We start from the raw sequence: 50,659 nt of genomic DNA, 5'->3' as shown, positions 1-50,659 counted from the left end.
GGTGTAAATGGCAGTCGAAAATCAGAGCGCCTGGCGGTCGAAAAGTTTAGCGCTAGGTTGGTAGCGGGGATTGTAACTGGCCCTCCCGCTTGGGCCAAGTAGTTTACTCCTGAGACTTCTTTCGGCGCCGCTGCTGGGCATCCTTGAGACGATAACTTTCGCCAGTGGTTTCGATGATCTGGCAGCGGTGGGTCAGCCGATCGAGCGCAGCGCCCGTGAGCCGCTCACTGCCAAGGACTTCGGTCCAGCTTTCGAATGGCAAGTTGGTGGTCACGATCAGGCTCTGCCGCTCGTAGGCGGTGGCGATAATGTCGAACAACAGTTCGGCCCCCACCTTGCTGGCTGGCACGTAGCCCAGCTCATCAAGGATCAACAAGTGCTGCTTGGCCAGTTGTGAACGCAAGCGAAGCAGCGACTTTTCATCCCGAGCCTCGATCAGCGTGGTGATCAATTCGGTAACGCGAAAGAAACGGACCTTCTGTCCCGCCAGGCAGGCGGCCATGCCGAGTGCCGTGGCCAAATGAGTCTTCCCGGTACCACTGGCACCGACCAGGATGAGATTCTCCCGCTTTTGAAGGTATTCCCCTTTCACGAGCTCCAGTACCAGCGGCTTGTTGACGGAGGGCTGCGCTCCAAAGTCAAACTCATCGAGCGTCTTGTGGGCCGGAAAGCTTGCGGCTTTGAGTCTCCGCTCCGCAGCCCGCCGCTCCCGGTCGACCAGTTCCAGCTCACACAAGGAGAGTAGGAATGCCAAATAATCGAGGTTCTCCTGCGCACTGCGGGCCGCTATCTTCTCACACTCACTGTGCATGTTCGGTAACTTCAATTGTTTGAGGTGATGTTTTACCAGCACGGTACTCTTGGTTTCGGTCATCGCACGTCCTCCGCCAATAGCGCCTGGTAGGCCGAGACATAGGTCTCGGTGACCGTCACCGCCCGGAGGTGGGGACGACCATCGAGCGAAAACAGCCCGACTGGCGATTCGCGACGATGTTCCAGAATCACTCGAATGCTATCGGCATCGTGGATGCCAATGTCGAGCGCGTAGTCAACCGCGCCAGTGAGTTCCTGCAAGGAACATGACTCGAGGAGCCGCAGGGTGCGAATGTATTCTCGCGTACCAAGCCCAGTAGGCTCGGTCTCCATTCTCCGCCGAAGTGTGGTAAAACACTCCGGCAGCTCCCAATCTTTCAGCGGTCTGGCGTGATCGAAACCACCTGGCTTCTTCTCCAACAGTGCCAGATAATGCACCGGGTCGAACAGATACTGTTCTCGACCCCAGTGCCGTGCGTGACGCGCGATGAGTTCCCCTTGGAATACGAGGTGCACTTCGTCGACACTGGCTACCACCGTGATTTCGCGATGGGCGTATTTTACGGGAACGCTGTAGCTGTTGGTGTCGAATTGAACGAGTGATAACGAGTTGGCATTGGCCTGGGTAACCCTGCGAGCATCAAACGATTGCCGAGGCAAGTCGAGCATCGCGGTACGTTCTTCGGCGAGCAGTTCGCGTTTCGAGGCCGACTTGCCTCGCAATGTCCGCTCCAGATCGGCCCGACAAAGACGCTCCAGCTCTGCGTTCAATTCCGTGAGTGAACCAACTCTCGGCACTGGCACTAGGAAGTTCCGCCTGCCGTAACCCACCAGGTTCTCGACATGCCCCTTCTCATTGGCTCGGCGGACTAGGCAGAAGTGGGATTCATAGAGATAATGACTCTGCAAACGCAGGAACTCGCGTGTTGGTTCACGGTCGCGACTGCCGGTGATCTTGGCCACTGCAACACGGCTGTTGTCGTAGCTGATTCTTGTCGGCACCCCCTCGAAGAACTCGATTGCCCGCTTGTGGCCTTCTTGGAACGACTCGGTGCATTCCCGCGGGAACCCCTGTATGTACAGCGCGTCGCTGTACGGCAAACTCATGACAAACAGGGCAAGCTGCTCGCGCTCTCCTGCCAAGTCGACATACGCATGGCCGAAATCGACTTGGGCTTCACCTGGCGGGTGCGACAGAGGCAAGAAGACTTCCTGGGTCTGCTGCTTCCACTGGCGGACTGCATTGCGAACCGAGGTGTAAGCACCTTCATAGCCATGTTCTTCGCACAGTCGCTGGAAAATTCGCGTGGCCGTGTGCCGCTGCTTCTTCGGTGCCAACTTATCGGCTTGGAGAATCTCGTGGATGATCGGCAGGAAGGGATCGAGCTTCCGCTTCTTGCGTGGCTGCTGCATCCGATAACCTGGCGGCTCGGTGTGCGTGAGCATTTTCGCCAGTGTCTGCCAGCTCATCTCATACTCGCGGCAAGCCGCTCGTTTCGACAATTCGCCGGTTAGCACCCGGCGACGGACTTCGGTCCATTGTTCCATATCAGCATACACTCCTGTGCCTCCGTGTGAATCTGGGAAAGATAGCGGCTGTCGCCGCCATCTTCGCAAATTTCACAGCTGGCACATCTGCGCGCTGAACTTTTCAGTTGCCATTCCTCCCCGCCAGGCGCTCTGATTTTCGGCTGCCATTTACATCAAGCAGAGGTCGGTGAAATCTCCGGAACCCAACTAATTGTTACGGTACTCAACCACCACCAGCTCAAGCCGGTAGTGGTTGAGTGGGAATGAATACTCCGTAGCTGAAAATCAACAACTGCTAAACACCGCTGATCTTGGGAAACTGGGAATAACCATCTTGGAGTTCTGCAGATTGAATGGGCTGATCGGAATTCAATCAGAGAAAGCACCAGGCCGGTGCAACAAAAATGAGAAACTCTGTGAGGCGGTGATGCTTGAAGACCAACTCGCCTCCAGTCCACAGCCGCTGTGCTAGCAATGCCAGCACAGCTGTCAGGGCGGCACGGAACCAGAGAGTCACCTAGGAATGACTGGAACGATCGCGGGCTGGTGAACGTGCCTCCCCAGCCAACAAGAGAGCAAAGCCACCCCACAAGAGCAGCGAGACTCGACGCAGTCGATCCCGCAGCAAATCGAGTTTTTCCGGGAAAACTCGGGTGCGTTCCCTTCCAGAAGTGCAATACTTCGCTGAAGCGGTACTCTGATACTCGGTTGAGTTGCCTCCGAAAATTCTCACAGAGCGAGGGGCGACTCAATCGTCTCGGCATAGCGACTCGGTCTCTCGGCAGCCGACCGTGTCGAGTTGTTGTCGTGCTGTTCCCTAGGATTTCACGTGGGGACAAATTCACTGCTGGACATCGCAAGCAATCCGGGGGATATTTCTACCTTCGTACTCCTGAGAGCCCTGCGGGGGCAGCAGCGGAAGCTGGCGCGACACTCTGAGTCGGGAAAACTCGACTCGGAGAGTCGGTCGACGATGCCCCCCCGAACGGTTTCGTTTGGGCTACGTACTACCTCATGGGTGATGCAAGGGAGCAACACGATGTTGCCCAAAAACAGCTTGCTTGCGCGGCTAGGTGGATGGCCAGCAACACGCTCTGCGGAAGGAACCTCGGAATTGAACCGGTCGGCTGGCTGAACTGCCTTGAGTGGGAAAAGTTTTTCCAGAGCCTGGACTTTGTGAACTAGGCTTCTAGTGTGATTGCCATTGGCTCACACGTGCTTTTCACTGCTTTTCCTTACTTGGTCGTTTCTCCTCGGCGACCGCAACACCGGTTCAATCAAGCTGGCATACAACTCTTTTGCTTGCGTTCGCAATCACGCTCCGTACGTTGATTGATGGACTGCAGACCTGACGAGTTGCCGACGAGGCACCCACCAATGCGCAAGTCCCAAAAGAAGCAATTCGACTGGAAAGGCGGCTTCGAAATTCTGGAAGACCGTCGTGTCATGTCGGCCGACCCGCTCAGTGGTTTCTTAGAGAATGGAATTGTCCACCACTCGTTCGACGAATCCATGGTTCATCATGACTTCGCCGAAGAAGCGATGCCGATCGAACATCACCTGGCATCGGAACCGGACTTTTGGATCGACCCGAGCGAAACGCTCACGCTCGACGAGCAGCTAGACCAGATAGAACAAACCCTTTCCAGTGCCCACAACACGACAGGACTCAATGAGGTGTTGGCCGATTATGGCTTCACCGGCAAAGGACAAACCGTCGCGATCATCGACAGCGGTATTGCCTATAATCACTTTGCCCTAGGAGGAGGACTAGGAGCGAACTATCGGGTCGTAGGAGGCTATGATTTCACTGAAAACGATAGCGACCCGCATGACGACGGCCCCAGTGGTTCCCATGGAACGCACGTCGCCGGAATCGTCGGCGGTGATGCAGGTAGCGATCGTGGCGTAGCATCAGGGGTCGATCTTGTCGCCCTGAGAGTCTTTGATGACTCGGGTGCCGGGTACATGAGTTGGGTTGAAAGTGCTCTGCAATGGGTTCACCAACACCGCAATGACTTCGAGAACCCCATCACGGCAGTCAATCTTTCGCTCGGCATCCCTGGTTACAACTCGAGTTCTTTCTTAACGACTTCGTTGGACGATGAATTTGCTCAGTTGAAAGCAGATGGGATTTTCATTTCCGTTTCTGCAGGCAATGACTATGCCAGCTACAAGACCCCGGGGCTGGGCAATCCTGCCTCCAGCCCCAACGTGGTGCCGGTGATGTCGGTCAAGGATAACGGAGAACTCGCCGGCTACAGCCAACGACACACCAGCGCGATCGCTGCTCCCGGCTCTTCTATTCGTAGCACAGTCCCCGATTATCGAGGAGATAATAACGGGATCGACGATGATTACGCTTATTATTCGGGGACCAGTATGGCTTCCCCCTACATTGCCGGAGCGAGCGTCTTGATTCGCCAGGCCATGGAGTTCGTCGGCTACGCGGAGATCTCCCAAGATACGATCTACACGCACATGCGAGACACGGCGACGGAGTTTCTGGACGCAGCGACGAATCTTACTTTCAAACGCATCAACCTCGAAGCAGCCATCAGTGCCTTGATGCCCACCGATGACTACGGCTCCACCCTGGCCACTGCGTTCAATCTAGGAAATCTCACGAGCACCGTGAGCCAAAACGGCGTGATCGGCACGCTCAATGATATTGATTACTTCAAATTCACTGCCAGTAGCGACGGGACGGTCACGTTTGAAGCCGACAACATGACCCACGAGCTGGCAGCAGCCTGGTCGGTTTCTGGAAGTACCGGCACGGTCAGTGGCAACCAAAACGAATCTTTCTCCTTCGATGTGGTCGCTGGGCAGAACTACACGGTCGGGTTCTCTTCCAGTGGAGGCTTGGGTTATTACAACCTAGCAGCCACGCTGGAAAGCAGTTTTTCCTATGTCGACTGGGGAACCATTTCCTACGCGCAACTGAGCGATTTGACTGTGGATGGCGAAAGCTGGTATCGCGTGCAGGCCAGTCAGGCTGGCTATTTGACGGTAGAAAGTGTCTTCGCTGCGCAAGGTGGGCAAGTCAATCTGATGCTCTACGACGCAAATATGCAGATGGTGAGCTCCGGGAATGCCGCCGGCGGCACCTCGCGGGTGGATGTCTATGCATCTGCGGGTGAGGAATTTTATGTGTGCGTCCAGGGCACGAACGACGATGTCGACTACCGATTGAGCAACCTGGTTTCGGTCATAGGTACCACGGTAAACGTAACAGGAACCGCCGGTGATGATACGTTTGCTTTTACGGCGGGGGGTACGCATCAGATAACCGTCAACGGAGTGACCCACGAATTTGCTGCGATTGCGGTAACGAATGTTCATTTCGACGGCGGTGCCGGTGCAGACGCGATTGTGATGACAGGCACGAGTGGGGTTGAGACGGCCACGCTGAGGGTAGGAAATACGAGTCTCGTCGGTACAGGTTTTGAAGCTTCGGCTCAGTCTATCGAAAACGTCGTTGTCAATAGCGGTGGCGGCGCTGATGTGGCGAATCTGTACGACTCCGCCGGAGACGATACCCTAGTAGCACGTCCCGATTCTGGACGACTGTTCGGCAGTTCCTTTGACCACACGGTGAAAAACTTTAAGGAAGTGAAGGTCCATGCAACGGCCGGTGGGTATGACGTGGCTTCGTTCTACGATTCGGCCGGCGACGATGTCTATGTGGCATGGCCTGACCGCGTCCAAATGTACGGCACGGGCTACAACAACACAGCTTGGGGCTTCGATCGATCAACCGTTCAGGCAACGGCCGGTGGGTATGACGTGGCTTCCTTCTACGATTCGGCCGGCGACGATGTGTATGTAGCGAAGTCAACCAATGTCACCATGTACGGCGAGGGTTACTACCATGTGGTGTGGGGATTCGATCGCTCGTCCGTGCAGGCCACGGCTGGCGGCTATGACGTGGCTTCCTTCTACGATTCGGCCGGCGACGATGTGTATGTGGCGAAGTCAACCAATGTCACCATGTACGGCGAGGGTTACTACAATGTGGTGTGGGGATTCGATCGCTCGACCGTGCAGGCCACGGCCGGCGGGTATGACGTGGCTTCGTTCTACGATTCTGCCGGCGACGATGTGTATGTAGCGAAGTCAACCAATGTCACCATGTACGGCGAGGGTTACTACAATGTGGTGTGGGGATTCGATCGCTCGACCGTGCAGGCCACGGCCGGCGGGTATGACGTGGCTTCGTTCTACGATTCTGCCGGCGACGATACGTATGTGGCGAAGTGGAACAATGTCACGATGTATGGCGAGGGTTACTATAATGTGGTGTGGGGATTCGATCGCTCGACCGTGCAAGCCACGGCCGGCGGGTATGACTTGGCTTCCTTCTACGATTCGACCGGCGACGACATCTATGCGGCATGGTCCGACCGAGTCCAGATGTACGGCGCTGGCTACAACAATGTTGCTTGGGGCTTTGAGCGCACCATCGCACAAGCTACGGCTGGAGGAAATGACCAGGCGGACCTGTACGACTCAGCGGGCAACGATTCGATCGTAGCGAGGGCTTGGGGTGCGTACTTGTCTGGCCAAGGATACAACAATGAGACGCGCGGGTTTGAGCAAATCACTGCGAATATGATCAACGGCGGTGTCAATACAGCGGATGTGCAAGCCGTCGATTACATCTTTAATCTCGTCGGACAATGGAACTAGCACCAACCATTACGCCCCTTGGGAAGTGACTTCTCTAGAAAAAATGGAATGGTGTCCTGCCCCATTTCGCTGCAAGTCTCGGTGGCACAAGCTTGACCCGCTGGGCAAACACAGACCACGGCGGCGCAAACGTCTGTCGGAGAGACGTCGTGGATCTTTGAATCACTGAACAGACAGGTCAGCCAACGCGTCGAGCGTCCGAAAGATGCCTCTGACATGAATTCGATGCCTGGCAAGTCGGCCAGCACGCGGTGGTCATCGTCAAAGTTGGCTCGCCACCTTGCCACGCGGTCGTCTCACACCGCCAGCTCCCCTCGGCCGACCTTTGCCAACAGATTGCCGAGTCGAAAGTTGTCTGCACCTTGAGAATGCTCGTCGTGCAGGGCGTGATCACGCGCTTGCGTTGCGAAATCCCGGACGCACTTTGCCCACTCTGCGTTCTCCGTGACAAGCATGCCACCACCACGGGTCGTCATAATCTTGTTTCCGTTGCATGAAAAACAGCCGATGTCGGCCAGCGTGCCGGCAGGCCGGCCGCGGAAGGTCGCGCCGAGAGCCTCTGCCGCGTCTTCAATAGTTGTCACGCCATAGCGACGGCATATTTCGAGCATCGGGTCCTAGTCGGCGGATTGGCCGCACACGTCGACCACCAGGACTGCCTTGGGCTGGCGTGGAGCGGCCTCGCGCAGCTCGTCTTCGAGCAATTAAGGGGTCCCTATTCCAATTTCGGCGCTCGCGATCGATAAAGACAGGCTCCGCTCCGACGTAGCGGATGGCGTTGACAGCGACGGCGAATGTCAGAGTCGACGTTATGACCACATCGCCGGGGCCGACGCCGGCGGCCAATAGCGCCAGAAGCAGCGCCGCTGTGCCACGCGAAAACGCTACCGCATGGGACACGCCTCGTTTTTCAGCAAATTCGCGTTGAAAGTCATCGACATGCGACCCCAGTGGGGCGATTCAATTGGAATCAAACGCCTCCAGTAGCAACTCGCGCTCCCGCAGTGTTATGTGAGGCGGCGAAAGAGAGATTCTCTGCCTGGGTTGCCCTTAGGCGTCACTTCGCTTCCTCGGATTCAAATTTCGTGCAGGCACCCCTGCGACCGTGGTGGCAGCAGGGACGTTTCGCGTGACAACGGAGCCAGCACCAACAACTGCAAAATCACTCATGAGAACCCCAGGAAGTACGATTGCACCCGCACCGATCATCACACCGCAGCCCACTTGCACTCCGCCTGTAAGACACGCACTGCAGCTAATATGGGCACCCGGACCGATCTGACAGTCGTGCTCGATTGTCGCATTGCTGTTGACAATCGTGTGATCGCCGACGACAGCGTCGGTATGGACGACAGCGCCTGGGAGTATTAGCACACCTGCGCCGATCTGGGCGGAGTCGTCGACAAATGCGGCAGGATGCACCACGGAGGTCCAGGGCAAGTTCCACTTCTCCACGAGGGCAAGTCGACGGTTGTTGTCGCCAATCGCTACGAGGGTCGGTAGCACATTTCGTCGGCGGAGAGCATCCAGGGGACCCATGACAGGAACGCCGTAGAGAACGCAGTTCCACTTACCCGGATCGTCGTCAAAGATCGCCGCGACGCGCTTGCCAGCGGCCTGGGCGGCGCGGACAGCGACTTTGCCGTGACCGCCCCCTCCGATCACGAAGATTTCCTCAGGCTGCTTGGTCATGCGTTTCACCCAGAGATAATGTTTCGTCACAACGGGGCATGGTAACGTGGTCCGTCGCGGCAATGCCACGACGGGTGATTACGGGAATCACTGTTCGCAGCAGGATATCGAGATCGAGTCGCAACGACACCTGTTCTAAGTACCATCCATCTTGTCGGAATCGCTCAGTCCATGTTGTCGCGTTTCGCACCTCTCCTTGCGCCCATCCCGTGAGTCCTGGTCGCACTTCGTGTCGTCGAGCTTGCTCAACAGGGTACAGTGGCAGATATTCCATGAATAACGGCCGGGGACCGACCAAACTCATGTCTCCGCGCAAGATATTCCACAACTCGCTTTCCATGCCGCTTGGAGGAGCCCATTTCGCTTTCGTCCAATTCTGATACCTTCATGCAGCCCTTGATTCGGTCTGCTGGAGATCCTCGGGCAAGTTGCTATCAATCCCAGCCACACGGAGCAGTTGCCGGTACTCTCTCAGCAGAGCATTCCAGACACGCTCGTTCGAAAAATCGTGCTCAACGCGCTGCCTCCCGTGGTCTCCATGGCTCACCGCGAGTTCGGGGCAGCTAAGATACTCACTGAGAGCCTCGACCATTTCGTTCACGGCGCCGACAGGAACCAGGCGTCCAGTGGTAGCATCGGAAACCGCATCCACGACACCCGTTGCTCGGTAACCGACGACCGGGATCCCCGACGCTTGCGCCTCAAGCACTGCGTTCGGAAATCCTTCGCGATAGGAGGGAAATGCTAGTACGTTCATGATATGGTAGTAGGGCGCCACGTCCCTGATAAAGCCAGCACAGAGGATGCGCGGATGCGTGCGAATCCAGTTTAAGGTGGCCTCATCGAGAGCATCCCCCTGCTCCACCTCACCGACAAGCAACAGCCAAACTTTGGGAAAACGGTCCGTCAGCTTCTGAAATGCCTGCACGAGGTCCGCGGTCCCTTTGTCACGAGTGAGCCGACCAACGAAGCCAATGACAGGCTCCCCAGGTGCTATTCCAAACTGGTCGAGCAACGCCCTGGATTGCGCCTCCCTGGCAGGCGTGTGTTGGAATGCCTTGGCATTGACACCATTGGACGATCCCGCAGCGAGAACAACCAACTTATTTCGATCAACAAGGCCACGCGCTTGATATTCTTCGGCTAGACTGCGACTCACGCAAATGACTCGGTGAGCACACGCCGACGCGATGCGTTCGGTGAAGGCCAGGATTCGCTTTTTTAAACCAATCGTCGTCTCCAAGCGTAAGCCCCTCAACGTGTAAACTCTCATTGGCACGTGCGCGAGAAAGGCAGCCATCATACCCAGGAGTCCCGCCTTTGGGGTACTGGCATTGACCACCTCAGGACGGATAGCCCGCATGAGACGCCACAGCCGAAACAAAGAAATCAAATCCTGCAGCGGCCGAATCTCACGGCTCATCGAGAGTGGCACGATGTTGATGTTCTCTCTGGTGGCCGCGGCCAAGAGACTTGGATGAGGTGCGGAAACCAGCGTGATGTCAAAACCCTTGGAGCGGAGGAATGACAACTGTCCCCTGAGTAAATCGGCTGACTGCCCGCTCGTGACCACGACCATTAGCCGCACGGCTCGCGCAGCATGAGTTCGCTGGAGTTGCGCAAGGTGGCGGTTGAAATTCAGCCATGATTCGGTCTTTGCTTGGGTGATTGATTTTGGCATTCAAGCGATCGCTTTCGTTAGGCAGCACGATGGGTACAGGCTGGCGACGGTTTCGTAGAACTTCGGACAACGCGGGCGGGTACTCCCACGGCCACGGAGTGCGCTGGAACCGATTGCTTGACAACCGCGCCGGCGCCCACGACGGCCCCCCGCTGAATTGTCGCTCCGGCCAACACGCGGACACCGCAGCCTAACCACACGTCGCTTTCGACGACAACGCTACCAAACCGGATGGGCGCATCGCGCGTTGCGATGCCTGGTTGAGCAAAATCGTGTTCGGTTGTCAAAATGGAGACGCCATGGGCAATCGATACGTCGCAACCAATTTCCAGTCCCCCTGCCCCCTCGATGTAGCACATCGGGTGGATGGAGACATTGTCACCGAGGGTGATCTGAGAAAGGTTGTGCAGATACACGCCTTCGAAGATGGCGACGCAGGAGCCACATTTGTGGCAGAGCCGCGCTACCAGCATATACCGCAGTGCCATGCCGACCGTCGTCGGGAGATGACGCACCAGCGATAACAGAGCGTTGCAAAGGAATCGAGGGCAGACGCGCAGAGCGACAACCCCTGCTTGCAGCACCGGTGACCAGCGCTGGTAGGCTAGCCGGCGGCGTTGGTTGTTCCCGCCCTGTCGCATGGGGACGTCCTTTCCCGTGATTTGCGGGCATCGCGGGCGACCTGTCCGTACTTCGAACCGACTCAAGGTCCCCTTGATCCGGCGAGAGTGTAGCCAACGGGCAAACGCACGGCAAGACAGCTTTGAGCCCCCCCTTAAGCAGCAGCCTCTCGTGGGCTGGGAGGGCCCACCCCGTCGCGCTCTCGCCCATCGACGTAAGCCTGGAAGGGGACAGCCGAAGCATAGCGGTCGCTCCTGAGGGATCGACGTAGTGATGTATGGATGAAACCACAGCGAACCGAGTTTCCCATAAGTACAGCCACGATGACGCCAGAGAGACCATACTCGGGAACGGTAATCAGCGAAGTCGCAATTAAGACCATGCTGGGCAATAACCAGGAGAACGCCAGGCGTCGGTACTGTGACATGCAAAGGAAGAGCAGGTCGTAGTTGCACAGAAATGCCACACCGCGTGCGAGCATGAGCACAGCGAGCAGGTTGGAATACGCTGCATAATCAGCGGAATAGGCGATGCGCAGCAACGCTGGTCCGAAGAAGAGAACCAACAGAGTTCCACTCACTGCCAGAGTCAAATTGACCACCCCGACCGTAACGTAGAGATGTGTGATCGTCTGGCGGTCTCGATCATCAAGTGCGGCCGCAAAACGCGGGGCGGTTACCCGGCTGATAGCCTGAGCAAGAATCTCGGCCGGAGCACTGATGGCCACCAGCGCTTCAAAGATTCCCAAGGAATAGGCGTCATGCCATATGCCTAACAAATAGCGTGGCAAGCAAGCGAAAAGCACTGCCAGCAGCGCACAGCCCCCTAAGGGAATGGACGAAAAGACCAATTGAGTGAGATCAGCAAACGAAGCAAGCCGACCACCATCCAGGAGAGTTGTTGCGGCCGCTCGGTGGGCCGCAGGCGCATCAATGCAGCAGGCGAAAACTAGCCATGCGACGGTGAGACTGGCTATAGAAATAAGTAAGCTTCCAAAAGCAATTTGAACGGTAGCCATGACCACAAGGCCCAGGATGCCTCGCAGGATCGCGAGAGCTGCCGCCTGTACGACGCGGTGATGTTTGAGTTGAACTGCATTGGTCAACTCACTAAGTCCCTCGGCGGCTCTCAGGCAGGTGACAGCAAGAACAAGGCCAACGGTTTGGAAACTAGCATTTGACAGCAGCAGGACCATCCCCAGCAGTCCCATTGCGACCACGTGCGCCATGGCGTGTGCCGCAAAGTAGCTTCCGAGTCGGAAGGATTGATGCACCTGCGTGAGGATCAATTGAGGCAACTGCAGACTGGCGAGCCTGGTTATCGGCAGCGCAACCGCCATGGCCCATGCATACTGGCCAACAACTTCCGGCGAGGATAATTTGGCCAGGAGAAAAACGACGCCCCACAGCGATATCTTTTGTGCCAGCGAAGCGAGTGCAGTGAAGAAGACAGGAAGGGTCCACGCTCTGCTATTCATTGCCATCCTGCCCTCGCCGAGCCTGCGAGTGGGGACGTTGTCGGTCGACTCGTTATGTGGACATTCATTTCGGAAATCTTGCGAACTACGGTCGTGATATGAAAACATCCCCTAGCCGCCTTGGAGCATATCGAGATGAGCTTCTCGGTTGACGATGATAGCCAGAACCAGCAAATCTTCTTCCCAGCGGAATTCGTAGATTCACGACCTTGCTTTTCGAGTCCAAGAGTGGTTTTGCGTAGACGTAGAGCAATGCGGGAAATACCATGATCCGCTGTCTCACCACAAGCCCCATGTTGTACATGTACGTGAAAAAGAAACCAAATAAGACAAGCACCAAGAGCATTGCCACCATATCCCAATCCAGTAAACAGCGTAGCCGATGGCGCGTGCGACACCAGTTGTAGGCTCCAAAGGAAGCGAGGCACCACACCTCCAATCCTGCAAATAACTCAGCGAGGGATAAGACTTCTGTAGGCCATGGCCGGAACATGATCAGTGACAGCCCGGTAAGGACCGGAGTGGGACTCACGGCGGTGAAATGACGACTTGCGTACTTTTCGCTGCTTGTTAGTGTCTCGTAGCGAGAATCAAGTGAGTCATTGACACCATCACTGGAGACCGAAGCAATCAGTTCCGGCCTCAATTGTTGAACTAAGACACATCCGACGATCAGTCCCGTCAGTGCGACCACTGCGGCACCCATACTCCTGGTTCTTAAGACCCCGATCCCAAAGATCGCAAGACACCACAGCAGAGCAATATGAGGCCGGAGCACGGCTACCACGGCAAATCCCAGCAGAGGGAACCCACGTCGCAGCCTGCCAGCTGTTCTCCGATCCCAGGCTAACCGGTAGAGCAGCATGGAAATCCCCCAGAACACAGGCCCCTCTTTCAGATTGGCCGAGGTCCATACCAAGGCGGATGGCAACAACATGTAAAAATAAACCATCTGGTGTGGAGCAGTACGACACTTTGAAATCAGACAATAGATCTCCAGTAAGGCGAGGACTCCCCAGTAGGCGAGAAATGAGTTCACTGCGCATGTGACGAATTCGGGAGCTCCCGTGAGGGTATAGAAAACGCCTAAGAAGAATTGATAGGCGGGATTGCCGATCGCAAAATAGCTAAGGGCTTCTGCATAATCGCCTGAATGCAGAAGATCGGCAACCGTGCGAGCGATTTCTTCATGCAAGATCGAATCGGCAGGTTCGATGATGCTGTCGATCCAAAGGACCTTGGCTAAAGGGGTCAACATCCAAATCAGTGCCGCCAGCTGAAGAAACCATTTGCACTCTCTCAGTGCCCTCGTCCGGCCACAAACAACCGAGACAACGCAGAGCGCAGCCAGGGTTAACAACAGCCAATAAATTGAACCGAGTATCGACGTCATGGGAAGTCAACTCAAGCCGAGAGAAGGAGGGTTTCTTGTTCACTCAGGCTACGAATAACCAGATTTCTGGCGAACAAAACAACGGTTCCGAGGAAAGTACCGTACGCTGAGTTGCGGAGCGTACGCGAATCGAGTTTCTCGATCAAGTCAACTCCCATGGTCGTGCTACCACCAGAGCAGCAATTCCTCGCGATCTCTCGATCAGGAAGCGACTTGGGTTTCGCTGATTCCCCTTGACCATGCATGCTCCAATCTCCTCCCAGCAGGGAGACCAGCATCAAGGGACACGGTCGATTTGCGTTTGAGCAGCCGCTCGTTTCCTGGAGAAAACCCCAGATAATCAGGCGCACTCTGTGCTAGCAGTCTTGTCGCGATCCCTCCTGGAGTGCCTCGCTTCTTGTGAGGCAGACTTGCCATCTGATGACATATTCAGTATTCCATCCACTCGATGGGGTCCCAAAAGTCTCTTTGTGAGAGTGACTACCCGCGAACTTCGATACCGCAAACACGTTGCCGATCCTCTCATGGGAGGCTGACCCCAGTAATACGACTGCTTCTCAAGTGAATCTCCTAGAGAAATCCATCCGCACGACCCCCAGAGCAACTCGATGCTCCTCGCTGAACTTCCATCCCAAGGCCCGCTGTTGACTATCGAGGGGGCTGCGCGCTGGTATGCGAAGGGGGTCGTCTTTCTCCTGCTGGGAATCAGTCTCACAGGTTGTCGGACGGCGCAGTATCGAGCTACCTCCCTACCAAATCAATACCGCGCAAAGACTTGTCCTGGCGATGTAACAGGGAACATGGCTCGCTTGACGGGGGCGGGCTATGGCAACTCGCTCATCGGCCCAGACGACATGCTGGAAGTCACGGTCCTGAGTGGTCGTAATCAAGAGAAGCCTCTGCCTAGGGTTGCTCGCGTTTCCAGAGAAGGCACCGTTGACTTGTCACCGATCGGTCCGGTTGCGGTGAAGAATCTCGATCCGGCGGTTGCCAGCGAGCGAATTGCCCAAGCTGCTATCGACCGGGGAATTTTTGTTCAGCCGAATATCACCGTCGAGATCAAGAAAAAGGCCGTTAATCACATCACGGTGCTCGGTGCCGTGGCGAAGCCAGGCCTGCATGAAGTGCCCCGGAATTCTAGCGACGTGGTGAGTGCCTTGGCGCTGGCAGGAGGCTTGACCGACGAAGCCGGCACCGAAGTGGAGATTATCAGGCAACACGTCGCCAAGTCGAATGCGTACACCCGCTTGGCAGACCACACGACCGCACCGCCCTCCGCAGAGACAGAAGACCGAGGAGTAAAATGGTCCGCCTCTACGGATCTCTTTCCCGTGGGTCCCCCCCCCGCTCAAGCGATCGCTTGGTCAGAACCTCCGGGGGAGCACATAGCCCAGCGAATCGATCTGGCCAGTTTGCCCAACCACTACTCGCCGGATGAGTTTCATCTGGAGGACCGCGATGTCGTGATGGTCAAGGCCCGCAAGAAACGCAGCATTCATGTCGGCGGTCTCGTGAAGGAGCCAGGACAATTCGAACTGCCAACCTCGGAAGACTTGCGACTTCTCGACGCAATTGCGCTTGCTGGCGGATCAAGTTCTCTGATGGCCGATAAAGTGTATGTCATCCGCCAAGTCGCAGGTGAGCCCAAACCTGTGGTTATCCTCGCGAGTATGCAAAAAGCCAAGCAGGATGGCGCAGAAAACCTGCTGTTGGCTGAAGGGGATTTGATTAGCATCGAGCAAACTCCGCAGACTGCCGTTTACGAGGCGTTTAGCCGCTTCATGAACCTCACGATCGGTGTCTCCGGCAGCTCCTTCTTCTGAGAAACGCCTTTCTCTTACACATAACTCTCGTGCGAAATATGACGAATACGGATTGCAAACACAACCTGAGGGAAGACGCGTTCATGCCAGCGGTCGATGCGGTATCGGCCATCGCGAGGTTTCTGAGCCTGGTTCGCCGTCGTAAACAAGTGGTGATCACCTCGGTCGTGATCAGCGGGTTGCTCGGCATGACTTACTACCTGCTTGCCACCAGAAAATACGCTTCCACAGCAGAACTCTTGATTATCCAGCAAAAACAAGATCAGCTAGCCACCGTTGGCGATCATGAGAGTTCCGAAGACACGATGGCCACCCATCAGAAACTGATTGCTTCGCCCATCGTACTGCAAAACGCGATCAAGCGGCTGCCCCCCAAACACCGTATCGATTTGGTGGGAGAGCCGACTCACAAGTGGGTCGAGAAACTCTCAGAGAATCTCAGCGCCCGAGTCACTCGAAAAACCAATTTCATCAATGTCTCTTTTCGCTCCAAGAGTCCCGATGCCGCGGCTGCGGTCGTCCGAGCGATCATCCATTCCTACCTGCAATTTGTCCAGGAGAAGGATCGAGGGACGGCCGTCGATGCTCTCCACAGTCTTCTGCAGAAGGGTGCCGAGTTGGAAGCCAAACTCACCGAGAAGCAAAACGAGCTTCAATCCTTTAGCCAAGCGGTAGGCCACCTGGCGGTCAGTCAGGACGACAGTGCGGTCGAACCAACCATTCAACGTGCCCTGCGACTGAACGACGCCTTGATGGACGAACAGCAGAGGCGCCTGGAACTGCAGGCGACACTGCTGTCTGTGGAAGGTGCCTTGGATCGCGGCGAGAACATCCATCAATATCTTGTCGCGATGGAAGAGTCCGTTGGTCGGCAAATGATGCTCTCTTCGCTAGGGCTAAGTTCCGAAGATTTGAATGTGATCGAGGAGCAACAGAAACAGATACTCGCGTCGCAAGCTGAGCTGAGCTCGCTGTCGAAGTTTTATGGTCCCAACCATCCTCGCATCCTGGATCTCCAAAACAGGATCGCCAACTCTCAGCAGTATGTGCGAGATTATCGCGCCAATTTAGGGAATCCCTCGAATGGCATGGCCGAGAGTCACCTCGGCCCGGTGGTGAAGCGGATGTTGGAACAATCGGTTCAGCAAGCCTGGCAGAAAGAGCAACAGATGTCCGCCTCGTTCGAAGAGGCTCGCCAGGAAGCTGCCAAGCATAGTGGAGACCTGGTGCAGCTCCGCATGTTGGAGCGTGAAGTGACACGACTTGAAGCCCAATACGATCTGCTGTTTGAAAAGATTTCGACTGTCAATATGCGGCAGATGCAAGCGCCGATTCAAGCGACTGTCGTACGCGAGCCGGTCCCCGATCGCGTGCCTGTTTCGCCTCAGATTCGATTCTTGGTGTTTTTCTGTCTGGCGAGTGGAACGGCTGTTGGGGCGGTCATCGTCTATGTTCAAGATGTGCTCGACGACCGTTTCTCTTCACCGGAAGAGTTGACGGCACAATTGGGGGTTCCCGTGCTGGCCATGGTTCGCAACTTGACTCCGCTCCCCGGAGAGGGAATGGAGACCGTCCATACCCATACGCTTCCGCATGCGGTAGAGACCGAGGCCTTCCGCACCCTGCGGACAGCAATTTCTCTCTCGGGAGTCGCTTGCGGGCGGCTGCTGATTTCCAGCTCGGAACCGGGCGACGGCAAGACAACCATCTCAGTGAACCTCTCAGTCGCCATGGCGCAGGCAGGCAAACGCACCTTGGTGATCGACGCGGATCTACGCAAGCCTGGCTTTACCTCCCTACTCCAACTCAGAGGTCGGCCAGGCCTGGCTGACGTGCTGACCAGCGGGCTCTCCCCTGCTGAATCCGCGCCCAGCATGGTGGTAGCAACCGAAGTGCCAGGACTCGATGTCCTGCCGGTTGGTTTGCGGCGTCCTAACCCAGCCGAACTATTAAGCAGCCACGAATTTGTGGAACTGCTGGCGTGGGCCGACTCCCAGTATGACCGGGTGATTGTGGATTGCCCGCCAGTGCTGGCGGTGAGCGACGCCCAGGTCGTCGGCCAATTAGTCGATGGAGCGATCTTGGTCGTGCGTCCCGAAAAGAATCATCGCCGCAGCGTGATTCGGGCCTTTGAGAGCTTCCAATCCGTGGGATGCAATGTGTTGGGTGTCGTCGCCAATGCCTTGTCCGACGAATCGCAATCCTACGGCTACGGAGGCTATGGGTATGGATACGGCTATGGATCCGACTATGGATCCGACTATGGAAACGACGAGGAAGCGTTCGAAGAGGAAGTCTCCGACGCCGACGAACCTCAAGAATCGATCCCGGATCCAGCGACCAAGCGGAGTAGGACTCCGCGCCGCAAACAAGGCCCCACGGAACCGATCCGACCTCGTAGGGCGGCTTGAGCCAAGACGCTTTGAGAACAAGGATATGATGTCGATAGGGAAATCACCTCAAACCCGCACGCAGTCTCGAACTTCGCGAGTAGTGGACTGCGAATCGTCGATTTCCGCTGCGCTCATGCAGACTGTTGACCTGGGATTGGGGACCATCATCTTTGTCGCACCGTATATGTATGGCGGAAGAAATCCTCTGGGGCGATTGGTCATCGTCGCTCTCTGCGTCCTAACCACCCTCGCCTGGTTCGCTCGACAACTGCTCTCAGGCAACGTCCCCTGGACTTCCTTTCCCGCTTGGATCGTGCCCCTCGCGGCAATGCTGGTGGTTGTCTTACAGCTGGTGCCATTTCCTGCCGAGTGGCTATCTACGCTATCGACCCGAACTTGTAAGCTGCTGACCTGGGTGATGGTCGCTAGTCAACCCCAGAAGCAACAGCCATCCTTAGGCCACTCGAATTCCCATCAATCCAAACGGCGTTGGCAGTCCCACCAGATCGCTTCTTCGTTCTTTGCTTGGCTGCTCGCCGCGGCCATCGTGCCAGTCGCTTGCACAATTCTGGCTTTTCTCTCTCGGGGAGGGCTCCTGGCGATGGCGACTGTCCTTGGGGTGGCAACCACCATTTACGCTCGCGCCGGGTTACTCAACTTCCATCATTGGACCGTGGGCGGTACCCTGATGGTCTTGGCGATGGCAGCCTTATCCCTCAGCGGAAAGTATGCAGAAGTCAGCAATCGGCTTGATGATTTTGCCACCCAGGACATCCGCGATGCCTTGGGCAAGTCGCTTCTAGCGATTCAGCAATTCCCTGCCGCCGAACCGCATCTGCAATGGTGCAACCAACACCTCCCCAACCATTCTGCGGTCCGCCGTGACTTAAAAACGCCACTCGCAGCAGACTGCTGCAATTGGCCCGCTCCACTCCAACTTTGATTCGTTGATCTTACCATGCAACTTGAAAAAATGAAGAAACTGCTCGTTGTCACAGCGCTGCTCGCAGTGCCCTGTTTGGCAGCCTACTATCTAGCATTTCTCGTACGATTCGATGGAGCGCTTCCTGAATCGGCCCAGTTTACGTTTGCCTACAGCGTTCTCTGGGTGATGCTGGTGAAAGTCGCAACGCTTCTCCATGCTCGGATTCATCTGCATTGTGCGCGCTATGTGACGTTTCAGGACATGCTCTCCTTGGTCCGCTCGGTCACGATAAGCTCGGTTGCCATCCTGCTGGTTGATGCCATGTTGTTTACCGAGGTCGTCATCCCGCGAAGCGTCGTGGTGCTCGACTGGGGAACGACGATTTTGCTGCTTGCCGCTGTTCGGATTGCTCCGCGTTTGGTCCGCGACGGCTATTGGCATCGACTTTCGGAGCAAAATGGTTGCCCTGCACTAATCATTGGTGCCAATGATGCTGGCGAAGCGCTGTTACGCTCACTGCGATCCAATCCAACGATGCCGTACCGCGTCGTCGGCTTCTTGGACGATCGGACCGAGTACTGGGGGCGACGAATCGCTGGAGTTCCCGTGCTTGGAACCCAAACAAACCTTCCCACGCTTGTTCTCCAACATCACATTCAAGAGGTCCTCATCACGAGCGGAACGCTTCCAGGCAAGGATGTGCGTCGACTGGTCGAACTAGCAAGCCGCGAGAATTTTCGCGTCAAGGTACTCCCTAGTTATGAGCAATTGGTTGGCGAGACGGTCGACGTCAATCCGCGCTCGGTTGCCATTGCCGACCTGCTGCAGCGTCCTTCGGTGCAACTCGATGAGATGCCAATTCGCGACTGGCTCACTGGCAAGGTCGTTCTGGTGTCGGGTAGTGCCGGAAGTATTGGCTCAGAGATATGCCGACAACTGGTAGAGCTCGCTCCAGCAAAGATCGTGATTGTCGACCGCTCGGAGACGGGTCAGTTCTTCCTCGAACGCGAACTCGGGCAACTGGCTCCCCATCTAGCGGTCGAAGTGGCCATGGCCGATTTGACGGATGCAGGGCGAATGCATTCGGTGTTCGAAAAGTATCGTCCCCAGATTGTCTTTCATGCCGCTGCCTACAAGCATGTCCCTCTCATGGAAGCACACGCGGGGGAAGCAATCAAGAACATCGTGCTGGCCACAAAGAACATGGTCGACCTTGCCGAAGAATTCAAGGCAGAAAGTCTGGTCATGATCTCCACCGACAAGGCAGTCAATCCCACCAGCGTGATGGGTTCCTGCAAGCGATTGGCCGAACAATATATCGAAGCCAAGGCCGACACGTCTCCCTGCCGGTTGGTCACCGTTCGCTTCGGGAACGTGCTCGACTCGGCCGGCAGCGTGGTCCCCATCTTCCGCGAACAGATTGCCCGTGGGGGACCCGTCACGGTCACCCATCCCGACATGATTCGCTATTTCATGTTGATTCCCGAAGCGGCCCAATTGGTGATCCAAGCGGGCGCGATGGGGCGCGGGGGCGAAATCTTTGTGCTCGACATGGGGGAACCGGTCCGCATCATGGATCTGGCCCGCGACATGATTCGCCTTTCGGGACTACGCGTCGACGAAGACATCGAAATTGTAGTGACTGGCCTCCGCCCAGGCGAGAAACTCTATGAAGAACTTTATGGTGCCGATGAACAGCACCTTCCCACCGGTCACGACAAGATCATGACCGCCGTCGGTCGGCCACGTCAATTGATCGCAGTTCTGAACGACATCCGCCAACTCAGTGAGATCCTCGACGAACCCAACGAAATCGTCCTCCAGGCCTTGGCCGAAGTAATCCCCGTGCTGCCTCCGACCGAATCACAGCCCAGCGTACGCCGCGCCGCATGACTCCCATAACCGTGACTGCCGGTCGCGCCCTCGTTTCGTCTCCCTATCGCCTCCCTCACAACCCTTTGTGCGCCTCGCGCGACAGGGCCAAGTCAATCACGGAAAACCCTGAGCAGACGCCCGCCCGAGTTGCCCACAAGATCGAGCGATTTCGCTGCCCGGAGCAGACCCAGCTAGGGGCAGCACCGAGGCGGATTCCCGTCCGAGTTTCCACCAGGAGTTGAGCCAGCAATCCGCTGTGGCTCGTCACGCGAGTGACACCACGAGCTTGCAAGTTGCTCCCTGTCAATCCTACGCTCTCGACCATCGATAGCGACCAGGAATTGTGGTTGAGCGATGAACATCGAAGCGCCAACCCAGGAGACTTTCCTCGGCAAGGATTTGAAACCAATGAATGATATCGGTCACAATCCCTTGCTACCCCTAGTTCGCCGGAGCTGGCCGACCAGCCATGGGACTCGTCTCACTGCCTGGTCAATCATGTCGTAAGAAACGGACTGCCACCGCAGCTAGATGGGGTAAATCTCAGTGATTTGCCCCCATGGCGAGAAGGGAAACCCCGCCGAGTCAACAGGTCGAAACCTCTCTGTTCAAGTCTTCATTTCTCGCCAAATGCTCGTCTGTTTCTCCATTACGGAGTTGCTGGCGAATCGTTGTCATCCAGTGCTAGCGGTATGGCAATCGCTGTACCGATCACACCGGCGGTAACCAGCGGATGATCAAGCATGAAGCCCAACACACCGCCGCCTTGGCCACCGAAAACTCCCGTCCCGCAACCCACTCGGGAACCACAGTTCTGGCCACGCACGACCTGATCCTGCGAAACTACCAACAAGCCTGGCTGTGCAGCTGGCGGGGCCGTTCCTGGGGCCCAGAGTCGGCAGTTGCCTTGGGTGCCAGCGGCAGCAACTTCAACGACTCCCCCCTTGAGTCCAGCGACTTGAAAATTTCCCGACGGATCGGTCTTGGTCGTGGCGAGCTCCTCTCCGCCTGCCCGTACCACCACAGGGAGACCTGGTTGCACGTTGCCTGCCGCTGTGACCACTTTTCCCGACAACACCCCGCCAGTTTGCAAGGAGATATCGAGTGTTCGTAGAGGGATCCCTTCTGCCTGGACAAAGGGCGACAGCATGAAACCAGTCGTCCAAATTGCGACAACCATCCATCGAATAGCTTTGGTCTTCATAGTTACCATTCATGGCCAGAATTGCTCGGCAAAAACTTTTCTCGTTCGAACGAGGCAGACTTTCGCCGCTGAAATCTCCAACACACTGCAATCTCTCAACTAGCATGATGTCCACTCGCATTGCTTACGACCGAATGAGACTGCTCTTGAAGCGTATCGTCTCTGCTGAGCGACACTCTGGACTGACAATTCTCAAATACAGAATAAAGCGAATAAGTGTTACTTCTGCTGGCAGAATGACCACTAAGGGAGTGCAAGAGAACCCAGAGCGCAACGAGCGAGTAATCTGCCAAGTCACCCCAATCAGCAAGGTTGAGCCAGCCCGGGTCTGCTTCGACCAGGCCCTGCCATGCGTGGTGAACTGGCTTTCCAGGTCAGGATTTTTCTCTCACAAACGCCGAGACAGCACGCCCGGCGGATTCCTTACAAACTCCCGTGACGCCGTTGAGCGATGAAACGGCAGGCGGAATCCGACCGGCTAGGTATGCCAGCCGACGCTTGACTTTCGTGTCACTGCAGTCTGCCGTTCCCCTCTGGGAGTCCTCCGACCAGAAAAGATGGCGAGCCTGAACGGGGGCAGGTGGCTTGGTCCTTCGCGTACCAGCGGGGTGGGATTCCTGCCAAGGGAGCTTCTCCGGTGAAGTAACTGCCCACTCTTTTTGGCTGCCATCGGATCGGATTCACTGGCGAGTGAACGGCTAGGGATACCAAGGTCTCAGCGCGAGAATGGCGATTATTCTCCAGCGGCCCTGGAAAGGTTCAAGCGGTCGCTCTTTTCGGATGGTTGGAGCGTCTTGGATCGTCTTGGTGCGGCAGATGGCAACGACGTTTAAGGTGGAAAAAATCGATGAGCCGCACATGCTCTTCTAGACCGCATTGAGGTGGGCTGCCATCTCCAAGGTGTCTCGGATTGCTTTCTGGATTTCCTGCTGAAGCGTGAGGGTGAGCTGCTCGGTTGCCTGTTCCATACGCTCGGTAGGGACTGCGATCTTATTGCCGTGGTAGTGCTCACCCTGAGCCATGGCCGTCGATCGCATCTTGTTGATCAAGCAGAGGTCGGTGAAATCTCCGGAACCCAGATAATTGTTACGGAAATAAGGGAGCGAGGAATGCCGTGCGGCCGCTTCCTCACGACATCCTAAGCCTTGAAAAACGAGATTCAAGACGCGAAACAGATTCAGAGGGTTCAGCAGTGAGAAGATGCCCACCCGAAAAGGCGCAGACCAGGGACTCCCCAAGAGATCCTGTTTGACGTTTTCCAAATCTCCTTCGGCAGGGATCAATCCGGCCTGGCTATTGACAAAGCCTGGCAGAAAAAAGTAGGCCGAAAAGATTTCAAAACACCATTGATAGCTCCCTCCCAGCTTGTCCAACGAAATGGCAGCACGGACTTTGGTTTCATGTCCTGTGAATCTCCGATCCAACAGCAGGACCAGACTCGTCGACCCGGTTCGATAAGCCAGGACATGATCAAAGACGGTAAATACCTGGAGGACCACGCTGGCCAAGCAGAGACGAACATCCCGCTCAATCTGATCGCTGGCAAACGCTTGGGTACGATCATCATGAGGTTTGCCCACAAACATCGCCTCGTGACGCCACTGACTGGGAATTGCTTCATCCAGTTGGAAGAGGAGTTTCATTCGCTCAGCGGTGGCGATGGCTAACTCCTCCCCTCGCAAACGCTGTTGTTTCATGTTCGTGTCGATCCGCTGCAGTTCTCCCGAAGTGACATGCACGAGCTCTGCCAAGCGTTCGTTCGGCTCGGCCACTTGCTCGACCCAATCTTTTCGCCACCGACTGTGACCCCCCAGCAGCATGGCGAGGGGACCGACACGGTGCCCGCCAACTCCGATCAAGCAGCGGTAGGCCACCCACAAGTACGGGAACATCAACAGGCAGGCGCTCCCTAGCACCAGGTAAGCCGAATAGAGAATCGGACCCTCTGCTAACCGGAGCGAAAACTTGAGATAGTACACCAAGGCGGCTAACCAGAGCACCGAGGTGCAGGTGCGCAAGACTTCCCTTGCCAAGCATTGATACCTGCTCCAGGCCAAGGTGGAACTCAGGGGGGACCATCGTTGCTCGACATCCCTAGGGTGTCTGGGAAACGCAAACCGCACAGCAATCCTCTTTCCCTGGTTGGCAGTGCTGGCGATCGCCATACTGCAAAAAGAGATGTTTGACGCCCCGGCCGGACATGACTTGGGTAACGACCTTGTGTGTTAGCTGTTCATCGCATCTGCGACAGCTCTTCCACGATTTGCCAGCCATGAAGAGATACGCTTCACTCCGACCCATCGGTCGACCCCCACGATGCAATTCTGAAAACAAGTACGCAGGGACATAGGGAATCCGTCGCCAGACTTTGGTGCGTGACGTCGAACCGCCAGAGTTTCCCATGTGAGAATCCGTTTCCGTTTTTTGTGGTTCTTCGCTTTCTTCGGTGCCGAAAATCCGTTCAGCCCACTCGTTGGTCGTCGGCTCTCCGTTGCAGTGGAAGATCTTGACGTTCAAGCTTCCCAGCAGAGCATCTGTCGCCGAGCTGCTATGCAACCCGAGTTGGGCATGGTAATTGGGCAGGTTTTGACTGAGATAAACGGTCGAAGCGAGTTTGGAACGTGCGGTGCATTGGTACAGGACGTCCTCGGGGGTGAGGAAATGCTGCGCTTCGTCCGCCCACAAAAAGACAGGATAGCACGGCTGGTCCACTCGACGCAGATTCGATTCGGTCGCATGTTGCCACACCGTCTTGATGAGCTTCTGTGCGAATGCTCCCACCTCCCCAAAGCTCTTCACGGGGAGGTTGATCAAGACGACTTGTCCATGAAACGTCGCTGCAGGGGTTGCGTCGGGATGGCAAGCCTCCTCCCCTTCGCTGCAAAGCAGCGATCGCAGGGGGGCGCGTAACAACCCGCTGGCCTTGGCAGTGAACGAAGAAACCACCACCGATCGGGTGCGCTCAGCCAAGCCAGGAAAGCCTTTAAGCCAAAATTGAAAGGTATCCTGGAGATCTCCCAACAGCTCCTCTTGTCGTGGAACGTGGCCGGCTTGGGCGGCCGAGAAATTCTGGTAGGCAGCGCGTAAAAAACAGGGGCAGAGCGCGTCGGAATCTTGCCAGCGCTGACTGCGCGCTTCCTCGGGAGACTGAGGACCACTGCGAATGATGTCTTGCAGTTGTTGCAGTGAAGGGGGCGTGGTCGGCAGCAACAGTTTCCCCTGCGTTGAAACCGTCGCTTGCGCGAACAGCGCCAGGTCGACGGCGTGAGCAATCAACTCTCTCAAGGCGTCTGCCCAAAAAGGGTCCGTGCCGGCACCTCGCCCATCCCCAGACCCTAAAGCAGACATGAATAAACTGACCAGCCGGGAGCTAGCCGTTGCCGCCGCATCATCGACCGCGAGACGAAACTCGTAATCGATGGGGTTGAACTTATAGAGGGTCTTGGTGCCCACCACGACCAGTTTGCCGCTCTGGAGGGGATCATAGTGCGCAGGGTCGCCCTGGTAGTCGGGATCAAACTGAGGATCGCGGGCCGCTTCGCGAAAGTAGCCAAGCCAGGTATCGAGGTCATCCGCCTTCGCCGTGAGCACCAAGCCCCCGAAACCTTTTCTGAGCATTTGGACGGCGATCGCGCGCCCGCTGCTACTGGTTTTGCCACTACCCGTGGCTCCGATGATCGAAATGCCCTCCACACAGTCACCGACCGTGAGGCAGTTGTGTCGCGACAAGTGATAAACCGGCTCCTTGAGCCAGTCTGCTAAGAGCCTTTTCATGGTTGGACCTTTCGTTAGGGAATTACAAAGGAGCTACTTCTGTGGCACTTGTTTTTTGTGGAGAACCCTCAGGCCAAGTCGTCGAAAGAGACGGTCGGCCACATCGAGCCGCAGATTGGCCCGAATGCCGTTCATAAATTTATTGAGGGTCGATTGATCCACGTTGCTTAGTTTAGCTATCCGATTCACGCTCAGGGCGCTGGCAGAGACCGAGCTTCGGAGAGGCTCTGCCAGGCTCCGTGGCGGTGAGTCACCAAGTCGCTTCAGCGTCATGTCGCATCCTTCTCCAGCCAATGCTCGGCAATCTCTCGCCACTCCACACGGCTCAACGCCGTAGCGATCAGATCACCAACAAGAGAGGGACTCTCGACGGCAATCGCCTCGGTCACCTGTTCCCGCATTTGATCGGCCAGCGTAAAGAGAGCGGCTTGAGCTTCCGTCCAGATCTTAGCATGTACCTGGTCCGTTTTCGCTGCGGAGCTACGACTTTGCTCGGCTTGCTCTCGCCAGTAGCGATAGCTTGACGCTTCGTTTTCCAAATGAAGATTTACCAGCCAGGTTTCACGATTTTCCCACCCTTCATATTTTTCTTCGTTTTCCATAGTCCTCTGCAAAATATCCTGCCAAGCTTCATTGCCTGGCTCTCTTGTAGAGTATAGGGTATAAACACTATATAGGCAAGGCTTGTGCTTCCCATCAGAATAGCCATTCCCATTATTTTCCCATGCTCCATGTTGGTCCGCTGACTCTCTACGCAGTTGATCTCTTGTGATCGCAGCGCTGACTTACACTTGCTCTATCCGTTGAGCTTCCAATTCTCACAAGTGCTATCGATCTGGTCGCAAGACAGTCATCACCATTTTGTGACTCTCCACAACGGCGTGCGCATCCATTTTGTGAAATGGGACTTTCTATAATCGATTCACCAACTCAAAAAAGCCTCAGACGTCTCCCCGTTGATGGGCTTCGCCCACAACCGACCAGCGTTTCACGCCTCACCAATCCCAGCCCCACACCATGCTACGCATCACACCCGCCGCCGGAATCCAACGCGCCAAGGACTACTTTACCGAGAGCCTCGACCGGGGGGATTATTACCTGGAAGGACAGGAACTGGCAGGAGTCTGGGGAGGCAAGCTCGCCGCTGCGCTGGGTTTAGCAGGTGCCGTCGCACAAAAAGAGTTCTTCCAGCTCTGTGAGAACCGCCACCCGGTCACAGGCAAACCGCTGACTCCGAAAACCCTTAGCAATCGACGCGTGGGGTACGACATCAACTATCATCCCCCCAAGAGCCTTTCCTTGCAGTATGGCATCGCGCAAGATCCGGAGATTTTGGCAGGTTTTGAGGAGGCGGTCGATTATGCCATGGGTCAGCTGGAAGCGGACGTCCAAACTCGGGTGAGAAAGGGGGGGGCGAACTACGACCGGACGACGGGCAATTTGCTGTGGTCCAAATTTACCCACCTGACAGCCAGGCCCGTGGGGGGGGTTCCCGACATGCACATCCACTCCCATGTCTTCACCTTTAATGTCACGCATGACGCCATAGAGAACCACTGCAAAGCGATCCAGCTTGGGAATGTCAAACGCGAAGGAGCGTACTATGAGGCGTTGTTCCACAGTCGACTGCGGCAAAATATGGAAGAAGCCGGATATCGAACCCGGACCTCCCAGGGGGGGAAATCATTTGAGCTGGCCCACGTCACTGACCCCATGATCGCGAGCTTCTCACGGCGCACCCGTGACATCGAAGCGATCGCTCAAGCACAGGGGATCACCGCGGCAGCACGCAAAGCGGAAATAGGCGCCAGGACGCGCGAGAAGAAAGCCCAATCGCTAACCCTGCAGGACTTGCGACCTCTCTGGCGCAGTCGCTTAACGCCAGCGCAGCTCGAAGTCATCGCTCGTGCCAAAAGCGCGCCTCGCAGCAAGACGTGGATGGCAAGGCATGGCGAGCAGCACGCCAAGGAGGCGATTGCGTTTGCTCGTGAGCATAGTTTTGAGCGAGATTCGGTCGTGCGAGAAAAAGCGCTCCTGGCCACGGCGCTGAAGCATTCTCAGGGGATGGCCACCCGAGAGCAGCTCGTCGAGCAGCTGGGGAAGCTGGATTATATCAAGAAACAGATCGACGGCATCGACTATCTGACGACCAAGGAGCTGTTGGTTGAAGAACAACGACTCGTTGAGTTTGCTCGTCAGGGGGTGGAGAAGTATGGTCCCTTCTCGCTGGGGGAACACTTTTCGCTGACGAGACTTTCACCCTCCCAGCAGCTGGCAGCCCGCGCGATTCTCGCCTCAGAAGATCAAGTCTCGGTGCTACGTGGTGTGGCTGGGAGCGGTAAAACGTTTCTCATGCAACAGGTGGTTCAGGAAATCGAGCAGTCCCAAGGAGGAAAAGTGTTGGTGACCGCTCCTTCCATCGATGCCGCGGAAATGCTCAAAAAAGAGGGGTTCCCGCAGGCTCAAACCATTCAACGCCTGCTCATTCATACTCAGCAACATCCCCAGCTCAAAAATGGCACGCTCTGGATCGATGAAATCGGGCTGGTGGGGACGCGAACGATGGGCCAGATCTTTGAACTGGCCCAGCAGCAAAACACCCGCCTGATCTTAACAGGAGACGAAACGCAACATTCGTCGGTCTTGCGTGGCAGTCCGCTCAAGCTGCTCAGGGACCATGGCATCGCTCCGGTGGAACTCACCGAGATCCGTCGCCAGCAAGGGGAGTACCAGCAGATTGTGCATCACCTCAGCCAGGGGAAATTGAGTCGTGCCTACGCCGACCTCGATCGACTTGGCTGGGTGAAGGAGCTGGAGCCCAAGCAGGCCTATCAGCAGATTGCCGCAGAATTCCGCCGCTCCGTGGTAGGCAACCAGAGCTCGATCCATGCTCGACCGCTGGCCATCTCCCCCACGCACCAAGAGAAAGAAAGGCTGACTGAAGCCATTCGCGCCGAACTCTGGGAGGCCCGCTGGTTATCCGGCACCGAACGGACCTTTGCGTGTCTGCAATCGGTGGAACTTACCGAAGCCGAGCGCAAGCTGCCCTGTTCTTACCAACCAGGTCGGGTCGTCTGCTTCTATCAGAACATGCACGGATTCCAGGCCGGCAGCCGAGCCGTCGTGAAGCGTGTCGATGCGCGGGGCAATGTGTGGATGCATCGTCCTGGCCAACCTCCGCGTGCCTTGAATCTCGACCAGGGGGATCGTTTCGATGTCTATGCCGAGGTCGAAAGGAAGCTGGCCCGCGGCGATCCGATTTGCATTACCCATCAAGGTAAAACCAAAAACCAAACGCATGCGCTGCGCAGTGGGAGCGAATATGAGGTGAAAGGTTTTGACGGGGAGGATATTGTCTTGATGAACGATTGGGTGGTGAGGCACGACTACGGCCATTGGGATCATGCCTACGTGAAAACAAGCCACGCAGCTCAAGGCAAAACCACCAAGAAAGTATTGATTGCCCAACAGGCTGGTTCCCTGGCCAACAACGCCGAACAATTCTATGTCTCCGTCTCCCGAGCCAAACAGGAAGCGACCATCTTCACCGACGACAAACAGAAGCTAGCTGAGGAGATACAGAAAACCGAGCGATTCAAAAATGCTGCTGATCTAGGGCACGTTGCCGAGCAGCAGTCCACTTTACCACGGGAGATCGACGATGCACGAAAACGTAAAGCCCAACCACGGGAGCCAGGTCTTTGAGCGATTCTTGGGGTCGGAGAAACAAACGACCGGCGCTTATGAAACGAGTGATTCACGGAACTTACGCATCAGTTTTGAAAAACGAGATGGACAAAGCTTGTCCGTAGCCTATGGGCGTCTGTCCCTGGTGCGCCATTACAAGCATGCGATCTATGTTTCCCTGGGAGAACATGCGATTCGGATCCAGGGGGACCGGCTCCGGCCACTCTACGAAGCCCTCCACCAAGAGCAAGTGGTGCGGGTGATCGAGCAACCCACCACTGCCGGGGAAGATTTTATTGACCCGGACCAAGTTGCCGCTACCACTCTCGTCAGAAAAATCAACTGGCCCGATGAACTTTGTATGGAGGGTTAGTTCAGCACCGCGTAATCAAGCGTGGTCTCAGGAACTGCAAACAGACTCCCTTCGGCCGTGAAGAGAATTTCTAGAGGGACGATGCAGTGAGTGATGATGTGAGGATCGAATTGTTTGTAAACTGGATCCTGGAGCTGGGCCATTTCGCCGCCGACCACGACTCGCAGGGAACGTAGCACACGTTTCTCGAGAAGTAATTGGAGTGAAGGCATATTGAAGCCTGCGATCAAGATGCCCCCTTGGTTCATGACCAACTCGAGTTGCACTCCGCTCAGATAGTAGGTGAGAACCTCTGCATATCGGACCACTAGGCGTTCCCAACCGCAGTCACCTCGACGAGCCCACAGGGTGAGTGTCTCCCCCGGCTGCCGGTAGAACTTGAGATGTCGGCATTCTTCAGGTCGATGAAGATGGTGCGCTCTGGCGAGCCTGCTCCAGTTGCTGTATTTTCTGGTGCCGACGATCGGCTTCGATGTTGGTGAGTTCTCCATAAGCCCTATGAATTTCCCTCGCTAAAAGTGATGTTTCTGACGTTACCACATCGATTCTCGTGGTGCCAAGGCGCTCCCGAGCGAGTTGATTCCATTGGGTTTCACGGTAGTTGACCATCCCCAGGTCGTGCGTCTCCAAGTCGCCCGTCTCCTTCAGGACCTTGATCTTGGCATGGGTCACTAACTCGGTATACCGCTCGGGCTCTTCCCTCCCCAGCTCTTGAAACTGTCGTAGATTGAGTTGACCGATGGCGGTGATGAAGCGGAGACGATCTGCGGTATCCGCATAATCCATCTGCGCGACACGATGTCCTTGGTCGCCGTAAAGGGCCGTCTTGCGCCTGCCCAGGATGGCAGGGAGTGGATCACGATCTTGCACCGCGGCGAGCTTTGCGTTGAGGTCCGCAAAAAGTTGCCACTTCTCAGAAGTTTTGTGTTTCATCGAGTCCCAGCGCTTCAGGTCGGTGATACGCGGATCACCAAAGAGGACGTTGACCATGTCAAGACGGCGGTCCTCCATGCTCTTTTGCGGAAGGACTTGGTGGGTGCTCCGTTTCTTAGCAGGCTGTTCTGGAGGCGTCTTTGCTGGAGCAACTGGGGCCTTGATCAGTTTACCCGTAGCGATGGCCCGTGCGGCATCGCCACCGATCCGCGTCGCTTGCACGGTGAGAAGGTACGTTCTTTTGTCACCCAGATTGCCCCCCACCGACGCAGCCCTCGAGACTTCGAGGCCTTCCTGACTGTCGGCATAGGCTGGATCTTGGAGTTTGGATTGCTGGTAGTGAAACACATGGAGTCGTGCGATCTCCGAGCCAAAGTCTTCGCGGCTCTTGCTCAAGGCGACTGAAATTCTCCCCACGACTTGTGGCCCACCGTATTGCAGGTACGAATTGGATCTGCCCGTGGGGCCGATTTCCCCGCGCAGGGGAGGTTGCTCGGTCTGATTCGCAATCCGCTGACAAAGCCGATTCAACAGCGTGCGTTTCTCAGGCAGCCGCATCGCGGGCCAGGATTCTCCCTCCATCAGCGTCTTTTCACTCGCTAACACTTGGACAATCGCCTGGCCAGCAGCCGTGATATCCGCATTCCGCTGGTAGTGGTCCCCCGCTTTGCTCGCCGGGACCAAGGGTTCTCGCTCTGCGGACCGCTGGCAAATGCGATCCCTATCGCCTCTCTCGACTCGCCGACGTTCGTCCGGTTTTTCCATGAGGATCAATTCGGGATCTGGAGATGCTTCAGTGCGACCTGGCTGACGCTCGGTGGGTATGGCTGGTGAGGGTGTGTCTTGGCGCGTTGCAGGTACGCTTGCAGATCCTCCTCCGAAATGCGGATGGAGGAGCCGATGCGGTGACTGGCAAGCTCGCCTTGCTGCACCAGGCGATAGATCAATGCGTGGGAGACATTGAGTCGCTGTTGAACCTGTTTGACGGTGAGCAACATGGTAGGTCTCTCGCAATTCGACACGATTCATATTGTCTTGCTGGCTAGCTGCGGACGATTTGATTGCCGTAGTGCGTCCAGCCACGTTTGGGTTGGGACCGGGAATACAACTCCAGATAAGGTCCCGGGCTGACTTTTTCCACCATCTCGCGCACTTCGTCTGGTTTGCGGCTGTGTTCACGACGTGGGTATTTTTGCCAGCTCCGCACGGTATGATCCAAGAACCCTTCACCCCCGCGAGTTCCCAGCAGCAACATTTCTTGATCGTTGTTGAGGGTGCGGTTCCCAAAGAGCATCAGTTCATCGGCACGGCGGTAGTAGTTTCCCGTGCCGATGGTTTCTTTGATCCACACGAAGTAACTCTTGTAGACAAACCCCCATGCTTTGATCACGGCCAAACCTTCCTCGAGAAAGCTCGCGGGACACCATAAATGCAAATGACCTGAGGGGCCTACCAATTCCTTGACCGGCTCGGCGAGAATGTCGTCCATTGACAGGGTGGGATAATGGTTGTTCGCCGCTCCGTTAGAGCTGCGGTTTCGGTAAGGCCACGGCGGGTCCGCATAAATCGTGGTGAACGTACGCTTCTCGTCGATGAGCTCTGCTAACTGTGTCACATACCCTTCTTGCTGGGGCAGCGACTTGACACGTTCCGTTGCCAAATAACGCTTGGCCTCGCGTAAGACGCCATTGGTCGTCGGCAGTCGGTTCGCTTCCACCTCACTATGAACAAACGCATTGAATTTGGCCTTGGGAAGTTGGGCAATCTTCTGCCAACGCGAGGAATCGGACCGAGAGATGCCAAGATCAGACAGCTTCAAACCTGTAGAATGTTGCAACCGGTTTGACGTCGTTGCTGCAGCAGGCTTCCCCCCTGGATGCAACGGCAACTTTGCCAAGAGTTCCCCCAGTCTTCGCTCCGCTTTGACTTTGATCGTGCTGGCGCGCAGGGCAATTTCTTCTGCTAACTCGAAGCGTTTCCCCAGGGAACGCAACGCTTCGGCGTGGTCACGGATTTTGACGACTTCGCCCAAATCTTCAATTTCATCCAGTGCGTTGGCCGCTTTGGTGAGTAGCATCAAGGCGTGGTCGGAGTCAGCTCTCATGGCGAATCCCCTCCCCTGGGACGTTCAAGCGGTCGGACCACCGAACTCAACAGAATCGCCTGGTTGAGGGTGTCGCGAGAAATCTCACGTGAGGGGATATCGATCAAGCCACGCACGGGGTGGTTGACCCAGACATGAAAACCATCTGCTGCGGTCACCAGTTGCACAAAATTTCCAGAGACGAACCCGCCGTTCTGGAGGGGCCAGAATTGAGGCGAGCGGGGCACCGGATCCAACCAGTCAGGCCCTGAGAAATCCCAAACGAGCAGACGAGACTCGGTTTCTCGCAATGGTTTGCCCGTGGGGGGTTCGTGCCAGGCTCCCGTCGCCTCACTGACGATCCCGCAAAGCTGAGACCCATCCTCAGAGAAATTAAGATACCTTGCCTTGGGGTAAAGGCCTGCCAACAGGAACTTGGCTTCTCTGGCTGCCGTCCCCTGATCGAGTCGATATTTTACCAGCCAACCACTCTCTGCCGATACGGTCATGAGGGTATCGACCTGGTCATAACTGGTCGCGTACGCAAAGGCACTCACAGGAAATTTACAGCCTAAGCGTTGGAGGCGATTTGCGAAAAAATCGACTTCGATCAAGTCGCCCCCCTTACTGGGGGCAATTAAGCGGTCCCCCCGTGAATTGAACGCCAGGCGCACCGTCTTGTGACGATTCTCTCGACCATCCGTTTGGGGATAGTGACGCAAAAGCTTTAGAGTTTTGGTGTGAAAGAAATAGAGCTCACCAGCCTGGTCGTACGCCGCTAACAGCCAACCGTTGGGTGAGAATTGCAAGCGGCTGAGCGACCTTCCCGCTGTCGCCTGCGCTCCGAAAGGGAGGGGATTGACCGCCAAGACGTTGCCAGCATGAGCAGAATACAAAAGCAAGACGCACCGATCTTGTGGGAGCTGAAAGGCTGCTGCTACTAATCCATGTTGGTAATTCGTATAAGACGCGACGAAACCCTCCGGTGCTAACCGCCCGGCGGCGTCTCCGGCGAGCCACTCGGAGGTTGTGGCAGATGGCGGCCCTTGCCAAGCGAGAGGAAACTGTTGGGTGTCGATCTCGTGCGTCAGTGCCACGGCCGTGAGGGTGCCTTCTTTCAAGTTGGCGGCGTAATCAATCCCTATCCATGGAAAGCGTTGGGCAGACTGGTACATGGACCAAGGTCCGTGGGAATTCTCAGCAGGGGCGGCGAATTTGCTGGGAAAACTCAGCCAATCCCCCTTTCGAGCATAAGAGAGCGTACTGAGTCCGCTGACCGGATTGGTGATTTCTCCCACGGCATAGCGAAAACTTCCCTCGCTCAGTTGCTCATAGCCCGCCACGCCTGGGGCTGGCCCACCTTGGAAGGATCCACTCGCCTGTAAACTCCTGCGAATATCGAGCGGTTTCAGGTGGGTGAATTCACCGAGAGGTTGCGTGAGGTCGACGAACTGGCCTCGGCAGCGGTAAGCACGATCCTCCCACTCCACCTGGAACCACGGTTCACCCGAACAAAAACAAGTTGTGAAGTCCCGGCCTAGATAAAATCGACAGAAGGCAAGTTCCTGAGCAAGGGGAATTATTTTAGGGAGCACGACCTGACCCGGTCCGGTGGCACCTTGAATTAATTGGGTGAGCGGATCAGCCGTTTGCGTCGGCGATTGGATCGGTTCCTCCCCAGCAGCGAGATTCTCTAGCGGTGAGATAGTCGATGTGTCCCTAGGGAGATTCGGCTCGAGTCTCCAATCGAGATCCACATACCGCAGGTGAGGCTCAATCAACGCCCGGAGAGTTCCCGCAATCAACCCGGTGAACACGAACAGCCAGAAAACTGTTCCCAACGACCGCCAGGAGAGTGACCAATCTTTCCCGAAAAGCTGGACTTTCATCGTGGCAATCCTGGATATGGCGGCATGTCGAACAGACGTTCATACTTCCGCCGAATGTCAGGCGGCGCGGCTTCCCAGCCGTCGCCTGCGCGAACAGCCAGCTGTTCACGGAAGATCCCCAATTCCTGATCGCTGAGCTTGCCGACGGCGTGAGAATTCACGCCCGCTCCGGCGACTGGATAACTCCCAGTCGCCCCAGCACTCCGATAGGGGTCCGCCAGAAACGCATCGATTTCATAGCTGTCCTGCCACATCTCCCGATGCAGCTGGCGATCCGACTCCGTGAAGGGGTCAAACAGCTTTCCCAGGTGGTAAAACAGACTCGGTTTGCGCATCACGGGGATCGAGTCAACTTCGGGAGTCCTCACCGCTGTGAAGTGGGACCACAAAATCATGAGCAGGGCGAATAGGAAGACCGCAACGGACATCACGAGCTTCCCTGGATAACACTTGGTTACTGGAGACATACAAACCCTTTCTTGTCAAAGCGAAGCCGGTTTGGGTAGGTGTCTGGTGCTTTAGTAGCAGTAAGAATCGATCCATCCCCAGTCCATCGCATCCCAGTCGTCCGGGTCGCACTGCCCGGGCAGGAGAGTTTCAATCGGTGCTCTAGGTACGGGGGGCATGATTGGCTCGTTCGCCGCAGGATGTCTGAGCGCGTGATTGCGCACCAGAATCGAACGTCGGGCAACGGTTTCAGCCAAGGGTGCTGTTGGCACAGGCAATGAGTTGGAGTTTGGCAATTCCGCCTGCCGCGAACTTGCTGGCACTGTGGGTGGCGGCACGGCGGGTAAGATCGATTTCGACTGCGGCGAAGCTGGGGGCTTAATTACGACAGCTTTCTGGGAGAGCTCTGGCGGAGAACGTTTGGTTGCTCGAGGTCTTGTGCGGGCAGGTCCACTACCGCCGAATGCTGTCGTCGACAACTTGGGGAAGGAGTTATTTGCAATCTGAATGAGGAAGTTAGTGCTCGTTAAGATGTCATCCAGCAGAGAGACAGGATTCTTCAGCGCTCGACCTAGGGAAGGGAGTCCGATTATGGTAAAGAGACCCGGTGCAACTGGTCCCCTCTTGATTGCCGAAGTCGAAGTAGATTTCGGGACAGCAGAAGTCGGGGCGTTTGCAGGACTAGCTGTGGACGCCGCTTGCCATGAGGGAGGCAAAGAGACTCTTAGCCACGAGGCATGGTGGTTGCGATGCTTGAAGTTTGCACCCCGATCCCCCTGTGCATTCGGAAGATCGATCGTGAGGGGAGTTCTTTGACCGTTGCCGACGAACATGATATTGCAAGGGATGGAACCAACCCCCTGGTACGTGTTAATCCATACTTCCAATTCGCGCAGGGCTTCGTTCTTGACCGTCACGACTTCCCAATTGCTGGCAAAACCTCCCTCGGCGGTGGTTGCCCCCATCAGCATGTCGTTATGCAACAGAGCAAAAGGTGTCTTTTTTCTCTTGAAGCACAGCACCTCACGATGGCGGGGATGGATGAGATACCAGTCGTTATCGGTAGTCCCTCTGATATCACGGTCAGGTTTCCAGCGCATACAGAGCGCCGTCTCGGTCGTGGAGTGGAGGCATTGCTTGATGATCGTGCTGACGTCTACGTTCGAGCCATCCAAGGCGGGTGGTTTGGCGATCGTGCCCCCAAAAATTACCACGCGCGGTCCATGCTCCGAGTCTTCCTCCTGGATGGAATCCACCGTGGCCCGACGAATGCCAAACTCGCTTGGAGAGTCCCTCGAATCGTACCCAGGGAGTAACTCGTAGAATTTCGTACCGACTTTCACCGGTTGCGGTTTTTGTAAATCAAAAGCAGCCGAAGGAGAGTCGGTAATTTTTTGCAGCATCGCGTTGCCGTGGTACCAATAGAACGTTCTAAGATACTTGGTAACTTCTCCTTCATGGATCGAATCGACACCCCATTTTTGTTCTGAAAGAATGGAGATTTGCGTATGGGGTGGGAGCTTCGTGACCCCCTGATAAAAGACGGAGGTGTGCGAGAGTGGGCCTGCTCGCAAGGTGGCCAAGGTCGGAACGATACCATCGAGCATCGACAAGCCTTGGTGGCGGGACACGTCATGGTAAATGGGTGTGCCTACACAGATCACGCAAACTGGAAATTCAGTTTTGCGGAGTTGATCGACCGTTGTCCCCACTCGAAACAGGTCGAGTTGTTTGCTATCGGATTCCAAGATCTCACGGCTTGACTGCTTAAAAAAGCTTGTGATCGTACTCGACAAACGACTTAACTCTCGCGATCTTAGTCGTGACGACTTGGGTCGGTCCGGAATCACGCCGGTCGCGAGGTGCCGATGCTCCGGAGTCGCTTCGAGCAGATGCACCACATCGCCGCCAGCGGTAGTCTTGAGCAGATCGAAGAATTGATATTTTGTTTGAGTACGCATCTTCTCCGTAATGCCACTACTGACAATCACAAACCACTCGCGATTGGTTGATTTCAATTCCAAGCGAGGCTGGTTTTCTCGGTCGAGCACCTCACTTTCGGCACCAGCCGAGAACGTCGGCGTGAACAGGAACAACAAACTCAGGCAGAGGGAAACGATTTGGCATCGCATGGCAAAAACTCCAAAGTAAAAGGAAAGTGATAGAAAAAACTAAAAAGTGGAGGCTGGGAATGGGAGATTCAATCAACAACGAAAGCCTTGGAAACCCACGCTCTAGCTGCTGCCAGGTGGAGCAGTCTCTTTGATAAAGGCCTGCGATTCACGCGCTGCCAAATCTGCTTTCTCAAGCCAATACCTCGTGGTAGCGTCGAGAGCCATGTTCTCCGCCGACTCTTTCGCAGAGTCGACGACTTGTTTCGCTTGGGTGAGAACATCAAGGCAGGAAGCGGCACAGAGACGGGCGGTTGCCAGCGCAGCCAGGTTGTGAGCTTGGCCAGGTGACTCGACACGATGGAATGTGAGTAGCTTCCGGGTCTGCACTTTGAGAAAATAGAAGCCACCAAAGAGGCCCATGCTCGTGCCGCAGAGATTAATCCAAATCAGACCGAACATATCCGGCGAGTAAAACACCCATGGTTGCCGATCGGCCATCTCGGGGTCGCCCAAGATTTTGCCTGCGCCGAGGATAAAAGAAAGTAACAGAGGAGAAACAATTAGCAGAAACGCCATGCACTTACGGATCCGTGTTTTGAAAATCTCTTGGGTAAGTGATCGCACGGAGAATTCGCAGTATTCCAGCGTCAGAAACGTGCCTAGCACATGCATGAATGTTGTTGAGAATGCCAGCTGTTGCGCTGTCATCCAGGGAATCACCGCCTGAGTATCTTCAAAAAAGAGAGGGAAACCATAAATCAAGTACCCCATCAGCGAGCGAGTCTCATTGAGGCCGAGCACATACAACCCGAGAAGCAAGCCAGCAATCGTCATCAACGTAATCACATTATGGAGTGCCCCCAAATCCTTCCACGAAGATTCGATTTTGTAAGAGTGCTCATCGGCAACCTGAACTTTTTGCTCCTCCATGGCGACTGCTTGGATTGCAGACTCGTATAGAGGCCGCGTGAGATTGATGGCACTGTGGGCATATCGTAAGGCCGTTTGCAACACACCATACGAGAAAACTTTGTGCTCGGCCTGCGATGCAAGTGATCGAAGCCCCTCTTCCCCGTTCCTATTTGTAGCAGCACCACGGATCGTTGCGTCATCCAACGACTCTTCGTAGATCAGAGCGTTCCACAGCGCTTGAACTTTGCTGGTCAGTTGGACGAAATAGAGAGTTCCCATCAGAATCAAGGTGACGGGACCGATCTGACGGGTTAAGCCACTTGTGGCTAAATCGCTCGAATTGTCAGTCGACTCAGTCGTACAGAAGCGTTGGGGATCCCCATCTTGGCTACCAGTAGAATCGGCACCAGGGGTGGGATTTGACTTAGCAGAGGCTTCGCCGTTGGCGTCGCCGCGATTTCCATGATCGAACATCACATCATTCCTTCTTGATAGACTTGTAGCGGGGGACTTCACCGAAGTGGTTATTCTCCGGTGGAAATGGAAAACATGGGCATCAGAATTGATGCACCAGAAGGCCGCGGGGTGGGCTGGACAGCGACGGCGAAAGCGTTAGCATTTAAGTGTCAATTAAGTCACGCATTTCAACCGTGGCGGGCCGGGGTTCCACCAGGGACTTCGGCTTTTCTTATTTGCAAGCTCTGATTCATTAGCATCCGAAAAAATGACTAAATCGGGTTATGTTTTGTTGTCTCAACGAAGGGTCGAAGACCCTCGCCTTCAGGCGAAACCTTTAGGTTCTTGTATTGGAGGTATGGAAAACTTATGCCGCAGCTCTGCTAGTCGTTGCGATATCAATTACCACTTTGTATGGGGAACCAAATCCTGTCGGTCGATATTGACAGGTACGGTTGGGACTCGAGCTCGTGATCTGGTCCGAGAAATCTGCCGTACGTACGACATCGAGATTTTGCAGGGAGCCGTTTCTGCGGACCATGTGCATGTACTGCTGAATTGCCCGCCCAAGCTGTCGCCAAGCAAGATCATGCGATATATGAAGGGGAAGACCTCTCGAAAGTTGATGATGGAATTCAAGCATGTGCAAAGACAATATGGAGGATGTCACTTGTGGGGACGTGGCTACTTTGTTGCATCTGGCGGTAATGTGACTGATGAAACGATAATGGAGTACATCCGCCAGCAGGAAGGCACCGAGCCTAGTGATGACGATGACAATTTTCAGGTTACCAACTCATGAGTGAAGGGCTTCAGTCCGTAGCTCACGAAATTCCCAAACCTACCGGCCCTTAGCCGGTAGTTATTTAGTCTCCGGAAACTCACCAAACATCTCTTAAAGGAAGTAGCCATCATTGGTCTCATGCTGATAGTTTTGGCTCATTCCCTCGGCAACATTCACCACCGGTTGCCCCAGGGTGATGGTGTAGCCAGATTTTTCGTGAAGAACTTTTCCTGTGGCCATCGTTATCCCTCCGCCATGAGCGAAGTCCCTGCCGAGCTGACAACCCCAGAGACAGAAGGCGTTGCCGTGCACCAACTTCAACTACTATTTCAACTTCTCCGTCTCCTCGCACTGACCAGAGAACGGGAGTAAGTTTTCTAACAGGCGCCAGGGCCTTTTCTGATGATGAATTGTCCGTTCGCTCACTGTGGACGGCAGTCACTTGCAGGGTAAATGGCCAGTCCCCATTTTCATTCTTTTCAGTAACTACCAGAAAACCTTGCACGGTGAGTTGCAATGAGGTGCAGTCACCCACTTCAAAATCCTCGGGAAGCTGCCGTCGCAAGATGTTTTTTTTGTTAGGCATGTTGGATCTATGAGAAATGTTGTGACTTAGTGGAGATTTGATTAATGCAAAAACCCGATTGACTTCTCACCGCGTGTTTCTAAACACAAGGCAAGAGGCCAGCCGGGTTCTAAATACTTTCAAGCTTGGGTTGAGTGTCGAGCTCAACAACTTCTTACACTATTGTCTGACCACTTCTCCAAGTCAATCTAACTGTCACGCAATGTCTTGTTTCGTCTCGATTTTAGGCAGCAGAGGAATCACCTCTCTTTCGCGCATCATCATCTAGCTCTGCTAGAGCAATCTTGACATAATAGTAATAGCGAGCTCTGGATCTCTTGGTGCGTTCTTGCCACGCAGCAATGCAATCTTCTACCTTCATGAATGAAGTATCGAGAAGAAGTTCTTTGGCAATATCGATCAGTTGTCTGGTGCGACGTCGCATCGCTTACACCTCCTGGACGAGCTGTCTGGGAAATCTCTGGCACACCTTGTCGTCAAGCACCCCATCAGTACGTGGAATTCCCCTTTCCTTGGCATAGTATTGTTTGAAGTAGTGTGCCGTGCCTGTTTCAAGACACTGCTGGTAGATATCTCTAACCCACTCAAGCTCCATAGGTCGACGGGTCCCTTTGGCTGCTTGCTCACAGCCAGTGATTACCCAGTCAATGCCAGGCAGGTAGTGGCGAAAATCCAAGCGTCCGAGCAGCGGCTCAGCCGAGATAAACTTGATTGTTGCGGGAATTTGTAGCAGGTCAGCGACGCGGTGGTACGATCGGGAATGACCACAGGTCACCCCCAGCCAGACATTCGGGTAACCGGTCTCTCCCCAGTCTCCTGGTAGGCACTCCGTTATTCGTTCGGATTGCTTGGTCAGGATCAACCAATCGAGAGCCTCGCATTGACGGACAAGTTGCCAAATGTCGGGGCGCCACGGATCCGCCTCCGTATGGAAGAAATCAGACATCGAACAGGTAAACACCCGTCGCCGAACTGAGTCCATTTCTGCCTTACGATTCCACAGCAGCGGCATTTTCCAGGTCTTGGTGCGACGTGGGCCTTCAAACGGATGCTTGATACCAGCTCGCTTCATGATTCCTTCGATGTAGCAATGGCGGCATACTTCGCCCACCTTTTCACATCCCCACCAGGGGTTAACGGTGTGGTGAGTCCAGCCGATGCCTGATTTTTCTGCCATATCGCTACTCCGATATTGAAGACAATAAGCACCCTCGTCAGTCGGATCGGGACCGCTCGACAGCCAAAGGGCGCCCCGGTGACACCCGTCCGGCCCGGTCCCGATCCAGACTACGAGAACTCTATCCTAATAGTTAAGACGCTAGTGCGGCCTAATCTGTTAAAAATCACCTTCCATACAACAATGCTCAAATGGATGGTAGCCATGGACCCTCGGCTCGCGATGTATCACATGTTCTGTTAGTTCCAACTACTTCAAGCAAGTACAAAACTATTTTGCCAGCACGCCGGCACTGATCTGCTTATCCCATAAGAGCACTTGGCCAATTAGAATCCGGAAATACATCTCCGCAAACTCGATAGCAACACTACCACAACAAACAATAGCCGACATGCTCTACTCAACAGCTGTAGTGGTGTTGCTGTTTGCATCAAAGGAATCTAAAGCTCTTGGTGAGATTGTCTCAGTACGCAGGTGCCATAGTGTGCTTGACCAGGTCCTTCCATGCATAATTGCTTCAACAAGTTGAGCTCCTAGAGTCACTGGATCTTCTCACCAATCGAATGTCCGTTGTGATTAGTACGCAACACTTACATTAGAATTCGAAAAAAAATCCCACAAAGCATGCCTAACCAATGTGCTTGTTCATATTTCGCACAATGCTGTGTCAAAACGAGTCTCGAGTGCAAAGTGCAACACAAGGATGATAAGAAGCGTTGGGTAGAACATAAGGATAACCAATAACCGAAGCAGCTTAGCTCACTTCGCTTGCTGAGTAAGAGCAGTGAGCGATGCTTGTGAAGCTCCAATGTGTATGCCACATCTCTATTTGCGATGACCATGTCGTGTAGGCTAGCTGTCTTGCAATACACTCCCCTACATGCAGGCTAACCAATGGAAACTCGCATCGACGTGTCGCTCAATGCAAGGAGGATCGATCACGCGGAATCCATCAAATTGTTGCGTGCGCTAGCCGAAGCGATGTTCAAGAAAGGACGACATAGGATTCAGAAGGAGAATTACTCCCTCGGTATTAGGAATCCTGCCTCTGGATTTTCAAGTCGAAGCTCTCTTGGCTTGTTTTCCTTTTGATGAACTAGAATCCGAAATTGACAAGATAGGTAATGTGGCTAATTGTGGCTGATGCTCTTCACTAAAGATTCGATCGAAACTCACTCAAATCAAAAACTACTTAGCAAAATGTAATCAACATTTCAAAGATTTCATTGAATTGTTTACCAATTGAAACGTATGACCTAAGGGGGAGGGTAACTACTTGTGTGTCTTGGATGTCAAACGCAATCTGGGCACTGACTCATGTTTCGCGGGGGCAGCGCAATGTCTAATCCGGATGAAGCCAACGTGGGCCCCGAAAACTCTTCCTCTGAGGAGAGACTCAATCCCAATATCAAAGATGAATCCCAACTCGAAGCAGAGTCTTTATTTGTCCGCTCAGATTCCTACTACCAATTCATTGCAACGCTTGGGGACTCTTCTGACCCATTCTTGTCTTTCTTTGGCAATCTTGGCCCAGAGTTGATGGCTTTTGCCAGCAAACAACTGGGGAAAAACCATGCAGACGCAGCAGAAGACATATTGCAAGAGACTTTTCAGCGAGCTTCACTTAAGTTCGACCTCAAACGATCAAATGCAGAAAAACGCAGTTTTCTGTACTCTATCGTCAGGAATCTCGTAGCTGATTATTTTCGCCGGTTGAAGGGGAAACAATTGATGCTTAGTAAACTGAATGAGAAATGCCCTCCCCCACTACCTTCTGCAGAAGAGCTCTGTTCCCTTGATGAGCAGATAGCCTTGCTAGATAAGGCAATAGAGCAATTAGATCAGCAAAGTGCTCGCCGCATAAGGTTGCACATATTCGATGGAAAAAACTGGCGAGAAATTGAGGAGGAATTAGGCTCACCAAGAAACACCGAGAGACATCGGTATTTTCAGGATTTGAAGAGATTGAGAAAGTATCTCGACGCCCAACTATAAATGCCAGTTGGAGAGTTACTATGAACAAATCGTACTTTTTGCCGACACATGGCTTGCGAAAGAAAGAAATACATCAAATGGCTCAAACTTCAGAGAGTGAACATAGAACATCTTCACTTAATGATTCCCAACATAGTACTGATATTCCCGATGAACTCGACAACCCCGATTCTCCAGCCTGGCTTGAAGCCGCGGAGAAAGAAAGACAAGCCTTTCTCGCAGCAGTGGGCTTGGTTTACCTAGCCTACGATAGTGATAGTCGTGTGCTGCATGCAATTCGAATGCATTGCACAAGACTTGACGCAGAGAACGAGATCGCCGACTTCTTAAGCAACCAAGATCCTGCTAAGCAAATCGATGGCAAGGAAGTAATTTCACTATTTCGTGTGCTAGCCAAAACATTCCTAACGGAAGTTAATGACGCTTACTCGGACCTTAAATCACTTCCCTCGGAAGTGGGTGATCCCTCTCTCGACATTCAACTTGACGCTTTGGGAGCATCCTTTGCATTCGATGAAATAGTTAAAAGTGATGGCACGGATACATCTTTCGACCCCCACATAGCTGATACTGTCAATCATTCTATGAGCATCGATTCCATATTATTGGAAAGCCCTCTGCCCATTAGAGTCAAAGATTCACAAGTTCATCATGGTGAACCCGATGTCCAAGGAGGTCTCCGCAAGAGCCCACAACTCTCATCAGCTACTGCCACGGCAGCTATCAAGAGTCATGCAGGAAAGCACTCTGACTTGCAAGATTTACCAATGGTTAAGATTAATCCTCGGGACGTGGATATCCCTACACGTCCACTTCGCTCATCCGCCAACCTTGATGGCCCAAGTGCCCGCGTTGCATCATGGGCGGATATTCTTCCTTTATTCGTCCCTTCCGAATTGTTGCAGCATGCTCCTTCTACCACTCACTTCTATGGAGTTGCTCCTATCGTAGAAACGAAGGGAAGTGATGAGTTTGAAGACCCTGTTCAACATTTTGTTGCAAAGTCTTTCCATACTCTCCAGCTCCCTGAAGATTTAAGATGCCGGCATCTGCTAATTGTCGGACCGACAGGATGCGGCAAGACGACAAAGGCGATCATTCCGTGTTTGCGTAGTGATATTGCTGATCCTAGTAAAACAGTTATTGTTTTGGACAGTAAAGGCGGTGAATTGCTTCCCTGTGTTTATGCCCTATCAGACAAATTTCGTCCGGGTAAGAAATTGCATGTCCTGGATTTTCAGCAGCCCGAACGCAGCGATGCCTGGAACCCTCTGTCTGAGCTGACCACTTTTTCGGAAGTACGTCGATTTGCGGTTCGACTCTGCTACGCCGTAGAGACGAGATCTCAACCTAAGGAGGCGGAGTTTTGGTTGCTGGCGTCTGTGAAATTCCTTACTGGAATTCTCTGGGCTCTACATGAAGATCCCCATGAACTGTTCACTTTGGCGCGTGCCCAACAGATTGCGGAGTCCTCTATCCCTCAGATGAAGCATTGGGCTGCGGCTTACCCCAACAACGCTTCACTTCATTCCTCAATCGAATTCCTGGAGACCGGATCTCACAACGCTCACACAGTGCTTACTGATCTACAAAACAGGCTCTCGCTCTGGAGTGATGAGAATATTTGTCGAGTTACAAGTTCCCACGAGATTGATCTCGGGAGAGTACTCAGTGAGCCCACGGTCTTAGTGATTCGGGTCAATGAAGCAGACGCTACACCTCTCAAACCACTCACCAATGCTTTTTTTACCGAACTCGTGTCTAAGCTGTTTCGCATGGCAGAGAATGCTCCTGATGGCAAACTACCTGTAGCGGTCTCAGTCCTTATTGAAGAATTTGCATCGGCAGTGGGACGTATACCAGACTTTGCTCGCTTTATAAATGTCGTTCGGTCACGCGGTGTATCTGTGCTTGCCTCCATTCAAACGGTCTCGCAAGTTGAAATGGAATATGGCCCAGAAGCCAATCCAATTCTGGCAGGCTTCTGCTCCAAGTTGTTTTTCCCCGGACTAGAGCTTAGTGATGCTCAATATGCCTCAAATCTCTTTGGCAAGATGACTGTGGAGCACCGGGAAAGGTCTTTTATGCACGATCGTTTTGAGCAGTATACAAGTAATGTCAATGAATCAGAGTCGATCAAAGTGATCCGTCGAGACTTGTTTGCTCCACACGAAATCATGCGTCCTTCAGAACACCCTGAGCTGGGAGGCGCCGTGACCTTCAGCTTTCCGGGAGTTCCTCCATTTCAAGCATTTCTGACCCCCGCTTATTTATTTGAATCTCTGGGAAAGATTGTCGCTGAAGCAAAGGGTAGAGACAAGTTGGGAAGGATCCGTGTCGATGGCGCCGATACATTGCCTATCGGGCGTAGCGACTCTTCTCCTATAGGACGTATCGACAAAGCGAATAACTTGACTCCGAGAGTCACAGATACCAGGGAATGGAGTGAAGCCAAACTCCGAAGCACGGTTGACCAGATGAAGGAAAAATCACTGGATTGGTGCAATACCACAGGGAGTGCCAGGAAGTGGTGGCTAGATTTTGAGAAAGGAGACAGACAACGTCTCGCCGTAGTATTTCGTGTTGCTGAGGAGTTGCGAAACCGTCAAGCAACAATTACCGAGTTTTTTTTGGCTTATGTTTATAGCAATACAGATAACATCCAGGCCAACCTCTACTATTTGGATTATTCGCGGCTGAAAAATGTAGAAGAGCGGAGCAAGAAGGAAGCCAGAAAGAAAAGTAATTCAGAGAGTCCTCCTGCCCTTGATGGTGTTAGCGTGGAACAGAATAGTGATGATTCCGAGGGACCTTATAACAAATTGGATTCCACACCACCTATCCGTAAGAAATCCCCTGAGAAGGGCTATTTCCGTAGGCATAAACGAAACAAACAGGATCCCAATTAACCTACAAGCGACTAACGGTTCATCTCACATTCTGTGACCTGTCACAACAGCTACTTCTGCTGGATCGGCACACGCTTGGGTAGCGGCACTTTAATCGGTCGATCAACCAATTGCATCATGCTCTGATCCAGGGCTTCAGCGGCTTCGTACCCGAATCCGCAGGCATAGGTTTCAATGAGCGACCGATAGTGGTCGGTAAGCCGGTGGGCCTCGGTATTCATTGCCTGGAACGCGGCGACATATTCTTGCTGCGTGGGAAATGGTCGTCCAGTATCTGGCGAGATGCCTTGCGAAGCACATTCAGTTAAGTACGCCAGATCTTGGAGCAAACGATACAGTACTCTGGCATACTCTACAGTGATCGCTCTTACCTGAGGTTCGTTCGGCGCTCCAGTACCAGGGATGGCCTCAGTAAATACACCCGCCTCTACGGCTTCTGGGATCGGTTCCGGAAGAGGAAGTCTCGCTTCCCCAAACTCGGAACTGGTAAACCCAGCTAATTCTCTACTTCTTGTAGCCATCACTCCCTAGATAGCACGAGTTGGCTGAGAAATCAAAAACAATCTGGACGACCTCTGTAGTCAGCTTGCTGTAAATGCCAGCTCCTCAGTTCTGATTGTGGTGGCTCTGGGTCTCAAGTTGAGTACCTCCCCGGTTCTGCTATTATTTTCTCTGAAACAATGCCTCTGGCAATTGCTCTTTTCATATTTGCTCTTGGGTAGACCGCAATCGCAACCCGCCGTCTCCAGTAGGACTGCTCCCACGCAGACTTGCTCGAGGCTGGCAGCGTGCAGCACTAGCTTTTGAGAAGGTTTTATTCAGCAGTTGGGGTTCTTGTCCATTGCTGGCGAGACGACTCGTTCGTTGACCAACTTTCTCCAATTCGCATCCATCACGCGGTGAACGGACGAATTACTCGGCCCTTCGCTGTGGCTCTGCCTCGTTGGGAGAGATCTCAATGGATTCTGCGTGAGTGTTCTTAAGCGGCAACTGCTGCTGACGGACGCTCCCTTCCCTATTCCGGTCTGCAAAGCCACTTCGCAGTCCAACTCCCACCAGGAGAACTTACCATGAAAAGAGACGATGCTAAAAAACTGAGTGATGTCGCTTTGGAAGAACTTGCCGCGCAACTTGCTGCTGGCAAGAGTGAGGAACTCACGAAGTTCCTCAATACGATGAGCAGTTTTCACAACTACTCGTTTGGAAACTGTCTGCTCATTGTCCAGCAAATGCCGACCGCGACGAGGGTCGCTGGCTTTCGGGCTTGGCAAAAACTCAACCGCCAAGTTCGCCAAGGAGAAAAAGGGATTTGTATCTTGGCTCCTTTAATAGGCAAGAAGAAAGCCGAGGATGGCAGTTCAGAGGCCGAGCTGTTAGGATTTCGCGGCGTGACAGTCTTTGACGTGTCCCAGACCGACGGTGAGGATTTGCCCGATATCCACAGAATTGAAGGGGATCCGGGAGAGAAGCTCTCACGGCTTCACGCCACAGCCATCAGTCTTGGGATTACACTCTCGTATGAAGAAGACCTAGGAGGTGCCGATGGTGTTTCCCAAGGAGGGAGTATTGTGCTTCGCTCCGGTCTGACTTCGGCAGCGGAGTTCAATACGCTCGCCCATGAGCTGGCCCATGAACTCTTGCATCGGGGAGAAGACCGTAAGACGCTGTCGAAGACGGTGAAAGAACTCGAAGCCGAGTCGGTGGCCTACGTGGTCTCCACGGCGGTTGGACTCCGTGCCTTGGCACAGTCCGCCGACTACATTCATTGTCACGCAGGGGATTCCGAGCAACTCGCCAAGAGTTTACAACGGATCCAGAAGACCGCTTCGCTCCTGTTAGAGCAGTTGGAAACAGTTTCGCTGGATTCGATCTCGGAAGTCGCTTGAGAAACTGAGTTCGAAAGGAGGTATTACCAAGAGGTTCTGGAAAAGCATGCTGCACGTCGCTCCAGACCTCTCATTGGGAATTGAACTTCCAGTCAAAAGTCGGGCTTTTCACTCTTGCCTAAGGGGCTATTGAGCAAATGATTCCCGCTGGAGTTGACAAGGTCAATCGTCTGTTTCGTCTTCTTTTTCCTGATTCACGTCCCGCTTTCATCAGTTGGCCTCATCATCAATGTGTTGACAAAACTCCTCCAGTTGGTGCTCCATCAAGACGAACTTCAAGCCAAAATTCTTACGTGAGTTGGCAAGGTGGCTGGTCACTTCCCGCCGCATCACCACGAACAGCGTTCCTGGCTATTTCCCCGCAATTCACCATCAGAAGCATTCTAAGCGACTCACCTTGGCTCCTCCCTCACCACTTCGCCTAGTAGTTTGTTGACCAGCCTCTCCTTCTTCGGGAGAATCTTACAAACCACCTCCGTGGTTGCTTGCCGGACCGCCCCCTCAACTAACTCCGGGTACTCCCCGGAAAACTCAAACATCAACTGTCCCTCGGTAATCGTTGACACATCCCTTCTCAAAGCCCTTGTGTTGCTTTACTAGATTCGCCCCCTCAATGCGACGGCCACTTGCCCATCGCCCAAGGCACTCGACAATACCACCGGCGGAACTAACATCGCCAACTCTTTTCTTGGTCCGTCGCCACCAGTAGGACTCTCGGTGGCAGCGGGCTTTTATTGAGGGTTCGCTCCCTTCAATATTGCGCTCAACTGCCGCTCTGGTCTGATGTTTTTTTGGCAGCAGACTGACTCGGGCGCATGCTCGCTGGGACTTCTAATTGTATCACTCAGGTCAAGAGTCACTTCTTTAACACCAGAGTCCGCGTTCCAGCTCTATCTCGGCCGTCATGTGAGGAGTGTCAGCCTCGCATAGGATTTTGCCTGAGCTTGGCCTATCTTAGCCACGAAACGAATAGTTTTGTACTGCTCAAGTCTTTACGGCTGAGGCAAGTTGAGAAGGTAAACCACAGTACGAGAACTTGTCACGAAGGGACGCGTGATGGAGCCCAAGATGAGACGGGCTGGGGAAGGATTATCCGACATCGGTTTGATAGCGCAGGACGCTGAGGTGATCGCCACCTCCCGCAGTTTAAGTGAGCAGGAACTCCGCGAGGTTGGTCCAACCTCGGCGGATTAGAGCATCGCTAAACCGACAGCGGTGTCCGCACCGACGCAGCAAAGGTGAATACAAAACAATAGCCCGAGAGTCGTCGGTTCGATTCCGGCCCCCGCCACTTGAACCCCACGGTAAAGAACTGCCGCGACCGTGGGGTTTTGTTTTGCGCTGGGGGAAAGATGGGGCGTGTTATCCGCAGAATGCGCAAGGGTTTGCGACGCTCTTGACGTTCATGGAGTCTCTCTTCCGACGCCGCGCGCGACACCGACTATTCACACGGGTGGCCCTCCGGCGGTCCGATTCCGGCCCAAACTCTCGGCCGTCTCTCCCTCTCGCGCGGGCTGGGTTATCGTGAGGTTGGCTTCGCTCAATCGGTCGCAACCTACCGGGGTTGGGAGCGGAGAGGGAAGGCAACACCGAGTGATGCAATCCTTTGAAAATCGATGTATCCTGAACCTAAACCGGGCACGGATCGCACCTGTCATTCGCAGCAGCTGATAACCCTCTTGTCGTAAGCCGGCTGGGTATGCTGAGGCAAGCCGCCGCCGAAGTCCAGCGGGACCGCGTAGAATTTCTGCATCCATGCTGCTTCGTCGAGTGGCTCGAAGCGACTTTCGACGGGCTCGAAGCGGATCGGCTGTCCGGGGAACGTATTGGCCAGAGCCTCGGAGTCGTCGACGGTCACGGTTCCGTTCACGATCACATAGGGAATGCCGCTCGAAGGCAGGTTGCCCTTCGCATAGGTTGCGTTGTCGGTCACGTTGGCTGGGTCGAAGATGGTGATGTCGGCCACCATGCCTTGCTGCATGCGGCCCCGCTCCTGCATGGCTTTCAGACCGAGTTTGCCCAGCGGGCGCGCCGAGTTGTAGCTCAGTTGCGCGAGGCTTTGCATCAACGGGATGCCGTTTTCCCGACCCATCCGCAGGGCTCTGGCGCAGCACCCGGCGCCGCGCGGGTGAGAATTGGGAAGCTCATCGAAGGGCGTGTCCCAAGTGATATCGTCACCGATTATCGGCATCCCATCTGATGCAATTGCCACGTCTGGGAGCTTAAGCCAGTCGATGATCGCCGATTGCGGCATCTTGTAGACCTGCACCAGACGCGCCGGTTCCTTGGCGACCATCGCCGCCCGGGATTCCTGCGTGTAGAATTCGCCGCTCAGCGCATCCTGGATCGTTTCCTCGTACTTGTATCCCAGCTGGTCCACCCAGACCTCGGGCTCGAGGAAGACGGCGTTGAGCGCCGTGGATCCCGCTGCATATGGATAAAGCTCTCCCCAGACGTTGTGCCCTTGTTCCCGTAGCCGCACCAGCAATTCATGGACGAGGTTGTATCCGGGGTTGTTGAAGTGGCAAGCGATGG

The 50,659-nt window shown here is 54.6% G+C and carries 42 protein-coding genes (1 of these 42 cut by a window edge); 12 read left to right on the top strand and 30 right to left on the bottom strand.

Translation table 11 applies throughout. The features are described from left to right. Positions 1-103: 103 nt before the first annotated feature. Positions 104-874, bottom strand: coding sequence for an IS21-like element helper ATPase IstB (gene istB / locus Pr1d_RS16580; RefSeq protein ID WP_148071587.1), 771 nt, complete (start codon positions 872-874; stop codon positions 104-106). Beyond that, entirely contained in the window at positions 871-2,361 is a 1,491-nt protein-coding gene (gene istA / locus Pr1d_RS16575) for an IS21 family transposase (protein WP_148074568.1), read from the bottom strand. The genes istB and istA overlap by 4 nt, the downstream gene beginning before the upstream one ends. A gap of 1,359 nt (positions 2,362-3,720) precedes the next feature. Here istA and Pr1d_RS16570 point away from each other — a divergent pair. Further along, on the top strand, positions 3,721-7,035 hold the full coding sequence (locus tag Pr1d_RS16570) for a S8 family serine peptidase (protein WP_168205289.1): 3,315 nt from the start codon (positions 3,721-3,723) through the stop codon (positions 7,033-7,035). On the opposite strand, the gene Pr1d_RS26105 is transcribed toward Pr1d_RS16570, so the two are convergent. The 10 genes from Pr1d_RS26105 to Pr1d_RS16530 form a co-directional block, all read right to left on the bottom strand. Continuing rightward, positions 7,032-7,322 (bottom strand): hypothetical protein, encoded by a 291-nt coding sequence (locus Pr1d_RS26105; RefSeq protein ID WP_210417743.1) that lies wholly within the window; start codon positions 7,320-7,322, stop codon positions 7,032-7,034. The two genes, Pr1d_RS16570 and Pr1d_RS26105, sit on opposite strands and share 4 nt — an antisense overlap. 9 nt (positions 7,323-7,331) lie before the next feature. Further along, the gene (locus Pr1d_RS26520) at positions 7,332-7,619 is read right to left on the bottom strand and encodes a DegT/DnrJ/EryC1/StrS family aminotransferase (protein ID WP_210417742.1); all 288 of its coding nucleotides are present in this window, start codon (positions 7,617-7,619) and stop codon (positions 7,332-7,334) included. Further along, on the bottom strand, positions 7,606-7,986 hold the full coding sequence (locus Pr1d_RS26515) for a DegT/DnrJ/EryC1/StrS family aminotransferase (RefSeq protein WP_261343834.1): 381 nt from the start codon (positions 7,984-7,986) through the stop codon (positions 7,606-7,608). The genes Pr1d_RS26520 and Pr1d_RS26515 overlap by 14 nt, the downstream gene beginning before the upstream one ends. Before the next feature lie 99 nt (positions 7,987-8,085). Further along, the gene (locus Pr1d_RS16560; protein WP_148074566.1) at positions 8,086-8,727 is read right to left on the bottom strand and encodes an acetyltransferase; all 642 of its coding nucleotides are present in this window, start codon (positions 8,725-8,727) and stop codon (positions 8,086-8,088) included. Next, positions 8,711-9,067 (bottom strand): sugar transferase, encoded by a 357-nt coding sequence (locus tag Pr1d_RS16555; RefSeq protein ID WP_148074565.1) that lies wholly within the window; start codon positions 9,065-9,067, stop codon positions 8,711-8,713. The genes Pr1d_RS16560 and Pr1d_RS16555 overlap by 17 nt, the downstream gene beginning before the upstream one ends. A gap of 45 nt (positions 9,068-9,112) precedes the next feature. Then, positions 9,113-10,408, bottom strand: coding sequence for a glycosyltransferase family 4 protein (locus Pr1d_RS16550; RefSeq protein WP_148074564.1), 1,296 nt, complete (start codon positions 10,406-10,408; stop codon positions 9,113-9,115). A gap of 17 nt (positions 10,409-10,425) precedes the next feature. Beyond that, entirely contained in the window at positions 10,426-11,049 is a 624-nt protein-coding gene (locus Pr1d_RS16545; protein ID WP_148074563.1) for an acyltransferase, read from the bottom strand. A 134-nt stretch (positions 11,050-11,183) separates the two neighbouring features. Beyond that, on the bottom strand, positions 11,184-12,506 hold the full coding sequence (locus tag Pr1d_RS16540) for a lipopolysaccharide biosynthesis protein (RefSeq protein ID WP_168205288.1): 1,323 nt from the start codon (positions 12,504-12,506) through the stop codon (positions 11,184-11,186). A gap of 85 nt (positions 12,507-12,591) precedes the next feature. Continuing rightward, complete coding sequence (locus Pr1d_RS16535) at positions 12,592-13,764, bottom strand: hypothetical protein (protein ID WP_148074561.1); 1,173 nt, start codon at positions 13,762-13,764, stop codon at positions 12,592-12,594. A gap of 146 nt (positions 13,765-13,910) precedes the next feature. Beyond that, positions 13,911-14,177: a hypothetical protein gene (locus Pr1d_RS16530; RefSeq protein ID WP_210417741.1), complete on the bottom strand. Its 267-nt coding sequence runs from the start codon at positions 14,175-14,177 to the stop codon at positions 13,911-13,913. Between the two features lie 330 nt (positions 14,178-14,507). Between Pr1d_RS16530 and Pr1d_RS16525 the strand changes: the two genes are divergently transcribed. The 4 genes from Pr1d_RS16525 to Pr1d_RS16510 all read left to right on the top strand — a co-directional run bounded on the left by Pr1d_RS16525 (position 14,508) and on the right by Pr1d_RS16510 (position 20,933). After that, positions 14,508-15,722: a polysaccharide biosynthesis/export family protein gene (locus Pr1d_RS16525; protein WP_148074559.1), complete on the top strand. Its 1,215-nt coding sequence runs from the start codon at positions 14,508-14,510 to the stop codon at positions 15,720-15,722. A gap of 83 nt (positions 15,723-15,805) precedes the next feature. Further along, positions 15,806-18,133, top strand: coding sequence for a polysaccharide biosynthesis tyrosine autokinase (locus tag Pr1d_RS16520; RefSeq protein WP_168205287.1), 2,328 nt, complete (start codon positions 15,806-15,808; stop codon positions 18,131-18,133). 25 nt (positions 18,134-18,158) lie between these two features. Then, positions 18,159-19,058 carry a hypothetical protein gene (locus Pr1d_RS16515; protein WP_148074557.1) on the top strand — a complete coding sequence of 300 codons (900 nt, stop codon included), beginning with the start codon at positions 18,159-18,161 and terminating at the stop codon, positions 19,056-19,058. Positions 19,059-19,073: 15 nt separating this feature from the next. Further along, complete coding sequence (locus Pr1d_RS16510) at positions 19,074-20,933, top strand: polysaccharide biosynthesis protein (protein ID WP_148074556.1); 1,860 nt, start codon at positions 19,074-19,076, stop codon at positions 20,931-20,933. A gap of 55 nt (positions 20,934-20,988) precedes the next feature. On the opposite strand, the gene Pr1d_RS16505 is transcribed toward Pr1d_RS16510, so the two are convergent. The 5 genes from Pr1d_RS16505 to Pr1d_RS16480 all read right to left on the bottom strand — a co-directional run bounded on the left by Pr1d_RS16505 (position 20,989) and on the right by Pr1d_RS16480 (position 26,495). Continuing rightward, positions 20,989-21,288: a hypothetical protein gene (locus Pr1d_RS16505; protein ID WP_148074555.1), complete on the bottom strand. Its 300-nt coding sequence runs from the start codon at positions 21,286-21,288 to the stop codon at positions 20,989-20,991. Positions 21,289-21,564: 276 nt separating this feature from the next. Beyond that, the gene (locus Pr1d_RS16500; RefSeq protein ID WP_168205285.1) at positions 21,565-22,119 is read right to left on the bottom strand and encodes a carboxypeptidase-like regulatory domain-containing protein; all 555 of its coding nucleotides are present in this window, start codon (positions 22,117-22,119) and stop codon (positions 21,565-21,567) included. Between the two features lie 866 nt (positions 22,120-22,985). Continuing rightward, entirely contained in the window at positions 22,986-24,152 is a 1,167-nt protein-coding gene (locus tag Pr1d_RS16495; protein WP_148074553.1) for a hypothetical protein, read from the bottom strand. A 61-nt stretch (positions 24,153-24,213) separates the two neighbouring features. Continuing rightward, positions 24,214-25,893: a type IV secretory system conjugative DNA transfer family protein gene (locus Pr1d_RS16490; RefSeq protein WP_148074552.1), complete on the bottom strand. Its 1,680-nt coding sequence runs from the start codon at positions 25,891-25,893 to the stop codon at positions 24,214-24,216. 269 nt (positions 25,894-26,162) lie between these two features. Continuing rightward, positions 26,163-26,495 carry a DUF7249 family protein gene (locus Pr1d_RS16480; protein ID WP_148074550.1) on the bottom strand — a complete coding sequence of 111 codons (333 nt, stop codon included), beginning with the start codon at positions 26,493-26,495 and terminating at the stop codon, positions 26,163-26,165. A 415-nt stretch (positions 26,496-26,910) separates the two neighbouring features. Between Pr1d_RS16480 and mobF the strand changes: the two genes are divergently transcribed. After that, complete coding sequence (gene mobF, locus Pr1d_RS16475) at positions 26,911-29,598, top strand: MobF family relaxase (RefSeq protein WP_148074549.1); 2,688 nt, start codon at positions 26,911-26,913, stop codon at positions 29,596-29,598. Further along, on the top strand, positions 29,555-29,953 hold the full coding sequence (locus Pr1d_RS16470) for a hypothetical protein (protein ID WP_148074548.1): 399 nt from the start codon (positions 29,555-29,557) through the stop codon (positions 29,951-29,953). Before mobF ends, Pr1d_RS16470 begins: the two co-directional genes overlap by 44 nt. On the opposite strand, the gene Pr1d_RS16465 is transcribed toward Pr1d_RS16470, so the two are convergent. The 8 genes from Pr1d_RS16465 to Pr1d_RS16430 all read right to left on the bottom strand — a co-directional run bounded on the left by Pr1d_RS16465 (position 29,950) and on the right by Pr1d_RS16430 (position 38,805). Continuing rightward, positions 29,950-30,261, bottom strand: a complete 312-nt coding sequence (locus Pr1d_RS16465) for a hypothetical protein (RefSeq protein WP_148074547.1) — start codon at positions 30,259-30,261, stop codon at positions 29,950-29,952. The genes Pr1d_RS16470 and Pr1d_RS16465 overlap by 4 nt on opposite strands. 88 nt (positions 30,262-30,349) lie before the next feature. Further along, complete coding sequence (locus Pr1d_RS16460; protein WP_148074546.1) at positions 30,350-31,651, bottom strand: hypothetical protein; 1,302 nt, start codon at positions 31,649-31,651, stop codon at positions 30,350-30,352. A gap of 5 nt (positions 31,652-31,656) precedes the next feature. Next, the gene (locus Pr1d_RS16455; RefSeq protein ID WP_148074545.1) at positions 31,657-31,884 is read right to left on the bottom strand and encodes a helix-turn-helix domain-containing protein; all 228 of its coding nucleotides are present in this window, start codon (positions 31,882-31,884) and stop codon (positions 31,657-31,659) included. 44 nt (positions 31,885-31,928) lie between these two features. Further along, positions 31,929-32,990, bottom strand: a complete 1,062-nt coding sequence (locus Pr1d_RS16450; RefSeq protein ID WP_238476523.1) for an MT-A70 family methyltransferase — start codon at positions 32,988-32,990, stop codon at positions 31,929-31,931. Further along, the gene (locus Pr1d_RS16445) at positions 32,987-34,858 is read right to left on the bottom strand and encodes a hypothetical protein (RefSeq protein ID WP_148074544.1); all 1,872 of its coding nucleotides are present in this window, start codon (positions 34,856-34,858) and stop codon (positions 32,987-32,989) included. The genes Pr1d_RS16450 and Pr1d_RS16445 overlap by 4 nt, the downstream gene beginning before the upstream one ends. Then, positions 34,855-35,325 carry a hypothetical protein gene (locus tag Pr1d_RS16440; RefSeq protein WP_148074543.1) on the bottom strand — a complete coding sequence of 157 codons (471 nt, stop codon included), beginning with the start codon at positions 35,323-35,325 and terminating at the stop codon, positions 34,855-34,857. Before Pr1d_RS16440 ends, Pr1d_RS16445 begins: the two co-directional genes overlap by 4 nt. A 51-nt stretch (positions 35,326-35,376) precedes the next feature. Continuing rightward, entirely contained in the window at positions 35,377-37,437 is a 2,061-nt protein-coding gene (locus Pr1d_RS16435) for a hypothetical protein (protein WP_148074542.1), read from the bottom strand. Positions 37,438-37,539: 102 nt separating this feature from the next. After that, positions 37,540-38,805 carry a hypothetical protein gene (locus Pr1d_RS16430; protein ID WP_148074541.1) on the bottom strand — a complete coding sequence of 422 codons (1,266 nt, stop codon included), beginning with the start codon at positions 38,803-38,805 and terminating at the stop codon, positions 37,540-37,542. A 340-nt stretch (positions 38,806-39,145) separates the two neighbouring features. Between Pr1d_RS16430 and tnpA the strand changes: the two genes are divergently transcribed. Next, positions 39,146-39,589 (top strand): IS200/IS605 family transposase, encoded by a 444-nt coding sequence (gene tnpA, locus Pr1d_RS16425; protein WP_148074540.1) that lies wholly within the window; start codon positions 39,146-39,148, stop codon positions 39,587-39,589. A gap of 93 nt (positions 39,590-39,682) precedes the next feature. Here the strand turns inward: tnpA and Pr1d_RS26510 are convergent, their stop codons facing one another. The 3 genes from Pr1d_RS26510 to Pr1d_RS16415 form a co-directional block, all read right to left on the bottom strand. Next, the gene (locus tag Pr1d_RS26510; RefSeq protein ID WP_261343763.1) at positions 39,683-39,811 is read right to left on the bottom strand and encodes a hypothetical protein; all 129 of its coding nucleotides are present in this window, start codon (positions 39,809-39,811) and stop codon (positions 39,683-39,685) included. A gap of 569 nt (positions 39,812-40,380) precedes the next feature. Next, on the bottom strand, positions 40,381-40,581 hold the full coding sequence (locus Pr1d_RS16420; RefSeq protein ID WP_148074539.1) for a hypothetical protein: 201 nt from the start codon (positions 40,579-40,581) through the stop codon (positions 40,381-40,383). A gap of 3 nt (positions 40,582-40,584) precedes the next feature. Continuing rightward, positions 40,585-41,334 carry a DUF5131 family protein gene (locus Pr1d_RS16415; RefSeq protein ID WP_148074538.1) on the bottom strand — a complete coding sequence of 250 codons (750 nt, stop codon included), beginning with the start codon at positions 41,332-41,334 and terminating at the stop codon, positions 40,585-40,587. A 1,338-nt stretch (positions 41,335-42,672) separates the two neighbouring features. Between Pr1d_RS16415 and Pr1d_RS16410 the strand changes: the two genes are divergently transcribed. Next, positions 42,673-43,329, top strand: a complete 657-nt coding sequence (locus tag Pr1d_RS16410) for an RNA polymerase sigma factor (RefSeq protein ID WP_168205284.1) — start codon at positions 42,673-42,675, stop codon at positions 43,327-43,329. 77 nt (positions 43,330-43,406) lie between these two features. Then, complete coding sequence (locus Pr1d_RS16405) at positions 43,407-46,238, top strand: type IV secretory system conjugative DNA transfer family protein (protein WP_168205283.1); 2,832 nt, start codon at positions 43,407-43,409, stop codon at positions 46,236-46,238. Between the two features lie 50 nt (positions 46,239-46,288). On the opposite strand, the gene Pr1d_RS16400 is transcribed toward Pr1d_RS16405, so the two are convergent. Then, the gene (locus Pr1d_RS16400) at positions 46,289-46,759 is read right to left on the bottom strand and encodes a hypothetical protein (RefSeq protein ID WP_148074535.1); all 471 of its coding nucleotides are present in this window, start codon (positions 46,757-46,759) and stop codon (positions 46,289-46,291) included. A gap of 549 nt (positions 46,760-47,308) precedes the next feature. On the opposite strand from Pr1d_RS16400, the gene Pr1d_RS16395 reads away from it, so the two are divergent. Next, positions 47,309-48,124 (top strand): ArdC-like ssDNA-binding domain-containing protein, encoded by an 816-nt coding sequence (locus Pr1d_RS16395; RefSeq protein ID WP_148074534.1) that lies wholly within the window; start codon positions 47,309-47,311, stop codon positions 48,122-48,124. Between the two features lie 1,068 nt (positions 48,125-49,192). Beyond that, positions 49,193-49,318, top strand: a complete 126-nt coding sequence (locus Pr1d_RS26505; RefSeq protein WP_261343762.1) for a hypothetical protein — start codon at positions 49,193-49,195, stop codon at positions 49,316-49,318. A gap of 460 nt (positions 49,319-49,778) precedes the next feature. On the opposite strand, the gene Pr1d_RS16390 is transcribed toward Pr1d_RS26505, so the two are convergent. Continuing rightward, positions 49,779-50,659: the 3' end of an amidohydrolase family protein gene (locus tag Pr1d_RS16390; RefSeq protein ID WP_210417740.1), read on the bottom strand. Its footprint extends 997 nt past the window's final position; 881 of the gene's 1,878 nt are visible here — the last part of the coding sequence; its start codon lies off the right edge, out of view; it ends in the stop codon at positions 49,779-49,781.

Source organism: Bythopirellula goksoeyrii (genome assembly GCF_008065115.1).
GTDB classification, from domain to species: domain Bacteria; phylum Planctomycetota; class Planctomycetia; order Pirellulales; family Lacipirellulaceae; genus Bythopirellula; species Bythopirellula goksoeyrii.
The sequence above is the reverse complement of the archived record's forward strand: the minus strand, read 5'-3'. Positions and strand labels throughout refer to the sequence as shown.

What these genes read in the sequence shown, in the direction of transcription:
- Pr1d_RS16395 (WP_148074534.1), top strand. Translation starts at nt 47,309, where the DNA reads ATGAAAAGAGACGATGCTAAAAAACTGAGTGATGTCGCTTTGGAAGAA.
- Pr1d_RS16415 (WP_148074538.1), bottom strand. Translation starts at nt 41,334, where the DNA reads ATGGCAGAAAAATCAGGCATCGGCTGGACTCACCACACCGTTAACCCC.
- Pr1d_RS16470 (WP_148074548.1), top strand. Translation starts at nt 29,555, where the DNA reads ATGCACGAAAACGTAAAGCCCAACCACGGGAGCCAGGTCTTTGAGCGA.
- Pr1d_RS16510 (WP_148074556.1), top strand. Translation starts at nt 19,074, where the DNA reads ATGCAACTTGAAAAAATGAAGAAACTGCTCGTTGTCACAGCGCTGCTC.
- mobF (WP_148074549.1), top strand. Translation starts at nt 26,911, where the DNA reads ATGCTACGCATCACACCCGCCGCCGGAATCCAACGCGCCAAGGACTAC.
- Pr1d_RS26505 (WP_261343762.1), top strand. Translation starts at nt 49,193, where the DNA reads ATGAGACGGGCTGGGGAAGGATTATCCGACATCGGTTTGATAGCGCAG.
- Pr1d_RS16450 (WP_238476523.1), bottom strand. Translation starts at nt 32,990, where the DNA reads ATGAGAGCTGACTCCGACCACGCCTTGATGCTACTCACCAAAGCGGCC.
- Pr1d_RS26510 (WP_261343763.1), bottom strand. Translation starts at nt 39,811, where the DNA reads ATGGCCACAGGAAAAGTTCTTCACGAAAAATCTGGCTACACCATCACC.
- Pr1d_RS16500 (WP_168205285.1), bottom strand. Translation starts at nt 22,119, where the DNA reads ATGAAGACCAAAGCTATTCGATGGATGGTTGTCGCAATTTGGACGACT.
- Pr1d_RS16420 (WP_148074539.1), bottom strand. Translation starts at nt 40,581, where the DNA reads ATGCGACGTCGCACCAGACAACTGATCGATATTGCCAAAGAACTTCTT.
- Pr1d_RS16440 (WP_148074543.1), bottom strand. Translation starts at nt 35,325, where the DNA reads ATGTCTCCAGTAACCAAGTGTTATCCAGGGAAGCTCGTGATGTCCGTT.
- Pr1d_RS16555 (WP_148074565.1), bottom strand. Translation starts at nt 9,067, where the DNA reads ATGGAAAGCGAGTTGTGGAATATCTTGCGCGGAGACATGAGTTTGGTC.
- Pr1d_RS16480 (WP_148074550.1), bottom strand. Translation starts at nt 26,495, where the DNA reads ATGGAAAACGAAGAAAAATATGAAGGGTGGGAAAATCGTGAAACCTGG.
- Pr1d_RS16545 (WP_148074563.1), bottom strand. Translation starts at nt 11,049, where the DNA reads ATGCGACAGGGCGGGAACAACCAACGCCGCCGGCTAGCCTACCAGCGC.
- tnpA (WP_148074540.1), top strand. Translation starts at nt 39,146, where the DNA reads ATGGAAAACTTATGCCGCAGCTCTGCTAGTCGTTGCGATATCAATTAC.
- Pr1d_RS16490 (WP_148074552.1), bottom strand. Translation starts at nt 25,893, where the DNA reads ATGAAAAGGCTCTTAGCAGACTGGCTCAAGGAGCCGGTTTATCACTTG.
- Pr1d_RS16570 (WP_168205289.1), top strand. Translation starts at nt 3,721, where the DNA reads ATGCGCAAGTCCCAAAAGAAGCAATTCGACTGGAAAGGCGGCTTCGAA.
- Pr1d_RS16435 (WP_148074542.1), bottom strand. Translation starts at nt 37,437, where the DNA reads ATGCGATGCCAAATCGTTTCCCTCTGCCTGAGTTTGTTGTTCCTGTTC.
- istB (WP_148071587.1), bottom strand. Translation starts at nt 874, where the DNA reads ATGACCGAAACCAAGAGTACCGTGCTGGTAAAACATCACCTCAAACAA.
- Pr1d_RS16410 (WP_168205284.1), top strand. Translation starts at nt 42,673, where the DNA reads ATGTCTAATCCGGATGAAGCCAACGTGGGCCCCGAAAACTCTTCCTCT.
- Pr1d_RS16520 (WP_168205287.1), top strand. Translation starts at nt 15,806, where the DNA reads ATGCCAGCGGTCGATGCGGTATCGGCCATCGCGAGGTTTCTGAGCCTG.
- Pr1d_RS16550 (WP_148074564.1), bottom strand. Translation starts at nt 10,408, where the DNA reads ATGCCAAAATCAATCACCCAAGCAAAGACCGAATCATGGCTGAATTTC.
- Pr1d_RS16445 (WP_148074544.1), bottom strand. Translation starts at nt 34,858, where the DNA reads ATGAAAGTCCAGCTTTTCGGGAAAGATTGGTCACTCTCCTGGCGGTCG.
- Pr1d_RS16540 (WP_168205288.1), bottom strand. Translation starts at nt 12,506, where the DNA reads ATGAATAGCAGAGCGTGGACCCTTCCTGTCTTCTTCACTGCACTCGCT.
- Pr1d_RS16405 (WP_168205283.1), top strand. Translation starts at nt 43,407, where the DNA reads ATGGCTCAAACTTCAGAGAGTGAACATAGAACATCTTCACTTAATGAT.
- Pr1d_RS16530 (WP_210417741.1), bottom strand. Translation starts at nt 14,177, where the DNA reads ATGCTGGTCTCCCTGCTGGGAGGAGATTGGAGCATGCATGGTCAAGGG.
- istA (WP_148074568.1), bottom strand. Translation starts at nt 2,361, where the DNA reads ATGGAACAATGGACCGAAGTCCGTCGCCGGGTGCTAACCGGCGAATTG.
- Pr1d_RS16430 (WP_148074541.1), bottom strand. Translation starts at nt 38,805, where the DNA reads ATGTTCGATCATGGAAATCGCGGCGACGCCAACGGCGAAGCCTCTGCT.
- Pr1d_RS16400 (WP_148074535.1), bottom strand. Translation starts at nt 46,759, where the DNA reads ATGGCTACAAGAAGTAGAGAATTAGCTGGGTTTACCAGTTCCGAGTTT.
- Pr1d_RS16535 (WP_148074561.1), bottom strand. Translation starts at nt 13,764, where the DNA reads ATGTTGACCCCTTTAGCCAAGGTCCTTTGGATCGACAGCATCATCGAA.
- Pr1d_RS16525 (WP_148074559.1), top strand. Translation starts at nt 14,508, where the DNA reads ATGCTCCTCGCTGAACTTCCATCCCAAGGCCCGCTGTTGACTATCGAG.
- Pr1d_RS16515 (WP_148074557.1), top strand. Translation starts at nt 18,159, where the DNA reads ATGATGTCGATAGGGAAATCACCTCAAACCCGCACGCAGTCTCGAACT.
- Pr1d_RS16560 (WP_148074566.1), bottom strand. Translation starts at nt 8,727, where the DNA reads ATGACCAAGCAGCCTGAGGAAATCTTCGTGATCGGAGGGGGCGGTCAC.
- Pr1d_RS16455 (WP_148074545.1), bottom strand. Translation starts at nt 31,884, where the DNA reads ATGTTGCTCACCGTCAAACAGGTTCAACAGCGACTCAATGTCTCCCAC.
- Pr1d_RS16460 (WP_148074546.1), bottom strand. Translation starts at nt 31,651, where the DNA reads ATGGAAAAACCGGACGAACGTCGGCGAGTCGAGAGAGGCGATAGGGAT.